43 protein-coding genes, 1 tRNA gene and 3 pseudogenes (1 of these 47 running past the window's edge) are annotated in these 42,005 nt (G+C 66.0%); 20 read left to right on the top strand and 27 right to left on the bottom strand.

Translation table 11 applies throughout. The features are described 5' to 3' along the window. Positions 1-15 precede the first annotated feature (15 nt). A pseudogene (locus C450_RS12700) lies at positions 16-1,243 on the bottom strand (IS701 family transposase). Positions 1,244-1,399: 156 nt separating this feature from the next. Here C450_RS12700 and C450_RS23525 point away from each other — a divergent pair. The 6 genes from C450_RS23525 to C450_RS12675 all read left to right on the top strand — a co-directional run bounded on the left by C450_RS23525 (position 1,400) and on the right by C450_RS12675 (position 6,154). After that, positions 1,400-1,639 (top strand): GNAT family N-acetyltransferase, encoded by a 240-nt coding sequence (locus C450_RS23525; protein WP_152424501.1) that lies wholly within the window; start codon positions 1,400-1,402, stop codon positions 1,637-1,639. A gap of 174 nt (positions 1,640-1,813) precedes the next feature. Beyond that, positions 1,814-2,290, top strand: coding sequence for a hypothetical protein (locus C450_RS12695; protein WP_005043989.1), 477 nt, complete (start codon positions 1,814-1,816; stop codon positions 2,288-2,290). Between the two features lie 348 nt (positions 2,291-2,638). Next, positions 2,639-2,887 carry a hypothetical protein gene (locus tag C450_RS12690; RefSeq protein ID WP_005043987.1) on the top strand — a complete coding sequence of 83 codons (249 nt, stop codon included), beginning with the start codon at positions 2,639-2,641 and terminating at the stop codon, positions 2,885-2,887. Continuing rightward, entirely contained in the window at positions 2,884-3,216 is a 333-nt protein-coding gene (locus C450_RS12685; protein WP_005043985.1) for a hypothetical protein, read from the top strand. The genes C450_RS12690 and C450_RS12685 overlap by 4 nt, the downstream gene beginning before the upstream one ends. A gap of 213 nt (positions 3,217-3,429) precedes the next feature. Beyond that, positions 3,430-4,746 carry a hypothetical protein gene (locus C450_RS12680; protein ID WP_005043984.1) on the top strand — a complete coding sequence of 439 codons (1,317 nt, stop codon included), beginning with the start codon at positions 3,430-3,432 and terminating at the stop codon, positions 4,744-4,746. 217 nt (positions 4,747-4,963) lie between these two features. Further along, positions 4,964-6,154: an MFS transporter gene (locus C450_RS12675; RefSeq protein WP_049910200.1), complete on the top strand. Its 1,191-nt coding sequence runs from the start codon at positions 4,964-4,966 to the stop codon at positions 6,152-6,154. An 18-nt stretch (positions 6,155-6,172) separates the two neighbouring features. Here the strand turns inward: C450_RS12675 and C450_RS12670 are convergent, their stop codons facing one another. The 4 genes from C450_RS12670 to C450_RS12655 are packed head-to-tail and all read right to left on the bottom strand — an operon-like array spanning position 6,173 to position 10,648. Further along, positions 6,173-8,005: a hypothetical protein gene (locus tag C450_RS12670; RefSeq protein ID WP_005043979.1), complete on the bottom strand. Its 1,833-nt coding sequence runs from the start codon at positions 8,003-8,005 to the stop codon at positions 6,173-6,175. Further along, complete coding sequence (locus C450_RS12665; protein ID WP_005043977.1) at positions 7,998-8,756, bottom strand: ABC transporter ATP-binding protein; 759 nt, start codon at positions 8,754-8,756, stop codon at positions 7,998-8,000. The genes C450_RS12670 and C450_RS12665 overlap by 8 nt, the downstream gene beginning before the upstream one ends. Positions 8,757-8,783: 27 nt before the next feature. Further along, positions 8,784-9,677, bottom strand: a complete 894-nt coding sequence (locus tag C450_RS12660; RefSeq protein ID WP_005043976.1) for an ABC transporter permease — start codon at positions 9,675-9,677, stop codon at positions 8,784-8,786. Further along, positions 9,674-10,648 (bottom strand): ABC transporter ATP-binding protein, encoded by a 975-nt coding sequence (locus C450_RS12655; protein WP_005043974.1) that lies wholly within the window; start codon positions 10,646-10,648, stop codon positions 9,674-9,676. The genes C450_RS12660 and C450_RS12655 overlap by 4 nt, the downstream gene beginning before the upstream one ends. A 354-nt stretch (positions 10,649-11,002) precedes the next feature. On the opposite strand from C450_RS12655, the gene C450_RS12650 reads away from it, so the two are divergent. The 4 genes from C450_RS12650 to C450_RS12635 are packed head-to-tail and all read left to right on the top strand — an operon-like array spanning position 11,003 to position 14,293. Beyond that, positions 11,003-11,908, top strand: a complete 906-nt coding sequence (locus C450_RS12650) for a DUF4129 domain-containing protein (protein ID WP_152424500.1) — start codon at positions 11,003-11,005, stop codon at positions 11,906-11,908. Next, positions 11,905-12,471: a DUF7269 family protein gene (locus C450_RS12645; RefSeq protein WP_005043969.1), complete on the top strand. Its 567-nt coding sequence runs from the start codon at positions 11,905-11,907 to the stop codon at positions 12,469-12,471. The genes C450_RS12650 and C450_RS12645 overlap by 4 nt, the downstream gene beginning before the upstream one ends. Beyond that, complete coding sequence (locus C450_RS12640; RefSeq protein WP_005043966.1) at positions 12,471-13,790, top strand: DUF58 domain-containing protein; 1,320 nt, start codon at positions 12,471-12,473, stop codon at positions 13,788-13,790. The genes C450_RS12645 and C450_RS12640 overlap by 1 nt, the downstream gene beginning before the upstream one ends. Then, positions 13,787-14,293 carry a DUF7519 family protein gene (locus C450_RS12635; protein ID WP_005043964.1) on the top strand — a complete coding sequence of 169 codons (507 nt, stop codon included), beginning with the start codon at positions 13,787-13,789 and terminating at the stop codon, positions 14,291-14,293. Before C450_RS12640 ends, C450_RS12635 begins: the two co-directional genes overlap by 4 nt. 58 nt (positions 14,294-14,351) lie before the next feature. Here C450_RS12635 and C450_RS12630 read toward each other — a convergent pair whose 3' ends face one another. From C450_RS12630 to C450_RS12620, 3 genes are all read right to left on the bottom strand, one after another. Next, complete coding sequence (locus C450_RS12630) at positions 14,352-14,822, bottom strand: hypothetical protein (RefSeq protein ID WP_005043962.1); 471 nt, start codon at positions 14,820-14,822, stop codon at positions 14,352-14,354. A gap of 98 nt (positions 14,823-14,920) precedes the next feature. Continuing rightward, positions 14,921-15,577 carry a hypothetical protein gene (locus C450_RS12625; protein WP_005043960.1) on the bottom strand — a complete coding sequence of 219 codons (657 nt, stop codon included), beginning with the start codon at positions 15,575-15,577 and terminating at the stop codon, positions 14,921-14,923. 239 nt (positions 15,578-15,816) lie between these two features. Next, a complete protein-coding gene (locus C450_RS12620) occupies positions 15,817-16,779 on the bottom strand; it encodes an AAA family ATPase (RefSeq protein ID WP_005043958.1) in 963 nt (320 codons plus the stop codon). An 89-nt stretch (positions 16,780-16,868) separates the two neighbouring features. Between C450_RS12620 and C450_RS12615 the strand changes: the two genes are divergently transcribed. Beyond that, positions 16,869-16,953 (top strand) — tRNA-Ser (locus C450_RS12615). Positions 16,954-17,223: 270 nt separating this feature from the next. On the opposite strand, the gene C450_RS12610 is transcribed toward C450_RS12615, so the two are convergent. From C450_RS12610 to C450_RS23515, 4 genes and pseudogenes are all read right to left on the bottom strand, one after another. Then, a complete protein-coding gene (locus tag C450_RS12610; protein WP_005043955.1) occupies positions 17,224-17,430 on the bottom strand; it encodes a hypothetical protein in 207 nt (68 codons plus the stop codon). A gap of 42 nt (positions 17,431-17,472) precedes the next feature. Then, positions 17,473-17,745 carry a hypothetical protein gene (locus C450_RS12605; protein ID WP_005043953.1) on the bottom strand — a complete coding sequence of 91 codons (273 nt, stop codon included), beginning with the start codon at positions 17,743-17,745 and terminating at the stop codon, positions 17,473-17,475. 432 nt (positions 17,746-18,177) lie between these two features. Further along, positions 18,178-18,513: pseudogene (locus tag C450_RS23520) on the bottom strand (GTP-binding protein EngB); the annotation flags it as partial. Positions 18,514-18,614: 101 nt separating this feature from the next. Further along, a pseudogene (locus tag C450_RS23515) lies at positions 18,615-18,789 on the bottom strand (GTPase); the annotation flags it as partial. 388 nt (positions 18,790-19,177) lie between these two features. On the opposite strand from C450_RS23515, the gene C450_RS12595 reads away from it, so the two are divergent. Next, complete coding sequence (locus tag C450_RS12595; protein WP_005043950.1) at positions 19,178-20,503, top strand: TIGR00341 family protein; 1,326 nt, start codon at positions 19,178-19,180, stop codon at positions 20,501-20,503. A gap of 44 nt (positions 20,504-20,547) precedes the next feature. On the opposite strand, the gene C450_RS22130 is transcribed toward C450_RS12595, so the two are convergent. Beyond that, on the bottom strand, positions 20,548-20,697 hold the full coding sequence (locus C450_RS22130) for a hypothetical protein (protein ID WP_161606965.1): 150 nt from the start codon (positions 20,695-20,697) through the stop codon (positions 20,548-20,550). 119 nt (positions 20,698-20,816) lie between these two features. Here C450_RS22130 and C450_RS12590 point away from each other — a divergent pair, with 119 nt between their 5' ends. Further along, on the top strand, positions 20,817-21,818 hold the full coding sequence (locus C450_RS12590; RefSeq protein ID WP_005043947.1) for a PrsW family intramembrane metalloprotease: 1,002 nt from the start codon (positions 20,817-20,819) through the stop codon (positions 21,816-21,818). A gap of 33 nt (positions 21,819-21,851) precedes the next feature. On the opposite strand, the gene C450_RS12585 is transcribed toward C450_RS12590, so the two are convergent. After that, positions 21,852-22,937: a WD40/YVTN/BNR-like repeat-containing protein gene (locus C450_RS12585; protein WP_005043946.1), complete on the bottom strand. Its 1,086-nt coding sequence runs from the start codon at positions 22,935-22,937 to the stop codon at positions 21,852-21,854. 90 nt (positions 22,938-23,027) lie between these two features. Beyond that, the gene (locus C450_RS12580; RefSeq protein ID WP_005043944.1) at positions 23,028-24,722 is read right to left on the bottom strand and encodes a potassium channel family protein; all 1,695 of its coding nucleotides are present in this window, start codon (positions 24,720-24,722) and stop codon (positions 23,028-23,030) included. Positions 24,723-25,168: 446 nt separating this feature from the next. Here C450_RS12580 and C450_RS12575 point away from each other — a divergent pair, with 446 nt between their 5' ends. Continuing rightward, positions 25,169-26,749 carry a TrkH family potassium uptake protein gene (locus C450_RS12575; protein ID WP_005043942.1) on the top strand — a complete coding sequence of 527 codons (1,581 nt, stop codon included), beginning with the start codon at positions 25,169-25,171 and terminating at the stop codon, positions 26,747-26,749. A 115-nt stretch (positions 26,750-26,864) separates the two neighbouring features. Further along, entirely contained in the window at positions 26,865-28,025 is a 1,161-nt protein-coding gene (locus C450_RS12570; RefSeq protein WP_005043938.1) for an NAD-binding protein, read from the top strand. A gap of 30 nt (positions 28,026-28,055) precedes the next feature. On the opposite strand, the gene uvrA is transcribed toward C450_RS12570, so the two are convergent. Then, a complete protein-coding gene (gene uvrA / locus C450_RS12565; protein ID WP_005043936.1) occupies positions 28,056-30,998 on the bottom strand; it encodes an excinuclease ABC subunit UvrA in 2,943 nt (980 codons plus the stop codon). Positions 30,999-31,129: 131 nt separating this feature from the next. On the opposite strand from uvrA, the gene C450_RS12560 reads away from it, so the two are divergent. Continuing rightward, positions 31,130-31,705, top strand: coding sequence for an LURP-one-related/scramblase family protein (locus C450_RS12560; protein WP_005043934.1), 576 nt, complete (start codon positions 31,130-31,132; stop codon positions 31,703-31,705). On the opposite strand, the gene C450_RS12555 is transcribed toward C450_RS12560, so the two are convergent. Beyond that, positions 31,706-32,443 (bottom strand): SDR family NAD(P)-dependent oxidoreductase, encoded by a 738-nt coding sequence (locus tag C450_RS12555; protein WP_005043932.1) that lies wholly within the window; start codon positions 32,441-32,443, stop codon positions 31,706-31,708. Between the two features lie 87 nt (positions 32,444-32,530). On the opposite strand from C450_RS12555, the gene C450_RS12550 reads away from it, so the two are divergent. Then, entirely contained in the window at positions 32,531-33,502 is a 972-nt protein-coding gene (locus tag C450_RS12550; RefSeq protein ID WP_005043930.1) for an ROK family protein, read from the top strand. Positions 33,503-33,530: 28 nt separating this feature from the next. Here C450_RS12550 and C450_RS12545 read toward each other — a convergent pair whose 3' ends face one another. Next, positions 33,531-34,010: a cupin domain-containing protein gene (locus tag C450_RS12545; protein WP_005043928.1), complete on the bottom strand. Its 480-nt coding sequence runs from the start codon at positions 34,008-34,010 to the stop codon at positions 33,531-33,533. A 107-nt stretch (positions 34,011-34,117) separates the two neighbouring features. Between C450_RS12545 and C450_RS12540 the strand changes: the two genes are divergently transcribed. Beyond that, positions 34,118-35,560, top strand: a complete 1,443-nt coding sequence (locus C450_RS12540) for an LVIVD repeat-containing protein (protein WP_005043925.1) — start codon at positions 34,118-34,120, stop codon at positions 35,558-35,560. Between the two features lie 17 nt (positions 35,561-35,577). Here C450_RS12540 and C450_RS12535 read toward each other — a convergent pair whose 3' ends face one another. Further along, positions 35,578-35,955, bottom strand: a complete 378-nt coding sequence (locus C450_RS12535; protein WP_005043922.1) for a DUF7532 family protein — start codon at positions 35,953-35,955, stop codon at positions 35,578-35,580. Positions 35,956-36,004: 49 nt separating this feature from the next. Continuing rightward, entirely contained in the window at positions 36,005-36,952 is a 948-nt protein-coding gene (locus C450_RS12530; RefSeq protein WP_005043919.1) for an NOG1 family protein, read from the bottom strand. A 124-nt stretch (positions 36,953-37,076) separates the two neighbouring features. Between C450_RS12530 and C450_RS12525 the strand changes: the two genes are divergently transcribed. Continuing rightward, positions 37,077-37,430 carry a DUF5518 domain-containing protein gene (locus C450_RS12525; RefSeq protein WP_005043916.1) on the top strand — a complete coding sequence of 118 codons (354 nt, stop codon included), beginning with the start codon at positions 37,077-37,079 and terminating at the stop codon, positions 37,428-37,430. 6 nt (positions 37,431-37,436) lie between these two features. Here C450_RS12525 and hisE read toward each other — a convergent pair whose 3' ends face one another. The 4 genes from hisE to C450_RS12505 form a co-directional block, all read right to left on the bottom strand. Then, a complete protein-coding gene (gene hisE, locus C450_RS12520; protein WP_005043913.1) occupies positions 37,437-37,760 on the bottom strand; it encodes a phosphoribosyl-ATP diphosphatase in 324 nt (107 codons plus the stop codon). Beyond that, the gene (locus tag C450_RS12515; protein WP_005043911.1) at positions 37,757-38,218 is read right to left on the bottom strand and encodes a bifunctional nuclease family protein; all 462 of its coding nucleotides are present in this window, start codon (positions 38,216-38,218) and stop codon (positions 37,757-37,759) included. Before C450_RS12515 ends, hisE begins: the two co-directional genes overlap by 4 nt. A 99-nt stretch (positions 38,219-38,317) precedes the next feature. Beyond that, entirely contained in the window at positions 38,318-38,908 is a 591-nt protein-coding gene (gene pdxT / locus C450_RS12510; protein WP_005043908.1) for a pyridoxal 5'-phosphate synthase glutaminase subunit PdxT, read from the bottom strand. Between the two features lie 35 nt (positions 38,909-38,943). Further along, positions 38,944-39,102 carry a preprotein translocase subunit Sec61beta gene (locus C450_RS12505; protein ID WP_005043906.1) on the bottom strand — a complete coding sequence of 53 codons (159 nt, stop codon included), beginning with the start codon at positions 39,100-39,102 and terminating at the stop codon, positions 38,944-38,946. Positions 39,103-39,244: 142 nt separating this feature from the next. Here C450_RS12505 and trxA point away from each other — a divergent pair, with 142 nt between their 5' ends. Next, the gene (trxA, locus tag C450_RS12500; protein ID WP_005043905.1) at positions 39,245-39,514 is read left to right on the top strand and encodes a thioredoxin; all 270 of its coding nucleotides are present in this window, start codon (positions 39,245-39,247) and stop codon (positions 39,512-39,514) included. Positions 39,515-39,594: 80 nt separating this feature from the next. On the opposite strand, the gene C450_RS12495 is transcribed toward trxA, so the two are convergent. The 3 genes from C450_RS12495 to C450_RS12485 form a co-directional block, all read right to left on the bottom strand. After that, complete coding sequence (locus tag C450_RS12495) at positions 39,595-39,798, bottom strand: hypothetical protein (protein ID WP_005043902.1); 204 nt, start codon at positions 39,796-39,798, stop codon at positions 39,595-39,597. A gap of 140 nt (positions 39,799-39,938) precedes the next feature. Beyond that, complete coding sequence (gene otsB / locus C450_RS12490; protein WP_005043901.1) at positions 39,939-40,817, bottom strand: trehalose-phosphatase; 879 nt, start codon at positions 40,815-40,817, stop codon at positions 39,939-39,941. Beyond that, positions 40,807-42,005, bottom strand: partial view of an alpha,alpha-trehalose-phosphate synthase (UDP-forming) gene (locus tag C450_RS12485; protein ID WP_005043899.1) — the 3' portion only. Its footprint extends 304 nt past the window's final position; the window shows 1,199 of its 1,503 coding nt (coding positions 305-1,503); its start codon lies beyond the right edge, outside the window — the gene reads right to left on this strand; its stop codon occupies positions 40,807-40,809. The genes otsB and C450_RS12485 overlap by 11 nt, the downstream gene beginning before the upstream one ends.

The following is a 42,005-nucleotide window of genomic DNA, read 5'->3' as shown; positions in this document are numbered from 1 at the left end:
CTCAGCTTTGCACGTTCAGAGATACCACCCTTTTGAACCGTCTGAGCCGTTCGAGTGAAGGAAGAGATGCTCGATCTCTTCCATCAATTCGTCAAGAGCCTGTTTTGGATGGTCTCGCACCCACGAAAACAGGTTGTACACAGCTTCCTTCAGAGCGTATTCCAGCTGGACTTGGATCGACGACGCTTTCGAGCACTGCGTTCCCGAGGCGCTCGATTCAGGACCAAGCCGCAGCAGACTGTAGGCCAGCATCTGGAGGTGCCAGTGCCGACTGGCACCTCCTTCATCCCGTACCTCGCAGTCTCCAAAGCCCAGATCCTGCTTCGAATCCTCGAAGAACACCTCTACCGGCCATCTGAATGAGTACGACCGGATCAAATGCTCAGACGGTGCGCCGATCTTGTTCGAGGCGAAATACCTTACCGGATTCTCGTCGTCCTCCTCTGTGACTTTCTCCGCGATGAGGAGTCGTACCTCGCCCAATTCCGAGACAGACCGCTTCTGTGTCCAGATTTTGTAGGTTTCATTGTCGATCTCTCGCTCAACCGTGTCGATGCGCTCTGCCAGCGCATCGACGCGGATCTCCTCGCCACCGTAGGTCACTTGTCGATTGCTGCGAAGCGGGCCGATCCAGTCCTTGTCGTATGATTCGATGTGGTCGATGAGATTCGAATCGTGAGTGAACCACGAATCCATGAGGTAGGTGTCCGCCGGGACACCTACCTCGTCTTCGAGTTCCGTGATGATCTCTCTGGCAAGATCGTACTTCGTGCGGTCGTCGTCATCATCGTAGAGCCGGAAGGCGAGCGGGTAGGCGGTCTTTTCGNGTCTTTTCGTCAGCGTAGAAGGCGTAGACGAGATTCTGTCCCCAAACAGTCTCGCCTTCGGCGTGATCGTAGAATCTGCCGACACCGGGAAGTTCCTTCCCGGTTTTGTGGTTCACCGAGTCATCGAGAATGATGTAGCCATCCTGTGACCAGCGCGTTTCACCGTGTTTCTGCAACTCTTCGAGGCGTTCGTGGTTTACCTGATCCTCGTCCCAATCGTACTCGGTGAGGAACTTGTTGACTGCTCGTTTGCCCTGTGCGGGAATGACCTCGCGTGCGATCCCAGCCACGGTCTTGTTGCTGGCGGCAACAAGACCTGTGGTGTAGGTTTTCGCGTGGTGCTGTTGCTCGGGCGACAGTGACTCGAACTCGTTGATTGGCTCCGTACACGACAGAAGATCTGTGATTGGCAGCATCGTCCGCTACCCTCGCCTACAACGCGGCGCTACTTAACGTGCAAAGCTGAGTACNTCCGTACACGACAGAAGATCTGTGATTGGCAGCATCGTCCGCTACCCTCGCCTACAACGCGGCGCTACTTAACGTGCAAAGCTGAGTACTACCAATATTCGATGATATATGAGGTAATCGTGGCCGAGTCGCGTCGAGGCGAAAATCTCGGTCGCCAAATTGTCGATGCTACCGTCACCCATCCTAAGCTACAAGATGTGATTCTCACCCTCCGCTGTCGGGAAGGATTGACACCATTCTATGAAAGATGCGGGTTTGAGCTTCATGACCGTGATATAGAAATGCCGGATGGCGAGACGATAACATATTGGACTATGGTTCACGAGAGTAGCGAACTCTAGTCCACACCCTGTAACGAAGCACTTCCCCTATTTACAGGCTGTAAACAGGCTCCGCTCTTCACATAGTAATTCGGTGGTAAATTGCCGAGTGCCTACTGACAGGGTGGTGGCCCGACGCAATCGACGTGGTGAGAACCCTTAGGGAATTATGCGCCCGATTAGTAGTCCGATTAGATGCGAACCCTCCCGGCAGCACTGGTTGGCCTTGGAATCATCCTCTTCGTGGTCGGGATTCTTCCCTTAGGTGGGTCAACTGATGCTAATTACGTTCATACCGTCGAACCTGCTACAAATGGGACACTTGGACATGAGATCGCGTACGATAGTGGTGATGTTCTCACCTACGGAAACCTCTCCGAACGGGGACAAGCCGTATTTGACCAAGCACGCCCCGATTCACCGTATATCGTCGAAAATGAATCCGCTACTGCGCCAGATTTCGACTACACGAGCGATAACGTCGCCACGGGGCACGGAATCTATCCAATTCGATACTCAGGGGATATTTACTCACTCCAGACCGAACGAACCACCGAGTTCATCGACCCCGTATGGTACGTATCTCTTCTAACGGACATAGCCCGGATAACGGGACTCATCCTCCTGATTGGTGGTGTGCTTCTCGCGGGGTGGCGTCGGTATGGCGAATGACCGTGAGCGGTATCTCTTATGCGTCTCTCTGTGGTTGCTCGTACCGATCTCTCACGCCATCGCGTGACCGATGCGCCCCGGCGCTCGCCCCTGCACCGCGGTGCCTCACGGCCCACAGGGGACCGTCGGCGCAGGCAGGATACGTATGAGCGTCTAGCATTCATGGCGAGGTATTCGGGCAGAATAGGTTTCAATATGCTATAATACGTTGTAGTACATGGCTATGCCCATCACTGTCGACGATTTCGATCATCTTCCGGAGACAGCGCTCGATCTCACCGAGGGATCAAACGCCCAGCTCGTGTCAAGTTTCTGTCTGAACACCCCGATGCGGCGTTTCGCCAGAACGTGATCATTGAGGGGGCCGACGTGAAGGCCGGGAGTATCGGCCCGGTACTGTCACGACTCGAAGAGCGCGGACTGGTGAGGCACAAGGGAAAATACTGGGCTCTCGGGGAAGACGACCGGCTGGCGTCGTATGCAGCGATGTCGCAGACGTTCGCAACCGCTGAGGAACGCTTTCCCGAGGAGGTGATGGATGAATGGCTCGAACACGCGGAAAATCCGTACGAGGACGAACAGAGCGGGGATGCATGAAATACCAGCGCGGGGATGTGGTCTGGGCGGTTGATCCGTACCGGAATGGATCGAATCCTCGGCCGTGGGTGCTCATCAGCAACAGATCGCTGCCGTACGCGGATTCGGAATACATCGGGATGATCCTCGCGACGAAATCACGTCCGGGCGGTCGTCGGCTGACAGGGAGTGACTGGGAGTATGGACAACCACCGCGGACGAGCTACATCTCTCCGTGGACAGTCGGGACGATCAAGCACGATCAGACGGGAACCGTTCAGGGACGGCTCACGGCGAGCGTGGTCGACGAAGTGGTTGGGGAGCTTGCGTCGTATATCGAGGCCGAATAGCGTGTGATGCGCTGCACGGTTGTCTGATACTGTCGGACGGAAGAACTTCATCAGCCACCACCGCAAAACCCCTGGAAGAGGATCGATCGATCCGCATCGACGAGTGACGGGCTTCTGTCCGACAGTATGAGTTACTTGGGCCGCGCGTAACCCGCGCCGTGTACCGCGAAGAGGCTGTCATCGTTATACAGTTGGACACCGTACGGTCACCCCATGCGAATCGCCGGCATCGAGATCACCGACCGCCACCAGCGGATCGCGAGCCGCGCGATGCAGGGCGCGATCGCGCTGATACTGATCGTGGGGCTCGCGACCCGCAACGCGAGCGTCGTGGTCAACGCCGCACTCGCGCTCGCCGCGACCTTCCTCCCCGCGCTGTTGGCGCGGGACTACCGCATCTCGCTCGACGCGGGGCTCACCCTCTGGATCACGACCGCGCTCTTTCTCCACACGATCGGGATGCTCGGGCTCTACGACGACGTCTGGTGGTGGGATCACGTCACGCACACGCTGTCGGCGACGATCGTCGCCGCGGTCGGCTACGTCACCGCCCGTGCGATCGACGTCCACCGCGACGACATCTACCTTCCACCACGATTCCTCGCGCTCTACATCCTGATCTTCACCCTCGCGTTCGGCGTGTTCTGGGAGGTGCTAGAGTTCGCCGCGCGGATCGGGTCCGTGGCGCTCGGGGTCGAGCCGGTGCTCGTCCAGTACGGGCTCGACGACTCGCTGCTCGATCTCGTCTTCGACTCGGTCGGCGCGGTGCTCGTCGCCGCGTTCGGCACCGGCGTGGTGTCCGACGTCGTGGACACGCTGGCTGCGCGCCTCGAATCGGCCCGCACGGCGGCGCGCGAACGACGCTCACCGCAATTCACGACCGGCCCGAACGTCGGCAGCCGACTGTTCGACGAGCTCGTCGACGGCGGACCGGCGAGCGCCCGCCGATCGTGGCTCGTGGTCGCAGCGATCGGCGTCGTGGCGGTCGAGCGGGTGTTCGCGGGCGATCTGCTGTGGGCCGGGTTCGCGGTGACGCTCGTCGGCCTCGCGCTCGCGCCGGCGCTCGCCCGCCGCAGTCCGCAGGTGATGTTGCCGTGGGGACTCCTGGTGATCGCCGGGCTCCCGCTCGCTGGCCGCGTGTTCGCCCAGGGACCGCTCTCGAACGCGTTCGTCACTGCGCTCTCCGTTGCGGCGATCGCGCTGATCGTCGTGGCCGAGCTCGACGCCTTCACTCCCGTGGAGATGACGCCGACGTTCGCGGTGGTGTTCGTGGTGATGACGACGATGGCAGCTGCGGGCGTGTGGGCGGTCGGTCGGTGGCTCGCCGACCTCTGGCTCGGGACGGAGCTGCTGCTCGTGCCGGGAGAATCGGCCTCGGCGATCGAGACCGCCATGCTCTGGGGGTTCGTCTACGCGACCGTGGCCGGGATCGTCGCGGGCGTCCTCTTCGAGTTCGGGTTCAGGCGGCGCGAGCGGACCGACGATCGCCGATCGGCCGGCCGGCGAACGGCACCCGATGGCGACTCGTGATACCGACCCACAGTGCGTCGGCGAGTCTGAAGCCGTAAATGGGTCGATCGGGTAGCTGCAGTAATGACTGTTGGAGAGGGCGAGCGTGCCGCGAACGGTTGGCCGAGGGGTTGGCCGGGCGGCGTGGAGCGGTCGTGGTTGCGATGACGAGCGAACGGTGCGGACCGTCGGGGCGGATCGGGCGGTCGTGGATCGCGGCGTTCGGTCGCGTGGTCTGATGGCCGGAGAGACCGCCCACTCGGCGCGGTTCGAGAGCCCGTGGCGCTCGCCGTCGGTGCTCGTGATCTTCGCGAGCACGCTGATCACGGTGATGGGCGTCTCGCTCATCAGCCCCGCGCTGCCGGCGATCCAGACGGCGTGGGGGATTTCGGCCGCCGACGCCAGCCTCCTCATCTCGGCGTACACGCTTCCCGGCGTCGTGTTCACGCCCTTTGTGGGCCTGCTCGCCGATCGCGTCGGGCGCAAGTGGCTACTGGTGCCGGCGCTGCTCGTCTTCGGGGTCGCCGGTGGCGCGATCGTGCTGTTCGACAGCTTCCGGGCGATCCTCGGGCTCCGCGTGCTTCAGGGGGTGGCCGGGAGCGCGGTAACGAGCCTCACGATCACGCTGATCGGCGATCTGTTCACGGGCGAGCTCCGCAACACGCTGATCGGGCTCAACGCCGCGATCCTCGCGATCGGCGCGGCGGGCTACCCGCTGCTCGGCGGCGTACTCGCTACGATCTCGTCGGCCGCACCGTTCGCCTGCTTCGCGCTCGGGATCGTCGTCGGGCTGGTGGGCATCGGCGCGCTCGACGAACCGACGCTCGATCGGCGCAAGACGGGCCTCGGCTACGTCGTCGACGCGGTGAAGGCCGTTCCGGGACGCAAAGTGCTGAGTCTCTACGTCGCCATCTTCGGCATCTTCGTGATCCTCTACGGCGCACAGCTGACAGCGGTCCCGTTCGTACTCGACGATCGGTACGGGTTCTCCTCGGGGATCATCGGCTTGCTACTCGCACTGCCCGCGGTGACGATGGGACTCACGTCCTCCCAGACCGGCCGACTGCTCCGGCACGTGTCGAGCGCTCAGCTCATCCCGCTCGGGTTCGTGGTGTACGGCCTCGGGCTCGCGGCGATCGCGCTCGCGAACTCGGTGGTCGCGATCGCGGGCGCGCTCTTCCTGTTCGGGATCGGGCAGGCGTTCGCCGAACCGGTCACCGACACCGCGTTGAACGCGGTCACGCCCGACGAGTTCCGCGGCGGGATCATGTCGCTCCGGACGAGCATCATCCGGGCGGGCACGACGGTCGGGCCGCCGGTGTTCGTGGGACTCGGTACGGCCGTCGGCTACACCGAGACACTGCTCGGGGCGGGGATCGTAGCGTTCTGTCTCGGGATCGTCGCCGTCATCGCGACCATGTGGGACTGATCGGAAGCAGAAGGAGCCTCACGTGATCTCGTACGTGTCGAAGCGGCGCGCCGCGGCGCGATAGCCGAGAAGCCCGCCCACGACCAAGAGAAAGAGCGGCAGCGCGTAGCCGCCGGCCCGGACCTCGATCGTCGCTAGCCCACGGATCACGGGGCCGAGCCCCTCGAACCACGGGGCCGGCCCGGTCACGAGCGGCACGCCGCGATCCCCGAGCCACCGCAGCACGAAGGGGATCACACCGCTCCCCAACGCGGCGAGAAAGCCACGCAGGAGCGCCGGCACGACCAGCGCGACCGCCGCGACGACACCGGGCCCGAGGAGGACGATCGTGTAGACGATCCCCGCGGTGATGCTCGGCGGCACCACGTCGCGACTCCCGCGGACGCTGAACGTGCTGAATCGGGGAATCCGCATCCCGATCACGGGCGCGAGCCCGACCACGGCGGCGACCAGCACGCCGCCGAGGGCCGCGAGACCCGCGACCTCAAAGGGTGAGTACGGACTGAACCAGCCGGCAGCGAGCGTGAGCGCGACCGTCAGCGGGAGGCCGGCCACGAGTCCGGGCAGCGCGAGCCCGCGGACGAACGCCCGTCCCGAGATGCCGCCCGTGAGCGTCGCCGGCAGCACCGCCCCTTCGTCGCCGAAGGGGTTCAGTCCGAACGTCGCGCCGGCGAGCCACGGGAGCAGGAGGACGATCGCGACCGGTGCGACTGCGAACGCCGCACCGAACTGTGTGGCGTTGAACACCGAAACCACCGCGATCACCACCGGCGTGAGCAAGATCGTGAGCCGGCTCGGATTTCGCCAGGTTCGGACGAGCGCCTTCGCCGCGACGCGACGGGTCGGCCGGCTCGTGCGCGTCGGGATCACCGCCCCGAAGCGACCGAGCGCCGCCGTCAACGCCCCGTTTCCGCCTGTCAGGCCGGTGTCGGTGCGGGCGGCGGTACGGCTGTCGGCGTCGGTGCGGGTGGCGGGGGACGCGGCAGCAGCGGCGTCGGTAGCGTCCTCGTCCCGTGTCGGCTCGACCGGGTCCGCGAACCAGAGCGCGGTCGTCAGTCGCTCGATCGCCCAGCCCCCCACCCCGAGCACTGCGAGCGTGGCGACGATCACACCGGTCACGTGACCCGTCGAGAACGCGAGCGGCGATCCGATGGCGGCGAGATCGACGTACCAGCCGACGGGCAGCCACGCGAACAGGGCCGGACCGATCCCGAGTTCATCCGCTCCGAAAAACACGACCGCAGCGTACCCGCCGAAGATCACCGTCACGATCGCAACACCGATGATCGTCTTGTATCTGGCGACGAACCGCGACCGCGCCACCAGCAACGCGCCGGCGTAGCCGATCGCGCTGCCGACGATCGTCGCGGTGAGCGCGAACAGCCCGGCGGCGAGCGGGATCGTCGCGACGCCGAGCGGCGTTCCGAAGATATAGACCACCAGCCCAGTCACGACGAGCAGCGGGGCGAGGAGATACGATGCCGCCCGGAGGAGTTCGGCGATCACGAGACCCGTCGCGACGCTCCGGGCCGAAACCGTCGTGAGCATCCCGGCCTCGCTATCGACGTGGCTGTACTGGCTCAGGACGCGCTGGCCCACTATGTACACCCCGAACAGCCACGCCAGCGCCGCTCCGCCGCGGGCGGCCGCCGGGAGCGCGATCGGCGCGTCGAGCGAGCGGAGCGGGGCGGTGAACAGTATGGCCAACCCGGCGATCGAGACGGTCCAGAACCCGACGCCGAAGACGAGCAGCGCGAGTCGTCCTTTGTTCCGACGCATTCCTCGCGTCGTTCGCCGGAACTCCACGAGGCCGATCGAGAGGCCGTGGCGGAGCCAGCCAGCCTCACTCATGCTCTGGGGTCGCCGGGTCCTCGCGTCCGCCAGTGACTTCGAGGAAGACGTCTTCGAGGGTGCTCTCCTCGCCGGTCTCCATCCGCTCGGTCAGCGCGTCGGGCGGCCCCTCGGCGACCAGGTCTCCCTCGTAGAGTACACCCACTTCGTTGGCGAGCTCCTCCACCACGGGGAGAATGTGCGTCGAGAGGAACACGGTGGTGTCGCCCGCGACCAGCTCCGCGATGGTGTTCCGTACCGTGCGCGCGGCCCGCGGATCGAGTCCTGAAGTAGGTTCGTCGAGGAACACCACGCTCGGCTCGTGCAGCAACGCCTGAATGATCCCGGTCTTCTGTTTCATCCCCTTCGAGTACGTCGAAATCCGGTCGTCGGCGTCGGCCGCGAGATCGAACCGATCGAGCAGCGATCCGATCCGCTTCTCACTTTGGTCGGTGGGCACGTCGCGGAGTCCAGCGATGTAGTCGAGCTGTTCGCGGCCGGTGAGCTCGTCGTACAGTGGGGGCTCCTCCGGGAGGTAGCCGATCTGGCCGATCACGTCGTCACGGTTCTCGACCGAATGGCCCGCGATCGCAGCCGAGCCCTCCGTGGGCGTGGTCAGCGTCGTCAGCATCCGCATCGTGGTGGTTTTGCCCGCGCCGTTCGGCCCGAGGAAGCCGTAGACGACCCCTTCGGGGATGGCGAGGTCGAGTCCCTCGACCGCGGTCGTCGAACCGTAGCGTTTCGTCAGGTCGGTGGTTTCGATGGCGTACATCGTGGCGGAATGAAGTGAGGAATCGAACTACAGGTCCGAACGGTTGAACCGGAGATAGCCGAGCACGAGCGGCACGACCAGCCAGATTGCGAGGACGACGAACCCGAACCAGTCCTGGAGGTAGTACGGCAGTGACCCCGATTGGCTGACGCCGAAGTTCAGATCCTGACTGAAGATCGTCCCGAGCGTGCTCTGATACGCGCTGCTCGGATTGAGGCTTACGATGAGTCGATACCAATCGGGTGGGACGATTGCGTTCTCGCCGAACGTAACGTAGCCGGTGAGAAGCGAAAAGTTCGCCGGGCTACTGAATCCGTTGACCACCCAGACCACCAGGTTGACGACGAACCCCCAGAGGAACTGGAACAGGGCGAAGAGCCCGAGCGAGATCCAGAGCGCGATCGATGTCGAACCGGTCGCAGCCGACATCCCGACCGCGAAGACCAGATACACCAGTCCGAACACGATCGTCATCAGCGTGAATCCCGCGTATTCCACAGCAGGGAACGACCCGTAGGAGACGAACGCGACCACCGCCGCGACGGCGAAGCCGACGATGATGGCGACGGCGAACACCGCTGTTCGCCCGATGGTTTTCCCGGCGACCACGTCGCGTCGGGTGTGTGGCAGTGAGAGCAGAAGCTTCACGCTACCGCTCTCGCGCTCACCGACGATCGATTTGTAGCCGGTCATCACACCGATCAGCGGGACGAGCACCGAGATGGGAGTGATCAACGCGAGGAACAGTCCGAACACCGGCGGAAGGCCTTCCGTGCCGCCACCGCCGCTACCACCAAGCACCTCCGCGACGAGATACGTCGCGCCGCCGGCGAAGATCACGAACACTGCCACGAGCGCGATCAGCGAGCGCGAACGGAGCGCGTCGCTGAAGTCCTTTCGCGCGACCGCGAGCGTACTCACGTTCTGACCTCCTCGTGTTCGCTGGCCTGTCCGTCCGTCCCACCGCTCTTCCCGGTCGATCGGACAGGACTGTCGTTGGTGTAGGAGGCGAACAGCTCTTCGAGCGAGGCGTCCTCGGTCGAGAAGTCCTCGACTGTCGCACCGCTGTCCTCGATGGTTCCCAGCACTTTGGTCTTCGCAGAGTCGTCACACGACGCCCGGATCGTGGTCCCCTCGGCGCTCACGTCCGAGACCGATGGGAGGGCGCGGACTTCCTCAAGCACGCCGTCCGGAAGTCGATCGACCTCGACCACCAGAGTCGCCTCGGCGCTGGTCGCGTCGCGCAGCCCCTCGACGGTGTCTTCGGCGACGAGTTCACCGCCGCGGAGAATGCCCACGCGATCACAGATCGCGTCGACCTGACCGAGGATGTGGCTCGAGAAGAACACCGTCGCGCCGCGGTCGCGCTCGGCCCGGATGATCTCGCGCATCTCGCGTGCGCCGTTGGGGTCCAATCCTGTCGAGGGTTCGTCGAGGATCAGCAGATCGGGCTGGCCGACGAGCGCCATCGCGAGTACCAGGCGCTGGGCCATCCCCTTCGAGTAGCCACCGGCCTTTCGATCGATCGCGTCGGCGATCCCCACTCGCTCGGCGAGCGCGTCGGGATCGTCGTCGCTCCCCTTCGAGTTGATGGCGAACTCGAGGTGCTGTCGGCCGGTCAGCCGGTTGTACACGTCGAACCCCTCGGGGAGGACGCCGACGCGCTCGCGGATCTGCTGGCTTTCGGCCTGTGCGTCGTGGCCGAGCACCCGCGCGCTGCCGGCCGTCGGTCGGATGAAGTCGAGCAGGATGTTGATCGTGGTCGACTTTCCTGCCCCATTGGGCCCCAAGAACCCGTAGATCTCGCCTTCGTGGACATCGAGATCACAGTTTTCGAGCGCAGTGACGTCGCCGAACCGCTTCGTGACCCCGTCGAGTTCGATGGCCGACATCACTGGCTCTCCCTGAAGACGATGGCGGCTGGCCGACGGCGCGACATGGTCCCAGGACGGCCCTCACTCGCCCCGTCGCCTGCTGGAGCGGTGGGACCGTTCGTGCCGACACCGAGACGGGCGAATCCCGTCGTGGGTGTCGGATCGCAGTTTTGCCTCATTCAGCCGGAAACATCACCGCATGTGAAATAAAACGTTCGGCTGTGTTTCGTCCCACAAGAGGCGATAACACGGCTCATGGCCGAAATCGGGAGCGACTGGCTACTCGACCGTGCGACCGCTGTCCATCGGAATTCTCGACATCAAACCCCGAACCGACGGAACGTTCAACATCCGGGGGGCCGGTGTGAGGGTGTGAACCGCGACGCGCTCGGGCCCGTCCTGATCGCCGTCCTCGCCGTGGTGGCGCTCGGCGTCGGCGCGGCGACGCTCGACCGGATCGAGTCGGGCGGCGGGGGGACGGGCATCAGCGACGGCGACGCCACCGGCCCCGGCAGCGGCGAGGCACTCGATCTCGGTCGATCGCCACCGAGCGAGTCGTCCGATTCATCGGTGATCTCACCGCTCGTCCGCCGCATCCTCGCTGTCCTGCTCATTGCGGCGTTGCTCGTCGGGCTCTACGCGTGGCGGGACGATCTTCGCAGCCTCGCCGTCATCTCGGCGGCCCTCGCTGTGGGAATGCTGTTGCTGTACTTCCTCGTCACCCGACTCGGTTCTCGCAGCCAATCCGGCCAGGGCGGCTTCCTCGATGGTCGGAAACTCGCACTTCCAGGCGGTGGATCACTCTCCGACGGGGCACGAACGGTCACGACCGAATCGCCGGCGCTCGCGGTGCTCGTCGGGCTCGTGCTGATCGTCGGGATCGCCGTACTGTTTCATTTCGCGCGAAGCGACGACGAGACGGTGCGCGACACCGAAGCCGAGGCCGACGATTCGACGGCGGCCGTCGCCGCCAGCGTGGGTCGCGCCGCCGGTCGGGCGGCCGACCGAATCGACGAGGAGGGCGAGGCGACGAACGAGGTATACCGCGCGTGGGAGGAGATGACCGACCACCTCGACGTCGCCAACCCCGGATCGAGCACGCCGAGAGAGTTCGCCCGCGCCGCGACCGACGCCGGGATGACACGGAGCGATGTCGACGAACTCACCGATCTGTTTCGCACCGTTCGCTACGGCGGTCGGCGCATCACCGACGACCGTGAGAGCCGGGCCGTGACCGCGCTCCGGCGGATCGAACACGAGTACGCGGAGGATCGATGAAGCGGGGTCGACGGCTCGGTCTGGCCCTCGGGCTCGCGCTCGTTGCAGGCGGGCTCGCGGTCGCGGTCGCGCCCGGTCTGGGGAGCGGTATCCAGCCGAACGCCGCGCTCCTCACGGGCGTCGGGATCGTCGCGCTCGTCCTCGCCGGGATGGCGATCCGGGCGCGACTCGGCACGACGGATCGCCGGCCAGCCCTGCCCGCAGTGGAACGGTCACAGTCCCACGCGACGCCGGGCGACGGGCTCGACCGTCGGCTCGCGGCGATGGCGTCGCCCGGCCGGCTGCACGGCGCGCGTGATCGCCGACAGGTTCGTGATCGGCTCGAAGCGACCGCGATCGCGGTGCTCGTCCGCGACGGCCTCGCCGAAGACGCAGCCCGCGATGCACTCGCGGACGGAACCTGGACCGACGACCCCCACGCTGCGGCCTTCTTCGCCGACGATCCCGGCACGGACGTGTCGCTCACGACCCAGCTCCGGCGATCACTCAGTCTCGAACCGACGATCAAGCGACGGGCGCGTCACGCGATCGACGCGCTCGCACAGCGCGCGAGGCAGCGATGATGGCGACCGAGTCGTCCCGGGGGAGCGAGGGGTACGCCGAGCTCGGGCCGAACGAGACCGCCACCCGCCGGACCGAGCGGTGGCGGGGCGTGAGCGCGCTCGCGCTGGTGGCGGGTGCAGCGGGCGTCCTCGCCAGCCAGCCGGCGCTCGTGGTCGCGGGGACGGTCGGGATCGCGTTCGCCGCGCTCGCGCGTGCCGCGCGCCCGCCGGGGATTTCCCTCGTGCTCGAACGGTCGGTGAACGACGCCGACCCCGATCCCGACGATTCGGTGACGGTCACCGTGGAGGTGACGAACACCGGCGACTCGTCGCTTCCGGACCTCCGGGTGATCGACGGCGTTCCACCGGCGCTCGACGTCGACTCCGGCTCGCCACGGCTCGGAACCGCTCTTCGGCCCGGTGAGTCGGCGACGTTCTCGTACGACGTGACCGCCATGCGTGGGAGACACGCGTTCGAGCCCGCGCTCGCGGTGGCGCGGGATGTCAGCGGGACGGCCGAGCGCGCGCGACGGGTCCGCGCCGACGCCACCCCGATCACCTGTGTGCCGAGCCTCGACGCCGCCGGCGAACTCCCGCTTCGGGCGCAGACCACCGGCCAGCCGGGGCGCGTGCTGACCGAGATCGGCGGGAGCGGTGTCGCGTTCCACACCACCCGCGAGTACCGCCCGGGCGATCCCCTCTCGCGGATCGACTGGAACGGGCTGGCGAAAACCGGCGAGCTCGCCACCGTCGACTTCCGGGAGGAGCGCGCCGCGTCGGTCGTGCTCCTGATCGACGCGCGCGAGGAGGCCTACCGAGCGTCCGGCCCCGATGCCGAGAGCGCGGTCGAGCGGGCCATTCGGGCTGCCGGCGCGCTCTACGACGTGCTCACCGGCGAGGAGAACCGGGTCGGGATCGCGGCGCTCTCGCCCGAGCCGTGCTGGCTCGCACCCGGTGCGGGCACCGCCCACCGTGCCCAGGTCCAGGAACTGCTGGCGACCCATCCGGCACTCGCACCCACGCCGCCCGACGCGCCGTTTTATCCGTCGATCCGGGCGCGACGCCTCCGCCGCCGGCTGCCGGACGACGCTCAACTCGTGGTGTGTTCGCCGCTGTGTGACGACAGCGTGGTCCGTCTCCTCCAGCGGTTCGACGCCGCCGGCCACCGCGTGACGGCCGTGAGTCCCGACCCCACGAGCGACGGGACGCCCGGCCGTCGACTGGCCCGAACCGAACGGCGACTTCGCCTGTCGACCCTCCGGAGTGCGGGAGTTCCGGCGCTCGACTGGCGCGACGAGCCGTTGGCGACGGCGCTCGCCCGTGCGGGAGGGCCGGGATGACCGCGACCGCCACGCCGCCGATCGACGACGCGCCCGCACGGATCAGCGTTGGCCTCGCGCTGGCCGCGAGCTTCGTGGGAACGCTCGCGCTCGCCGTCAGCACCGTTTCGCTCGCGGCCGGGGGCCTCGGATTCGTGCTCGTGGGACTCGGTCTCGTCCGCGGCTGGCGGTCCGCCGTCACGCTCGGCGGCGCGGGGCTGTTCTGCGGCGTCGTTCTCGCCGGGCTCGTGGGCGCGCCCGCAATCGTGGTGGTGTTCGCCACCGCCGCCGCGGTGGTCGCGTGGGACGTCGCCACCTTCGGAATCGACGTCGGCGAGGAGCTCGGCCGCGAGGCCGACACCACCCGACTCGAACTCGCCCATGCAGGGACGAGCGTCGTGACGGCGGCGATCCCGGCGATGATCGGGATGGTACTCTTCCGGACCGCGAGCGGTGGGACGGCGCTCGTCCCGATCGCGCTGCTGTGCGGGGCAGTGGTGCTGGTCGTCGTGCTCCGGCCGTGAGTCGGTGCCAGGACGACGGAGATCCGTTCCGGTGCGGCCGAGGGGACGATCAAGGGGATTACTCGGTTCGTGACCCCGTGACAGCGCTGGTCGACGGCCAACACCGCCGAGCGTAGTTGATCGCAATGGGAACAGCGACGAGGGCGTACAGTCCGGCACAGGCGATGATCAGAAACCCGTACGGACTCCCGGCCCCGCCGATCGTCGCGTCGAGGTAGGACGAAACCAGTACCCCCCACTGCCCGATCACGAGACAGAGCACGACGAGGTCCAGCCAGCCCTCGAAAACGTCGTCGAGAACCCGTGTGTACTGCAGGGCGACGATCGAGCCGACGAGAAGCGAGGAGCCGCCTAGCGTGACCCACTCGGGGGCACTGCCCATCCCGATCGCCGAATCCACGAGGTAGAGACGATAGGCTTCGAGGATCAGGCCAACGGCGAGACCGGCGTAGCCCGACAGCGAGAGGACGTTGGTGAAGACCGATCGGGATTCGATTCGTGTGTGGAGAGTCGCCGTATCCTGATTCATGTGGTATCGGTGTGGCTGCGGATCGCGTGTGTGATCGACTGCTTGATGCAAAAAAAGTGACCGGACTCGTCGCCCGGGGTCGCTCGCGACGGAGCGAGTTACCCGCTGGTCCCGCTGGTCGAGATATTCCCGGTCGCAGTAGTGGACCCTGCGTCGTTGGTGAGCGTCACGTCGAACGAACCGGAGGGAGAGGGCGACGTGTCGGTGGCAGTCCCGCTGCCGCTCGCGCTGTTGGCAGTCACCGTCACCGCGAAGTCGACGGTTTCCGTGGCGGTTGCACCGTCACCCACGTTGCTCGGGAGATCGGATTGGGTGAGTGCACCGCTGCTCACGAGACCGATACCGGCGAGCGAGATGTCCGCGATTCCGCCCGGATCGGCGTTCGATCCGGTGTTCTGGATGGAGTAGCTCGAAACGCCAGTCGTCGTGCCGTCGCTGACACCGGTCAGGCTCTCCGCCGTGGTGAGGGTTCCACCGGACGGTGCGACCTGGAGTTCGATATCGAACCCGGAGATACCGGAGCTGAACTTCGACCATTCGAGCGAGAGCGTGGGTGTGACCGTCACTTCGGTCACCGAACCGTCGTTGGCCGTCATGTCGAGTCCAGAGGCCGAAATCGGGCTGTCGCCGACCGCTGCGAGCGCGGGCTGCGAGGAGTAGAACAGGCTTCCGCCACCGATGATACCGATACCAGTGGCGACGCTAGCCCCTTTGATCACACGTCGTCGAGTAAAGAAGTTTTCTTTGTCACTCATTGTTGTTCTATCGACGGAGACAGCGTGACATACTTTTTATCGAATTGTATTCCACAACTGCATTCATCTATATCGATAATTGAATGCTGATGACATAAAGTTTACTCATTCTGTTGCGGAACAACCGGTCGTATAGCTGGTTGCATCCGATCGTCGTCGCAACTGCTGTTGGACTCGATTCCGCGCCCTGGCACGTGCTTCGGACTGTTCGTTGCTGCGGACTGAAGTCAGGCTGTCGCTCAGACCGTCGGGACCGCCACGCCGTCGAGCACGTCGTCGATCACGCTTCGCTTATCGACACCCTCGACCGCGGCGTCGGGCGTGAGCACGAGCCGGTGGGCGAGCACCGGCCGCGCGACCCGCTTGACGTCTTCAGGGGTGACGTACTCGCGGCCCGAAAGCACTGCCCGGACGCGGGTGGCTTCGAACAGCCGCTGGGTCCCGCGGGGCGAGACGCCGACGTCACATTCGGAGCGCTCGCGGGTCGCCCGCGCCAGCGCGACCATGTACTCGATGAGGTCCTCTTCGACCCGAATCGACTCGGGTACGTTCTGGAGCGCGCGCACCGACTCCGCCGAGAGCACCTCCTCGGCGGTCGGACTCCGGCGATCCCGGTCGGCCCGCCGGCGAAGGAGTTCGGTCTCGCCGGCCTCGTCGGGGTAGCCGATGGCGGTCTTGACGAGGAACCGGTCGATCTGGGCTTCGGGGAGTTCGAACGTGCCCGCCATCTCGACGGGGTTCTGGGTGGCGAGTACGAAGAACGGTTCGGGGAGGTCGTGAGTCTCGCCGTCGGCGGTGACCTGGCGCTCCTCCATCGCTTCGAGGAGTGCGGCCTGGGTTTTGGGCGGTGCGCGATTGATCTCGTCGGCGAGCACGACGTTCGCGAAAACGGGACCGGGCGAAAACTCGAACTCGCCGGTGCCCTCGTTGTAGACGTGCGTGCCCGTCACGTCGGCGGGCAGGAGGTCGGGCGTGAACTGCACGCGGGAGAAGCTGAGGCCGAGCGTGCGGGCGACGCTGCGGGCGATCAGGGTCTTGCCGGTGCCGGGGACGTCTTCCAGTAGGACGTGACCGCGAGCGAGCACGCCGAGCAGCACGGTCTCTAAGAGTTCACGATCGGCGATGACGGTCGCCGAAAGCGCGTCGAGCACCGCGTCGATGTCCTCGCCCGCGTCCGCGATATCGGCGTCCGTGGCGTCCATGCGCACACTCCCGGAACCGAGCCGCTTATCGATGGCGATGCGCGCGAGACCGAAACCGATAAAGTGGCGTCGGGCGAACGGTCGATGGAGCCGGGGTAGCCTAGCCTGGCCAAGGCGGTTGCCTCGAAAGCAACTGTCCTCACGGACTCGTGAGTTCAAATCTCACCCCCGGCGCTTCTCGGACGAGTAATTCCGCGAGCGCGTTTCATCGCGCTCGCACGACGCGAATCCGTGAGCGACAGCCGTGGGATTTGAATGAGAACAGACGCAGCCCGGGAAGCGAGCGGTGGGAGGCGTGAGTACGGCGAACGCCTCCGATAGCGAACGGTGAGCGAAACGAGCCGTGAGCAGGGAGCGACCCGGAACGTCTGTGCGTAGTTCAAATCTCACCCCCGGCGCTTCTCGATACACCGACCCGATAGCGCCGCGCTCGTGTCGTTCGGGCTATCGATCCGCGAAGCCGCTTCGGAAGGCGATCCACGCGAGGACACAGGTGAACAGGATCGGTGGCAGGATGGCGAGCCCCCACACCAAATCGAGTCCCGATCGGAGGACGAACACGAGCCCCGTCAGCCCGATCAGGAGAAAGGGGAGCACGGCGAGGGCCGCGCGCTTTCGGCTCATCGCTGGCTCGCCCGGTGATTCGGCCATGCTCGCGGTTCACGCTATGGGGGCAAAAGCGTCGTGTTCGGCTCACACGCCGTCGAGTGACGACTGACTGCCTGCAGTGGCCGGGGAGCCGGCGGTGCGCCGGCCGCCAACGAGGTAGCCATCGGCTGGGTTCGGATCGTGGGCCGGGACGTCCTGCACCCAGACCGGTCCGTCAGCGCTCGCTTTCCGAGCCCACTCGCAGGCGAGGGCCTTCGATGCGAACCGCCGGTGCGGGCCGGATTCGTGGACCCACTCGCCGGCGGTGCGGCTGCTCCGCCGCGCGGACGGTTTGATCTCGACGACGTACCCGCTCACGTATCGATGGACGCACTCGTCGGCCTTCCATCTACGGGTTGATGACGCGGCACGGCTGCTGCTGGGCGGTTGCGGCTGCGGTGGCGGTGCGGTTGCGGCTGCGGCGGCGATGCGGTTGCGGCTGCGGTGGCGATGCGGTTGCGGCTGCGGCGGCGGTGCGGTTGCGGTCCTCGGTGGATCGAGGGCGAGCGACCGCAGGGAGCGAGGGCTCGGGCGGTGCTGTGCGATGCGGTCGCGGAGAGCGCCAGCAGTTGTACCGCGAGTGAGCGCGAAGCGCGAGCGAGCGGGGGTTTTAATGAACGTTTTTGCAAGCCGAGCGGGACGGCGGAGCCGTCCCGCTGGCCGTGCGAACGGGCGGCTTCGCCGCCCGTGAGCAAACGGGGGTGGGCGAGCGAGTGAAACGAGCGAGCGCACCCCCCGCAGTAAAAACGTTCAGAAGAACTTCAGGAGATCGTCGCGTTTCTGCTCGTGGAGGTGCGAGCCGATCGCGTCGGTCAGCGGGCCGATAGAGCCGCGTTTCGCGCTCACCGGCGCGACCGTGTCCTGCCACTGCTGCCACGGCGACGGAAGACCGAGGCGCTCACAAATGGCGTTCAGCCGCTCGTCGCGGTCGTCGACCTTGTCCATCTTGTTGACCGCGATCACGGTGGGAACGTCGACGTCGCGGAGGAAATCGAACAGTTCGACGTCGTGGGGGATGTCGCCGCGATCGGCGTGGCGATCGATGATGTCGACGGCGCTCTTGCCGTCGATCACGAGCACTCCCACCACCGGGACCAGGCCGAAAACATCGCTCAAATAGGAGTTGACAAGCGCGGCGAATCCCGCGAACAGCGTCCCNTCGCGCCATCAGAGATGTGTATAAGAGACAGGCACGAAATCCTCGGGAGCCCAGTCGTAGTGGCCGGGTGAGCGCGTCACACCAGGTTTCTGTCCAGTCTGGAAGTCGTGACCCGTGAGCTCGCGGAGCAGGGTGGACTTGCCGACGTTCGACCGACCGCAGAAGACGATCTCTGCTCCTCGGTTGGGGCGTCCCTCGAACATGACTGGCGTATCAGTTGCGATCGGTTAACTCTCCCTACCGAGTGTCGCGTTCGCTCGGCCGGAGCTAGGTCGTTGCCTCGAATTTGGAGACGAGAATCAAGCCATCCGTGACGGATCTCGGCACAAATGAGAGACCGCGGGCCACGCCCTCCCCAACCGATTCGCTCCGCTCGCACTGCTCGCTCCGTTCGCTTGCTCAGTCATCCACCGTCAGAGCTCTGCTCTGACGAGCCTGCACTCGCTTTGCTCGTGCAGACCTCGCACGAGTCGCGCGTCTTCGACGCGCTCCCGCGCGCCAACCACCATACCCGGCCTCGACAACTGAAAGCACGACAGCCGACCACCGGTACATCCACGGATATTTGACCATCCGCCGAGAGCACCGCGTGTGCGACTGGTCCAGGTGACGATCCCGGCGGGCAAGCGCGAGGCGATCCTCCGGACCCTCGACGACGAGGGAATCGACTACGTGCTGACCGAGGAGACGAGCGGCCGGGAGTTCACCGGAGTGGTTTCGTTTCCGTTGCCGACGACTGCGGTCGAGCCGGTGCTCGATCGGCTCCGCGAGACCGGGATCGACGAGGACGCTTACACCGTCGTTCTCGATGCCGAAACCGTGGTGTCACGCCGATTCGACAAGTTAGAAGAGCGGTACGAGAACGACGAGGACAGCGACAAACGGATCGCCCGCGAGGAACTCCACGCGCGCGCCCGAGAACTCGTCCCCACGACCGGAACCTACCTCGTCATGACGATCGTGAGCGCGGTGGTCGCCACCGCCGGCCTCCTGCTCGACTCGCCCGCGGTCGTGGTGGGATCGATGGTGATCGCGCCGCTGATCGGCCCGGCGATGGCGACCGCCGTCGGCACCGTCGTCGACGATCGCGAGATGTTCCGTGAGGGGATCAAACTGCAAGCTGTGGGGCTCGCGATCGCGATCGTCGCCGCGGCCGCGTTCGCCGGCCTCGCGAGGGTGACCAACGTGATCCCGCCGGGCACCGACGTGCTCGCGATCAGCCAGGTCAGAGGGCGACTCACCCCGGATTTCCTCTCGCTCGCGGTCGCGCTCGGGGCGGGCGTCGCGGGCGCGGTGAGCCTCGCGTCGGGCGTGTCGGCCGCGATCGTGGGGGTGATGATCGCGGCCGCGCTCGTCCCGCCGCTCGGCGTGATCGGGATCGGGATCGCGTGGGGACTGCCCGGGACCGTGCTCGGGTCCACAGTGCTGGTGCTCGTGAACGTGCTCTCGATCAACGTGACCGCACTCGTGGTGCTCTGGTATCGGGGCTACCGACCCGACCACTGGTTCAAAGAGGACACCGCCCGGCGCGCCACCCGCAAACGCGTCGGGGCGCTGGTGGCGGCGATCCTCGTCCTCTCGGTGTTCCTCGGTGTCGTGACCTACGACTCCTACCGCACCGCGGCGTTCGAACAGGAGGTTCAGGGCGATGTCGAGGAACTCCTCGATCGACCCGAGTACGAGCAGCTCACGCTCCTCGACGTCCAGTTCGGCTACGACGATCCCGTCCCGCCACGCGAACCGACGAACGTGACCGTCGTCGTCGGCCAACCACCGGATAGCGAATCGGCGAGTCTCGCCGCGCCGCTCGATCGGCGCATCGACGGTGCACTCGGGACACTCGATGTCCCGGGAACGATCGTCGATCCCGGTCCGGTCGACGTGCAGGTACGGTACGTCGAGATCGAGTCGGTGTAGCTCACGCTCGGCGGGAGCGACCAGCAGAGAACGGGTCCGTCGAATCAGTCGTCCGCAGGAACGGGACCGGCGTTCGATCGTGCCGTCGTGGGTTCGTCTTCCGCCGCCGCTGCCGTCGGTTTTTCCTCCTCGTTCGGCTCCTCGGTCGGGAGTGTCGCGTAAAGAATTCCCCGCGAGGTGCTTCGTGGTGTCATGGACCTGTGCTTCGTCGACGGAACCACATCAATCTACGCATAAAGGCGATAATGTTATATAATCACATGGATTTTTCGGACAGGGACAACGGTTAGGAACCGGGGACCGAGAAGCGGGTATGGTGGACGGACACGATCCAGTGCAGGCGCGCGACGACGGGACGCGCGATCTCTACGATGTGACGACGTGGGAGGTGCGATCGCCACTCGATGGGATCGCGGTCACGCTCTATCGGGTGTTGCAGGCGACTGCACAGCTGATTCTGGTGCTCGCGTCGCTCGCCATCCTCTGGCTGTTGCTGTCGAGCACCGACCTGACGCGAGTCACGAACCCCATCGTCGGCGGGTTCACGCTGCTGTCGATCCTGCCGGCGCTCGCGCTCGTCGTCTTCGTCTGGCGAACGGATGTCACGTCGGCGGAGCCACCATCCTTGCTCGCTGCGACGTTCGCGCTCGGGACGCTGTTCGCGGGATTCGCCGCGCTTGTCAACTCCTATTTGAGCGATGTTTTCGGCCTGGTCCCGGTGGTGGGAACGGTCTGGTTTTTCTACCTGGTGGTCGGACCGGTCGAGGAGACGGTGAAGTGGCTCGCAGTCAGGATCTACGCCTACCGGAGTTCGCGTTTCGATGCGGTGATCGACGGCGCGGTGTACGGTGCGGTCGCGGGTCTCGGGTTCGCCTCGATCGAGAACGCCCTCTACATCACCGACGCAGTCAGCACCCCAGTCATCGGCAACATTCTCGGTGCCGGCGGCGGCGTGACGCCCGCCCGCGCGATCGCCGGCCCGGGCCACGTGATCTACTCGGCCTTTGCGGGCTACTATCTCGGGCTGGCGAAGTTCAACCGCGATCGGGCGGGCCCGATCGTGATCAAAGGGCTCCTGATCGCCGCGCTGATCCACGCGACGTACAACACCCTCACGTTCGTCCCGTCGATCGCGGCCGCAGTGCTCGGCGTCCCGACCTTCGTGACACTCCTCGCGTTCGTGGTGCTCTACGACGGCTTCTTCGGCTACTTCCTCTACCGGAAGCTCGCGCGGTATCGGGCGACCTACCGCGCGTTCTACGACGACCGCGACGACCCGACCCCCGCGACCGAACGCACCGAGTTCGAGGATTGATTCGCGCTACCAGAGGGGCCATTCGCTGCCGGATCAAGCGAGCACGGCGAGACCGCGCGGCGTCTGTGACTCGAACGCCGCGGGCCACTCGACGCCGAGTCGTGTCCACGAATCGCCGGCATCGGTCGTGAAAAAGAGACCACGGTTGTTGACCGCGTAAAACTCGCCCGCCGCAGCACCCGGCGCGAGCACTGCTCGGACGACGCCCTCGCCGGTCGGGAGGCCGCGGTCGTCGAGGCGCTCCCACGACACGCCGCCGCCGGTCGCCGTCGGACTGTCGCCGCGCTTGCGGTAGACGTAGCTCTCGGCGGTGTCTGTGTTGTGCGCCGATCGGGGACCGCTCGCGGACGAGAGGAGGACGGTGTCGGGATCGGCAGGGTCGACCGCGACGCTCCAGCAGTAGCGGTGGTCGAGCCCCTCTTGGGGGTGGACCCACGTCTCGCCGGCGTCGTGGGTCTCGGCGTAGCCGTCGCCCGCCGCCGACCACGCACGCTCGGGTGCGTCGGGATGCGTAGTCAAAGAATGGTTGTCGACGCGCGCGGTCTCGACGCGGTCTTCCCACGTCTCGCCGGCGTCGTGGGTCTCGATCAACGCGCCCGCTTCGATCCCGACGTAGAGATGGCCCGAATCGTGGGGATCGGGTTCGATCCACCGGACGTGGTGAGTGTCGGGCCGCGGCGGGAACGACCACTCCGAAGACGACGGCAGGTCGGTGAGTCCCTCGCGGTGTTCCCACGACACGCCGCCGTCGGTCGAACGATAGACCGCGCTCGGTTCGGTCCCAGCCCAGACCGTCTCCGGACTCTCGGGATCGACCGCGAGCGACATCACGTGCTCGCCGATGGTGCCCTGGCCGACGCGTTCGAAGCTCTCTCCGCCGTCCTCGCTCCGATGGAGCCCGGCGTCGAACGTGCTGACGAACACGCGGTCGGGGGATGCGGGATGGACCGCGACGCATTCGAGATCGTGTTCGGCGAGGCGACGCGTCGTTCGCCAGGCGTCGCCGGGCACCGCGCCGTCGGACACCACTCCATCGGTCGTCGCGCCGTCGTGCTCCGCAACGTCGTCACGCACGGCGACGAGCAGCCCGTTCCGCATCGCGGCGTGGATCGTGGGCATGGCGAGGGCTACGCGACGATGGGTGAAAACGTTCGTCCCGTCCAGTCGAACACGGATCGTCGACGGTCCGCTCCGAGTTCGTCGGGACCGTCAGCGGGCGCTATCGGTTCGTCGTTCGAAATTTTGGATCGCAGCGTCAGTTCCGGCGACGACGACCGAATCGTTGGTCGTGATCTCGACGGAATCGTCCGTTCGGAACGTCCCGTTCCGTTCGACGCCGAGGAGAACCCAGCCTCGATCGGAGTCTTCTTCGGAGCTGCTGAGCGTTCGCCCGACGAAAGGTGTGGCGGGGGTGCGGATGATCCGTATCTGTCCGACGGGATTGATCACTGACTCGCCGAAGACGTCGGCAGCCAGCGTTCGTGCGGTCGTGCGCTGTTCGGAGAGCGCGTAATCAGCGCCCGCTCCGAACGCTTTCGGGACGCTTTCGGCGTCAGTCACTCGCACCAGGATCTCGATAGTGTCGGTGAGCGATCGTGCGACTGCCGTGGCGAGCAGTGCAGCATCGTCGTTGTCGATGGTGAGGAGGAGCGCGGTCGCCTCACCGATGCCGGCCCGTTCGAGAACGTCCGGCGTGCTGGCGTCGCCGACGACGTCCGTCGCGGGATCGTCACGGACGTCGATCGTCGTTGGGTCGGCGCGTTCGGGGAGCTGTCCGATCGCCGCCTCGCCTGCCACACCGACGCCAGCGACGATGACGTCCGCGTGGGTCACAGTGGACTGCACGTTCGCGGTCCCGCCACGAATCCCCTCGAAGGATTCGGCGTCCCCGACGACCACGAGGACTGCGTTCGGCGTCAGCCGGTCGTTCGGGCCGGGCGGGATCCGCAGTTCGCCGTCGATCCACGCGGCGACGAGCGTAAGCCGAGGGTCTTCGACGATCGGCGTCGCACCGACTGGCGTGTCGTGAAGGGGCCCATCACGCCGCACGACGACCTCTCGGACGACGGTGTTCTCGCCGAGCACGTCCGTCGATCCCGAGAGATCGAAATCCGTCGACGCTTTCTCGGCCAACTGTCGACCGATGAGCGACGGCGGGCAGACGACGCGATCGACACCGGCCCGTTCGAGTGCCTCCCGGCGGTCCGGCGTGTCGGTGAGACACACCACTCGCACGTCCTCGTTGCATTGGTGCGCAGTCAGCGCAACGCTCGTGTTCCGGTCGCCCGCATCCGAGATCACGAGCGAAGCGTCCTCGATCGATGCGCGCTCCAGCGTCTCGACATCGGTCGGGTCACCGTCGATAACCGCGTACCCCCGGTTCGACAGGCCAATGGCCTCCTCTTTGTCCGAATCCACGAGCACGTACTCGATGCCGATGCGTTCGAACTCGTCGAGGAGAACGTCCCGTCCACGACCGTACTCACAGACGACGACGTGATCGCTCTTCTCGGTGAGTTGTTCGTCGAGCACCACCGGTGCGCGCTCGAACAGCGGAATGATGAGGATTCGTAGCGTGACGAACCCGATGACGACGCCCGAAAGCTGCATCCAGACCACGAACACGTTCATGATCGGCGTCTGCCACGGCGAGTCCCCTCCGTAGCCGGTGGTCGTCATCGTGTTGATGACGGTCTGAAACGAACGGAAAAGGGTGTAGTCGTCGCCTTCCAGCCGCCGCATCCCGACGTTGTAGAGCACCGTGTAGACGCCGATGATGGCGGCGAGTATGGCGAAGAAGGTGAGAACGGTTCGCTGGCGCTGGGTGAGATCGCCGAGAGAACTCACCGACGAGAGCCGGCGGAGTTCCCGTTCGAGCGGTCCTTGTGGCTTCTCCGAACTCATTTCGTGCTTTCGTTACCGACCATGCTCATAGCTCCGAGGCAGTATCGTTCTCCACACTGTTGTCTACTGTTGCGTACCGGCCGCCATCATAAAGCCATGATAACGTTCGAGAGCACTCCCGTAAACGGTCGGCCTGCAGCCGCCGGCACTCGTGCGGTCGTCTCGGATTTCGTGACCGGCCGAACGTCGTGGCCTCCAGCACGCCGTTTGGCAGTGGGACGATCGAGGTTGACGGTCGCGTGTTCGCCGACGTACTCGGCGTGCGCCGTCGATGTCGTGATGAGCCGTGTCCGAAGAGCTCGGTTGGCGGCTCGTCGTATCGTGTCGAGTGTCCCATAAATCGATGGCGACGCTCCGGGGAAGGAGCGTCGACACGCTCGCCGCCAGGCGGTACTCGGTTCGTGTATCGAGGCCCTTATTTGTCGGACGGGCACCCAGACAGTCGCATGAGTGCCGACCGGCTGAGTGCGGTGACGGACGCCCTCAACCTGGATTTCGACGTCTACATCGATTACAAGTCGAGTCTTGGGTTCGTCGGGCTGGTGCTCAAGTACATGGCGCTCGCGCCGCTCGTACCGGCGGCGGCCGCGCTCTACTACGGCGAGGACCCGGTCCCGTTTCTCGTGACGATCGCGGCGATGGGCGGGCTGGGTGTCGTTCTCGATCGCCTCCGATCGGACGCCCAGCTCGGCCACCGCGAGGCGTTCCTCGTCGTGAGTCTCACGTGGCTAGTCGTTCCGCTGGTCGGGATGCTCCCGTACCTGCTCGCGGGCCAGGGCACGATCGCCCAGCCGGCGAACGCTTTCTTCGAGAGCATGAGCGGGTTCACCACGACGGGATCGACCGTCCTCGCGGAGATTTCCTTCGAACAGCACTCCCGGTCGATCCTGCTGTGGCGACAGCTCACTCAGTGGATCGGCGGCATGGGAATCCTGGTGCTCATGGTCGCCATCCTCCCTGAACTCTCGGTCGGTGGCGCACAGGTCATCGGCGAGGAAGCGCCCGGTCTCTCGATCCAGAAGCTCACCCCGCGGATCCAGGACACCGCTCGGGCGCTCTGGGGCATCTACGTCGGGTTCACGGCGCTCGCGGTCGCGGTGTACTACGCACTTCACCTCGCCGGCGTGGCTCCCGAGATGGACTTTTATGGTGCGGTCGCCCACGCCCTGACGACGCTTCCCACGGGCGGGTTCTCGCCGCAAGCGCGGAGTGTCGAGGCGTTCTCGCCGGCGATCCAGTGGGCGGTGATCGTCTTCATGATTGTCGCCGGCACCAACTTCGCACTCTTCTGGTACGCCATGCGTGGCGAGCCCGGACGGCTGTTTCGCAACGTCGAGTTCCGGTCGTACCTCCTCGCGATGGGTGTCGTCGGCGGCCTCCTCGCCGTCCTGCTGTTCGCCGGCGTCGGCCTCGACGAGATCCCTTCGGGCGTCGCGACGATCCCCGGCGACGTCGAGCACTCGGTGCGCCAGGCGCTCTTCCAGACCGCCGCGATCGTGACCACCACGGGCTACGCGAGCATGGACTTCAACACGTGGGACCAGTCGAGCCAGGTCGTGCTCCTGTTCGCGATGTTTCTGGGGGGGTCGGCCGGCTCCGCGGCGGGCTCGATCAAGATCATCCGGTGGTATCTCGTGCAGAAAGCGATGGCTAGAGAACTTTTCACTTCGATCCACCCCGAGGCGGTGCGGCCGATCGAGCTCCCCTCGGGAACCACCGACGAGGACACGATCCGGAGCGTGTTCGTGTTCGTGATGCTCTTCATCGTGATCTTCGTGGCCTCCACGATCGTCCTCTACATCGACAGCCACCTGACCGGCCTCGAGCTCTCCGGTATCGAGACGGTGAGCGCGGCGATCGCGACGCTTGGCAACGTCGGGCCGGGCGTCGGCGTCGTGGGCCCGATGAACAACTTCCTACCGTTCTCGTCGGCCGCGAAGGTCTACATGGCGCTGTTGATGTGGATCGGTCGCCTCGAGATCCTCTCGGTTCTCATCGTGTTCTCCCCTTCGTACTGGCGAGTCTGACGGCTCGAACGTCGCGGTTCTGGTGTCCACGAATCGACGAACGAGCGGATGGGAGGGGCGGGACCACGGCGCGGCATCGGTCCAGTTTTATCGGTGTGGACTGGTAGCAACGCGAGTGGACAGCACGTGGGTTCGTTCGTACTGGCAGCGTCACGGCGGCCGGCTCACGGTCCTCCTCGCCGCGACCGTCGCCGCGCTGTCGGTAGCGACCGGGGTCGCGAACATCGGTGCGCGGAGCGTCGTCGGCCCGCTCGGGCAGTTCGTTCCGGAGTGGATACAGCGAACCGCCGGTTTCACCGGATCGCTCACCGGCTTTCTACTCGTCGTGAGCGCGCTCGGGCTCCGGCGGCGGCTGCGAGTCGCGTGGTACGCGACGACCATCCTCCTCCCGATGGGTGCGCTCCAGGGACTGCTCCAGTCGAGTTCGCTGTCGGTGCCGCTCGTCGTGCTCTCGATCGTGACGTTCCCAGTGGTGCTCGTGAACGCCACACGGTTCGACCGGGAGCTTTCGGTTTCGACATCACAGCTGGCGGCCGGGGCCGCGCTCGTCGCCACACAGGTTTATGGGACGGTGGGCGCGTACACGCTCCGTGACGAGTTCACCACCATCGATACCCCGATCGATGCGTTCTACTACGCGATCGCGACCGCGAGCACGGTCGGTTACGGCGATGCGGTGCCGACGAGTCAGGCCGCGCGGCTGTTCGGCATCTCGGTCGTGCTCCTCGGAGCCAGCAGTTTCGCGCTCGCGCTCGGGACGCTGCTGGGCCCCGCGATCGAGGCGCGCTTTTCGCGGGCGCTCGGGCGCATGACCGGGAGCCAACTCGAACTCCTCGAAGACCACGTGCTGGTGCTCGGCTACGGCGATCTCACCGAACCCGTGGTCGCGGAGCTCACGGATGCCGCCGAGTTCCTCGTCATCACACCCGATTCCGAGCGGGCGTCGACGCTAGCCGACCGAGACGTCGACGTTCTCACCGCCGATCCGAGCGACGAGGAGACCCTCCGGCGCGCCCGCATCGACGACGCGCGGGCGGTCGTGGTCGCGACCGACGACGACGCCCAGGACGCACTCGCGGTGCTGACGGCGCGGGATCTGAACAGCGAGGTGTACATCGTCGCGGCCGCCACCGACCGTGAGAACGTTCCGAAGCTCGAACGCGCGGGGGCCGACACCGTCATCAGCCCGGCGAGCATCGGCGGCCAGCTGCTCGTGCGCTCCGCGCTGGACCGGAGCGATGTCTACGACGCCGTGGCGCGGCTCGTCGAGGAGTGATCGACGACGGGACGTGCCGCAAGGGGAACGTCAGTCGTCGCCAGCGGCCCCGACGCGGCGTTCCGCTCGCGGCCCCTCCAGGTCGACGCCAGGCAGCAGATCTCGGAGGTATCGCCCAGTGTGGGAGTCCTCGACACCAGTCAGCGCCTCGGGCGTATCCGCCGCTACGATCTCGCCCCCGTGTTCGCCGCCCTCGGGGCCGAGGTCGATCACGTGATCGGCGTTCTTCACGAGGTCGAGTTCGTGTTCGACCACGACAACGGTGTTGCCGTTGTCGGTGAGGCGTTGGAGCACGTCGATGAGCTTGCGCTCGTCGGCCGAATGCAGCCCTGTCGTGGGCTCGTCGAGCAGATAGAGCGTGTCGCCGGTCTGTTTCTTTCCCAACTCCTCGGCGAGTTTGACGCGCTGGGCCTCGCCCCCGGAGAGGGTGGTCGAGGGCTGACCGAGTCGCATGTACCCCAGTCCGACGTCCCGGAGAAGCTGGAGCCGGCGTTCGAGCCTGGTGTCGGCCTCGAAGAAGTCGTAGGCCTCCTCGATCGACATGTCGAGCACGTCCGCGATGGTTTTCCCCTTGAACGTCACGTCGAGGGTCTCATCGTTGTAGCGCGCGCCACCACACTCCTCACAGGGCACGTGAACATCGGAGAGGAAGTTCATCTCGATCTTGACCGTGCCCTGGCCGCCGCAGGCCTCACACCGGCCGCCTTTGACGTTGAACGAGAAACGGCCCTTCTCGTAGCCACGCTGTTTGGCGAGTTTGGTCTCGGCGAAGCGCTTGCGGACGTAATCGAACACCCCAGTATAAGTCGCGGGGTTCGAGCGCGGCGTCCGGCCGATCGGCGACTGATCGATCAACCTGACAGTTTCGATCCCGTCGTACTCGATCGCATCGTGCTCGCCAGGATCGACGGAGCGGTTGTCGTTCATCTCGCGCACGAGCCCCTTGTAGAGCACGTCGTGCATGAGCGTCGACTTTCCGGAGCCCGATACGCCGGTGATCGCGGTGAAACAACCCAACGGGATCGACACGTCGAGATCGTCGAGGTTGTGCTGGCGCGCGCCCCGGATCACGAGTTCGTCGTCGGGATCGCGTCGTTCCTCGGGCACCGGGATCGCCTTCCGACCGCTGAGATAGTCGCCCGTGATCGATCTCTCGGCGCGTTTGATCTCCTCGACGGGTCCCTGGGCGACGACCTCGCCGCCGCGCTTGCCGGGACCAGGCCCCATGTCGATGACCTCGTCGGCCCGGCGCATCGTCTCCTCGTCGTGTTCGACGACGAGCAGGGTGTTGCCGAGGTCGCGGAGCTCCGCCAAGGTGTTCAGGAGTCGGTCGTTGTCGCGCTGGTGGAGTCCGATCGAGGGCTCGTCGAGCACGTAAAGCACCCCGACGAGTCCGGAACCGATCTGGGTGGCGAGCCGGATGCGCTGGCTTTCGCCGCCCGAGAGGGTGGCCGCCTGGCGATCGAGCGTGAGATATTCGAGCCCGACCTCGCACATGAACCCGAGCCGGGCGCGGATCTCCTTCAGGATCTCCTCGGCGATGGTTCGCTCACGCTCGGTCATGTCGGTCTCCATCCCCTCGAAGTGCGCGAGCGCATCGCCGATCGACAGCCGATTGACTGCGGTGATCGGCGTGTCGTCGATCAAAACGGCGCGGCTCTCGGGCTTGATCCGGGTCCCGTCACAGGCCGGACACGTCGTGGTCGCCATGAACTTCTCGATGTGGTCGCGCGTGCCCGAGCTCTCGGTCTCGACGTGGCGGCGTTCGAGGTTGGGGATCACGCCCTCGAACCGTTTTTCCTTCCGCCGGGTGCCGTTTTTCGTCCGCCGTTCGAAGACCACCTGCTCGGACGTACCATACAGAAACGCTTCCTGAATGTCGGAATCCAGATCGGCGAACGGCGTATCGAGCGAGAGTCCGAAGTGGGCCGCGACGGCATCGAGTCGCGTCTGGTAGTACGATCGGGAGTAGCTCCACGGCTCGAACACCTCGCGAAGCGGTTTTTCGGGGTTCTGAATCACGAGCTCCTCGTCAACCTCCTTGGCCTCGCCGATGCCCTCGCATTCGGGACACGCACCGTGCGGACTATTGAACGAAAAGGACCGAGTCTCGATCTCGGAGATGTCGATCCCGCAGTGGGTACACGCGAGCGCCTCGGAGAACTCGACGACCGACCGCTCGTCGGTCTCCCCCGCAAGGTCGCCGGTCGCTCGCGCCGTCGACCCACCGATGTCGACCTCGGCGGGCGGGTCGGGCAGGAACACTTTGAGCACGCCCTCGGCCTCTTCGAGGGCGGTTTCGACGCTGTCGGTGATCCGCGAGCGGGCGTCCTCGCTCACTTTCACCCGGTCGACCACCACGTCGACGGTGTGATCGTAGTTCTCGTCGAGATCCGGTCGATCGGTCGCGAGGTCGAACGTCTCGCCGTCGACTTCGACGCGGGAGTACCCCTCGCTCACGAGCTCGTCGAACAGGTCCTCGAAGGCTCCCTTCTGGTCGCGGACGACCGGTGCGGCGATCTTCGCTCTGGTCCCCTCGGGAAGTTCTAAAATCCGCCGGACCATCTGCTGGGCGGACTGTTCGCCGACCTCGCGGCCACACTCCGGACAATGCGGCGTGCCGATGCGAGCGTAGAGCAGTCGGAGGTAGTCGTGGAGTTCCGTGACTGTGCCAACCGTCGAGCGGGGGTTGTTGGCGGCGTTTTTCTGGTCGATCGAGATCGCCGGCGAGAGTCCCTCGACGTTCTCGACCTGGGGCTTGTCCATCTGACCGAGGAAGTTCCGGGCGTAGGCCGAGAGGCTCTCGATGTATCGGCGCTGGCCTTCGGCGTAGACGGTCTCGAAGGCGAGCGAGGATTTGCCCGAGCCCGAGAGGCCAGTGACGACCGTGAACGCCTCGCGTGGGATGGTGACGTCGAGGTCTTTCAGGTTGTGTTCCTCCGCGCCGCGGACCTCGATGACGTCCTTACTCATTGGTTTCGGTGGGGGCGCGGACGGTGAAACCTTGTCGGTCGCGGCCCGAATCACAGCGACTGCCCCGTTCACGAACGGATCGGATGAAGCCCCTCCGATACGTATTTGATGGTCGTCGCCGAGGCGAGCGTATGGTGAGCACCGACTCCCTCGTGGGGATCGAGCTGACCGGCGACGAGTACCGGGTGGTTCAGTCGCTGTTTCGGAACAAGTACCGGGCGTACGACTCGGCAGGGGAGCTCGTGCTTCAGGGCAAACAGAAGATGCTGAAGATGAAAGAGGAGTTCCCGTTCGTAGGGCCGGACGGCGATCCCGTCTTCACCGTGAAAGCCGGCGGGATCCTCGACGTCGCGGGCAACTACACCCTCACCGACGACGCGACCGGCGAGCCGGTGGTCGTTCTCGACGAGAACTACACGCTGCTCACCGATCGGTGGAAGCTCCGAGACCCGGATACAGAGTCGGTCATCGCCGAGATCACCTCACAGAGCACGCTCGTCGAGGCACTTCGGTACTTCAGCGACGTCTTCTCGATCCTCCCTCATAAATACGAGATCACCGATGCCGACGGCGATCACGTCGGAAGTATCGAGGGCAAGCTCTCGCTGAAAGACGAGTACGTCGTCCGAATCGACGACGCGAGCGACGTCCCGAAGGAAGCCATCGTCGCGGCCGCGATGGTGATCGACGCGATCGAGGGGAACTAGTTAGACCCGCTCGGGCCGCCACCCACCGTCGACAGCGACGTTCTGGCCGCTCAGGTAGTCGCTGTCGTCTTCGAGAAAGAACAGCATCGCCTGGCACATGTCCTCGAACGATGCCGATCGCCCACGAGGCAGGCTGTCCGGAAATACGTCGGAGTTTTCGACCACATACGGCGAGACCGCGTTCACCGTGATTCCCTCGTCCTGGGTGTCGGCAGCGAGCATCCGAGTGAACATCAGCACGCCCGCCTTCGCCACGAAATAGGGGAAGTTCTGCGGGCTGACGAGCAGTCGGTCGGCGCTCGCGTAGCCGACGTTGACGATCCGGCCCCACTCGGCCGCGCGCATTCCATCCAGCGCGCGCTTCGAACAGAGATAGGTCCCGTTCAGATTGGTTTCGAGTACCCGGTTCCACGTCTCGAAGTCGATCTCTTCCCAGTGGGTCGGCGCGAACGCACCCACGTTGTTCACGAGCACGTCCACGCTCCCTAGATCGTTCTCGACGGCGGAAAAGAGGTCGTCGACGGCGTCGGGGTCGGTCACGTCGGCCTGGACGGTCGTGACGTCGACGCCGTGCTCGCGGGCGCGGTCGGCCACCTTGCTCGCGGCGTCGGCGCTGGTGTTGTAGTGGACGGCGACCGACGCACCGCAGTCGGCGAGCGCGAGCAGGAGTTCGCGGCCGACGCCTTTCGCACTGCCGGTGACGAGCGCCGTTCGACCGGCGAGATCGGGATCGATCATGTGGCCACGTTCGTCCCCAGGGGGCTTCCATCCGCCGGTGCGAGCCCAATGCCGATGAGTTAAGACGAGGAGCGGCGTTGCCGACGTATGGCGAGGTACGCCGGCGTCGATCTCGGGGGGACGAACGTCCGCGCGGTCGTCGCCGACGCTGACGGCGAGATCCGCGGCAGCGACAAGCGGCCGGTCCCACCCGATCTCTCTACGGGGCTCCCGGTCACCGACGCGATACTCGACTGTCTCCGCGAGGCGTGTCTGGCGGCGGACGCGTCCCCGGGGGCGATCGAGGCGGTCGGGGTGGCCGCCGCCGGCCGGCTCGACCCCACCGAGGGAATCGTCGAGCCAACGAACATCGCGGTCGACACCGTCCCGCTCACCGGGCCGATCGCGAACCTCGTGAACTCGGATCGAGTCCACCTCCACAAGGACGTCGCCGCGGGGGTGATCGGCGAGCGGTATCACGCCGAGCGCAACCCCGACGACATGGTCTACCTCACGATTTCGAGCGGAATCGGGGCTGGCGTCACCGTCGACGGCTCCGTCCTCAAAGGGTGGGACAGCAACGCGGGCGAGGTCGGCCACTACGCCGTCGATCCCGAGGGACGGCTGACCTGTGGCTGCGGCCACGACGGTCACTGGGAAGCGTACTGCTCGGGGGCGAACATCCCGGCGTACGCGCGGTTGCTCTGGAACGACGCCGACCGACCCGCGACCGCCCTCCCGATCGACGAGGAAGGGTTCGACGCCGTCGACGTGTTCGCCCACGCCCGCGAGGACGCGTTCGCCGAACGGGTCGTCGACCGCCTCGCGGAGTGGAACGCGATGGGCGTGGCGGGCGTGGTCCACGCCTACGCGCCGCTCGTGATCTCGGTCGGTGGGGCGGTCGCGCTCAACAACGAGGAACTCGTGGTCGATCCGATCCGCGACCGGCTCGACGATCTCGTGATGACCAACGTCCCCGAGGTCCGACTCACCGAGTTCGGCGACGACGTCGTGGTTCGGGGCGCGCTCGCGAGCGCGCTCACCGGCGGGACGGGTGATCCGGCCGATCACCGCGGGTGAGAACAACAGCGGGGTCGATCGGTGTGGCTCAGATGTCGGCGTCGATCGCCGCGCCGCACTCGGGGCATTCGAGCCCCATTCCGTCGTCGGTCATCGTGATCGCGAGCACGTCGCTTTCGCCACACTCGGGACAGGGCTGAGGCACGCGCCCTTCCGTCGACTCCTTCGGTGCCCCGAGCGCCAGTGCGGCCACGGGCTCGTCGCTCTCGTTGCGGCCCTGCTGGAACTCACCGGGCGCGAACCGAATCGTCTCGCCGGCAGTCACCTCGACGAGATCGCTGTCGGCAGTGGCCTCGGACTTGGTTTCGAACGTCGCGGTCCCTTCCTGAACGTAGAACACCTCCTCTTGATCGAGATGTGCGTGGAGCCCGCCCGAGAACGCCTCGCCGGGCCCCAGCGCGTAGTGATTCATGGCGAGGTCCGCGGTGTCGAGTGGCTCCGACAGACTGCGTCGATCGGCGTCGCCCATCTCGCTCCCTGCCGCCTCGTCGATGGCAATCTTCCCCATGCGAGCCACAGTACCGCCGGGACGAACAAAAGCCCTCTCCGGATTCGAGAGAAGTCGGCGGGTCGCCGGAACCACAACCCATACCCGTTTTGGACCGAAGACCGCGTATGCGACGCCGGGATCTACTGTGCGCTGCGGCCGGGACGCTCGCGCTGCCGGCCGTCACCCGGCGCTCGATCGCACAGTCGGCGTACGAACCGCTCGGGCGCGTCCCGCTCGACGGCGCGACCGAAGTCGTCGTGGGCGACGATGGCCGGACGGCCTTTCTCGCCGCCACGACCGGGTTCGGCGTCGTCGATCTGAGCGATCCGAAAAATCCGCGAGTGCTCGCCGACCGCCGAGGCCTGCTCGCCGACCGCGAGAACGGCCCCCTCACGGACATCCGCGACGCCAAACTCGATGGCGACCGATTGATCGTGGTCGGTCCGGCGAACCCGGGTGCGGGGCTCAACGCGATGGTGCTCTACGACGTGAGTGATCCCGCAAGCCCGAAGCGAGTCGCGGTCCACGAGACCGACTACGCCATCCACAACGCCTTTCTCACGGATGGGCGGGCGTACCTCTCGCAGTTCGACGGCGAAACGGTGGGCATGACGATCGTCGACATCGCGAACGACGAGCCCGAGCGCGTCGGCCGGTGGTCGATCCTCGACGAGCCGAACTGGGGAGGGATTCCTCTGTTTCCCGCGACGGTCCACGACATCTGGGTACAGGACGGAATAGCCTACATCGCCCACTGGGACGCCGGCACGTGGCTGGTCGACGTGCGCGACCCGTCGAATCCGACCGCGATCACCAGAATCGGGGGGCTCGCGCCCGACGAACTCGCGTCGCTCTCGGGCGAGGCGCTCCGGCGCGCACAGCTCGTCCCGCCGGGCAACTCACACTACGTGACCGTCGACGAGGACGCCGCCGTCATGGGTGTCGGGGTCGAGTCGTGGGCCGTCGAGGGCGAGGGCGGACCGGGCGGGATCACGCTCTGGGACATCGAATCGCCGCAGAATCCCGAAGAGCTCGCCACGATCGACGCCCCACCGACGCCGGCCCCGAGCTACGGCGGACTCTGGACCACCGCCCACAACTTCGATCTCGCCGACGGCCGGCTCTACTCGTCGTGGTACCGCGGCGGCGTGAAGATCCACGACGTGAGCGATCCCGCGAATCCCGAGGAGATCGCCACCTGGCGACGGACCGAGGACACGAGCTTCTGGGCGACCGTGCTCGCGGTCCCCGGGGAGTTCTTCGTGGGCTGTAGCTGGAACCAGTACGGCGAGCTTCCCCAGGCACATCTCTACACGTTCCCCGACCGCGCCGGCCCGGTACCGGAATCGACCACCGAAGCGACGACGGACCGCAACGCAGCGACCGCGAACGGCTCCGCGCCAGCGACGACTGGTTCGGCAGACGGGGCCGAAACAGCGAGCAACGAAACCACTAACGGGGAGAGCGCTGGTGCAGGACCAGGGTTCGGCGTACCCGCGGCAGTCGGCGGCGTCGGACTCGCAGCGTGGCGATATCTCCGCCAGAACGACGAGTCGAAAAAGCGGTAGCGGAGCGGGTGGTCAGGTTACCGCAGCGCGTCGCGATCGGCCGCGAAGCGCACCCGATCGTGGATCGTGGGCCCAAGCGAGAGTTCGACCACGTCCTCGGTGAGCACGCGCCCACCTTCGACCGGGACGCCCCACGTCCCAAACCTGAGATAGCCCCGAATGTCGTCGGCGTGGGTGAACAGATCGAGATACTCCACGCCGTGCTCGGGGAACTCGCTTGCGCTGTGGGCCTGGTCCATGTCGGAGTAGACCGTATCGAGACCGTCGAAAAAGGTCTCCAGCTCGTCGGCAGCGTCGTTCGTGGCCGCGACGACCGCCTCGCTCGCCGCACGAACCTCGTCGGTCGAGAGCCCCGCGTCGGCGAGCGCGCGCTGGGTACGCTGATCGAAGTGCATGGCGGCAGTTCGGCGGCTGGCGGTGAAAACGTCGCGGTTGGGGCCGTCGTCAGGGCAGGTCGGGTTCGTAGCCGATCGCGTCGACCGCCGCGTCGATCAGCTCCTCGATCCCCTCGCTTTCCTCGACGCTCAGGTAGTGATCGGCGTCGAGATCGCGCGAGCGGTCGGCCTTCGAGCACACCGTGAGCACCGGCACGTCGAAGCGCTCGCGGACGGCGGTTTCGAGCGCGTGCTGGTCGGTAAGCGGATAGCCACACGCTTCGCTCGCGTCGACGAACACGAGCACGCAGTCAGCAGCATGAGTGAGCGCGCTCTCGGCCTGGAGCTCGATGTCGTTGCGTTTGCCCGAGTCGCGATCGAGTAGTCCCGGAGTGTCGACGAGCTGGTAGCGGATGTGGTCGCGGGTGAGGTGGCCAACGCCGACTCGGGTAGTAGTAAAGGGGTACGACGCGATCTCGTGGCGGGCGTTCGTAACGTGATTGACAAAGGAGGACTTGCCGACGTTCGGAAAGCCCGCGACCACGATCGTGGGCTCGTCGGGGCGGATGTCGGGGAGCGCGCGGAGATCGTTGCGCGCCTCGCCGAGGCGATCGAGATCGTCGGCGACGTCCTCCACCACGTCCGCGAGCCGGGCAAACGCCTGCTTTCTGTGCTTGCGCGCGGTTTCGGTGTCGCCGCGAAGCCGGCCCTGATACTCGTTTTTGATCTCGTCGGTCTTCTGGCTCGCCCACCCGACTGTCGAGAGGCTCTGTCGAACGGCATCGACATCGACGAGCGAGTCGGCGAGCTCGTAGTAAAAGGGCTCGACGGTGTCGAAATCCGGCCAGCTCGTCACGACGTGTTCCAGATTGTCCGAAAGCACGTTCGCCGCGGTCTGGAGCATCGACTGCTGGGCCTCAAGCCCGGATTTCGCCCGACCCGCCCGCGTCGCCCGCGAGAACGCCCGGTCGATCAGCTCCTCCGCGGTGGGCGTCGTCGGCAGATCCTCGAAAATCATGGCCGGCGATAGCACGTACGAACGTAAAAACGCGTCAGTCGGCGGCGAGCGGCCGAGGTAGGATCTCATTGCCCGCACTCACTGTCGCCGACACAGATATACCACGACACCGACTACTCCCCATATGACGAACTGGCGTGCGGTCGGGATCGGATTTCTCGTTCACATCGTGCTCGGGATCGTCGGTGCGCCGATCGGGATCGGCCCGCTCGTCGCCGGAATCATTTCGGGGTTCGTCGCGGGCTACATCGCCGGTGGCGGCATCGGGAACGGCGCGTGGCACGGTTTCCTCGCGGGGTCGATCGGCGGGATCGTGCTCGCAATCGTCCTCGGTATCGCGATCACGATCGGTGCCGGCCTCGCCGGTGGCCCGCTCGGCGGGCTGCTCGGCGGCGGCGCGCTCCTCGTCGGGCTGGTCGTCGCGATCGTTTCGGGGCTCGAAAGTGCGATCGGCGGGGCAATCGCCGGACTCCTCTGAGCGGGGCTACCGCCGTTCGCGCAGTTCCGCGCGCAGATCCGCGACGTCCGCATCCTTCATCGCGAGCAACACGAGCAGATGATAGACGATGTCGGCGCTCTCATGGAGAAGCTCTTCTTGGTTGTCGTCCTTCGCCGCGAGCACGAGCTCCGTACTCTCCTCACCCAGCTTTTCGAGCACGGCGTTCTCACCCTTCTCGTGGGTGAACAGCGACGCCGTGTACGATCCCTCGGGGAGGGTGTCTCGGCGTTCTTCGATGACCGCGAACAGCTCGTCGAGCACAGGTTCTTCGGCCGGTTTCGTGTCAGTGGCAGTGCGATCGTCGCTCACAGCTCGTCCACCTCGCGGATGTCCTGGAGCTCCTCGAAGGTCTCGCGCGGTCGACCGCCCTCGTCGAACACGCCCGGATCGACCTCGATGTCGGCACCGGTCCGCGCGGCGAGCGCGAGCGAGTCGCTCGGCCGGGCGTCGATCACGGCGTCCGCGCGCGGCGTGTCGAGGTGGAGGTTCGCGGTGTAGGTCCCGCCGCCCTCGTCGCTCTCCTCGATCGCGTCGACCACCACGCGGTCGACCCGACCACCCAATTCCTCGACCACGTCGAGCAGGAGATCGTGGGTCAGCGGCCGGCCGATATCGATCGCGTCGAGACCACGGGCGATCGCGGTCGCCTCGTTGAACCCGATGAAGATCGGCAAGAGGTCGGGCTCGCCGTCGCTCGCGAGGAGCACGACGGGGACCGGCCCGGAGGGCGTGCCCGCGACACGGACCGCGTCGATGTGGGCGTGCATAGCTCTTCGACGTGGCGCGCGATGAAAAGTCTGTCACTGCCGGCGGTAGGATAGCACCGCCCGAGCGGTAGGCGGCTGTCGCCGGTCGCGCGATTTCGCTCAAACCGTGACGGTCTCGAAGAAGGCGAGGCCGTGGATGCGGGCGTCGTCGGTGAGCTCGGGGTGGAACGCGGTCCCGACAACCGGTCCATCACGGACCGCGACGGGATGACCGTCGAACGACGCGAGCACGTCCGCGTCGCCGACCGACGCGACTTGTGGTGCTCGAATGAACACCGCCGGGAACGGTTCGTTCAATCCTGTGACGTCGAGATGGGTTTCGAAGCTGTCGCGCTGGCGGCCGAAGGCGTTGCGATCCACGGTGACGTCGATCAACCCCAGCGTGTCGACCCGGTCGTCGCCCGCATCGGCGGCGGCGACGATCAGCCCCGCACATGTCGCAAGGAGGGGTTTGCCGGCCGCGACGTGGGCCTCGATCTCCGCCGCGATCCCCTCGCGATGGAGGTGCGCCGAGATGGCAGTGGACTCGCCGCCGGGGAGCAGGAGGAGGTCACACTTCGGAACAGTGCCCGCGGTGTGGATCTCGACCGTTTCGACGCGCTCGCCGTGGGCGCGCGCCGCGCGCTCGATGGCGGCAGCGTGCTCCCGAAAGTCGCCCTGGACCGCGATCACGCCGGCTGTGAGAGTCATGGAGAGGTGTGGAAGGCAGAAAGGACGGTGCCGCGTTACAGCACGTTCAGCACGAGGATCAGGACGCCGAACGCCACGCCGAACGCAACGATGGTCTTCGGATCGACTCGGATGGCGTTCCGGTCCTCGGCGTCGAAGTACCTGACCAGACCCGCACTCGACATCAGTCCGCCGGAGTTCTCGCCGCTGCTCATATCTCTCCTCCGCGAGCCGCGGGCCTAAGCCTTTCGTCGTGTGCCGCGGCGTGCTCGGGTGGTGTGGACGGACGCGAGGGCGACCGGAACGCACGGGTGGGAAACGCTTATGCGCGCGGCACGCCTACCTTAGCGGGAACGCATGACTGTTCGGTTGAAAGACTTTTACGCGGACTGGTGTGGCCCCTGCAAGACACAGGACCCGATCCTCGAGGAGATGGAAGAGGATCTGAACGGTGACGTCGAGTTCGAGAAGATCGACGTCGAAGCCGATCAGGAGGTCGCCAACGAGTACCAGGTACGCTCGCTGCCGACGCTCGTGATCGAGAACGACGATGGCGTGGTCGAGCGGTTCATCGGCGTGACTCAGCGCGACGAACTCGAAACCGCGATCGAGAAAGCCGGCGCGTAGAACTGACGATCGGTAAACGCCGAGTCGTCACGAATCAGCCCTGTTCTATCGGTCAACTGGAGGACGAGCGATGCGTGTGGCTATCGGAGCCGCTGGTACGCCCGGATGAGGATCTCAGCGATCGCCCCGACGAAGCTCCAGCGGTACGCGAGCGCGGCCGCGCCCAACAGGAGCGCCGCGATCTTCTTGTCACCACGGTACAGCGCCAGCCCGGCCTCAACCAGCATCGAAACCGCGCTGACGAGGCCCGATCGCTTCGACGTGAGTAGGTCCGAGAGTCCCATACAACTGTTATCGACTGCTGAGGACATAAGTCTCCGGGCGGCGCGTGCCGGTGAGGGTACTCGGTCCTCGACCGACGACAGCCACTCCCTCCGTCGGTGTGTCCGCCGGGTGCGGACGGCGAGGAGGTCGATGGATCGTCTTAGCCAGACGACGGTCGATCGAACGTAGCGAGCCCCTCAGTACAGAACCAGTCGATCAGCCGCTCGACCGCTGGCGGGTCGTCGATCCGGTAGTCCGCCGCGGTGTCCTCACCCGTACCGACGTGGATGCCGATCCCTCGATCACCGAGTTCGCGAAAGGCCGCCTCGTCGGTGGTGTCGTCGCCGACGTAGATCGGGAGCCATCCCTCGAAATCCGCGGTCAACAGCGAGAGCGCCGCGCCCTTGTCCCACGCGACCGCCGGCGTGAGCTCCACGATCTCCTTACCGGTCGAGCGCTCGAACCCACCCGGTGCGATCCGATCGACGGTTTCCTCGACTGCGTTCTGGACCGCCTCGGCTCGCTCGGGGGCCGCGCGGTAGTGGATCGTCGCGCTCACCGACTTGTCCTCGACGAAACAGTCGGTGTCCGCGAGCCGGTCGTCGAGGTCGTCGACGATGCGTTCGAGATCGTGCTGGCGTTTGTTCGCCACCGGATGCACGGTCGTCTCGCCGTCGTGGAACACTTCGAGACCGTGGTTGCCGGCGTACGCGATCCCCTCGATCCCCACGCGCGATCGAAGGTCGGCGAGCTCCCGGCCGCTGATGACCGCCACCCGGACCCGGTCGTGATCGCGGAGCGTCCGGAGCATCTCGCGGTTTTCCGGTGAAATCTCGGGTGCGTCGGGGTCTTCCTCGATAGCCGAGAGCGTGCCATCGAAGTCCGTACAGAAGGAGAGTCCGTCGGCGGCGGCGAGCCGATCGGCGATCGTCGCGAGCGGCTCGCCGCCGTCGAACAGCGCCGGCGGACGACCGTCGTTGCCGGCGTTCGTCCCGACGCTCTCTTCGGATCCGTCACCGCGGGTCGACTCACCCGCCATCGTGATCGCGCTGCTCGCGGAGGTCGCGGGCGGTCGCGAACACGTCGTCCATCCACGCGTAAAGGTCGTGGGCAGCGACCTGTTCGCGCAGCGCGGCCATCCGGTCGCGGCGCTCGTCGGGAGCCATCGCGAGCGCCTGCTGGATGGTGTCGGCGAACGACTCGGTGTCGTAGGGGTTGATCGTGAGCGCGTGCTCGCCGAGCTCCTCGTGCGCGCCGGCCTGATCCGAGAGCACCAACACGCCGTCGTCGTCGACCTGCGCCGCGACGTACTCCTTCGCGACGAGGTTCATCCCGTCCCGGACCGCGCTCACCAACATGACGTCGGAGTAGCGATACAGCCCGCAGAGCTCGGACTGGGGGATGAACTCGTCGATGTAGACCACGGGCTGCCAGTCCGGGGTTCCAAAGCGGTCGTTGATCCGCTCGATCGTCTCCCGGACGTTCTGCTGGAGGTCCTGATAGTCGGGGATCAACGACCGGCTCTCGCTCGCCTTCTGGACGTACGTCACCGTCCCCTGGTACTCGGGTTCGGTCTCCCAGAGCCGTTCGAGCGCTTCGAGGCGCTCGACGATCCCCTTGGTGTAATCCAGCCTGTCGACGCCGACGATCATCGTCGTGTCGGCACCGATGTCGTACGTCGAGCGGATGTCGGCCTCGAACGACGCGTCGGCGGCCGCGCTCTCCTCACGGATCGATTCGGCGTCGATCCCGAGCGGGAACGCTCGAACAGTAGTAGTGTGGCCCTCGTAGTTGATCCGGCCGCCCTCCTCGTCGATGAAGGCGTCCTCCAAGGCCCGATCCACGCAGTCGAGGAAGTTCTCGCAGTAGCGCTCGACGTGGAACCCCAAGAGATCGTTCCCGAGGAGCCCCTCCAGCAGCTGCTGACCCTGCGGGCACGCCCGGAACGTGTCCCAGCCAGGCCACGTGATGTGCCAGAAATGCATGATGAAGGGGTCGTCGAGCGCGTCGCGCACGGCGCGCGGCGCGAGCGTGAAGTGATAGTCCTGAAACCACACGAGGGGATCGTCGCTCGCCGATTCCGCGACCGCCTCGGCGAAGCGTTCGTTGACCTGTTGGTAGCGCTGCCAGAACCGCTCGACGTACTCGGTCTTCATCGTCCCGCCGTGACACAGCGGCCAGAGCACCCGGTTGCTGTAGCCGTAGTAGTAGCCCTCGACCTCCTCCT

Origin of the sequence: Halococcus salifodinae DSM 8989, assembly GCF_000336935.1 — an archaeon.
GTDB lineage: Archaea > Halobacteriota > Halobacteria > Halobacteriales > Halococcaceae > Halococcus > Halococcus salifodinae.
The sequence above is the reverse complement of the archived record's forward strand: the minus strand, read 5'-3'. Positions and strand labels throughout refer to the sequence as shown.

Excerpts from the sequence above, each read along its gene's own strand:
- C450_RS12525 (WP_005043916.1), top strand. The coding sequence starts at position 37,077 with ATGACGAACTGGCGTGCGGTCGGGATCGGATTTCTCGTTCACATCGTG.
- C450_RS12685 (WP_005043985.1), top strand. The coding sequence starts at position 2,884 with ATGAAATACCAGCGCGGGGATGTGGTCTGGGCGGTTGATCCGTACCGG.
- C450_RS12505 (WP_005043906.1), bottom strand. The coding sequence starts at position 39,102 with ATGAGCAGCGGCGAGAACTCCGGCGGACTGATGTCGAGTGCGGGTCTG.
- uvrA (WP_005043936.1), bottom strand. The coding sequence starts at position 30,998 with ATGAGTAAGGACGTCATCGAGGTCCGCGGCGCGGAGGAACACAACCTG.
- C450_RS12635 (WP_005043964.1), top strand. The coding sequence starts at position 13,787 with ATGACCGCGACCGCCACGCCGCCGATCGACGACGCGCCCGCACGGATC.
- C450_RS12515 (WP_005043911.1), bottom strand. The coding sequence starts at position 38,218 with ATGCACGCCCACATCGACGCGGTCCGTGTCGCGGGCACGCCCTCCGGG.
- C450_RS12530 (WP_005043919.1), bottom strand. The coding sequence starts at position 36,952 with ATGATTTTCGAGGATCTGCCGACGACGCCCACCGCGGAGGAGCTGATC.
- C450_RS12545 (WP_005043928.1), bottom strand. The coding sequence starts at position 34,010 with ATGGGGAAGATTGCCATCGACGAGGCGGCAGGGAGCGAGATGGGCGAC.
- C450_RS22130 (WP_161606965.1), bottom strand. The coding sequence starts at position 20,697 with ATGACACCACGAAGCACCTCGCGGGGAATTCTTTACGCGACACTCCCG.
- C450_RS12535 (WP_005043922.1), bottom strand. The coding sequence starts at position 35,955 with ATGCACTTCGATCAGCGTACCCAGCGCGCGCTCGCCGACGCGGGGCTC.
- C450_RS12580 (WP_005043944.1), bottom strand. The coding sequence starts at position 24,722 with ATGAGTTCGGAGAAGCCACAAGGACCGCTCGAACGGGAACTCCGCCGG.
- C450_RS12560 (WP_005043934.1), top strand. The coding sequence starts at position 31,130 with ATGGTGAGCACCGACTCCCTCGTGGGGATCGAGCTGACCGGCGACGAG.
- C450_RS12555 (WP_005043932.1), bottom strand. The coding sequence starts at position 32,443 with ATGATCGATCCCGATCTCGCCGGTCGAACGGCGCTCGTCACCGGCAGT.
- pdxT (WP_005043908.1), bottom strand. The coding sequence starts at position 38,908 with ATGACTCTCACAGCCGGCGTGATCGCGGTCCAGGGCGACTTTCGGGAG.
- C450_RS12590 (WP_005043947.1), top strand. The coding sequence starts at position 20,817 with ATGGTGGACGGACACGATCCAGTGCAGGCGCGCGACGACGGGACGCGC.
- C450_RS12630 (WP_005043962.1), bottom strand. The coding sequence starts at position 14,822 with ATGAATCAGGATACGGCGACTCTCCACACACGAATCGAATCCCGATCG.
- C450_RS12585 (WP_005043946.1), bottom strand. The coding sequence starts at position 22,937 with ATGCCCACGATCCACGCCGCGATGCGGAACGGGCTGCTCGTCGCCGTG.
- C450_RS12640 (WP_005043966.1), top strand. The coding sequence starts at position 12,471 with ATGGCGACCGAGTCGTCCCGGGGGAGCGAGGGGTACGCCGAGCTCGGG.
- C450_RS12680 (WP_005043984.1), top strand. The coding sequence starts at position 3,430 with ATGCGAATCGCCGGCATCGAGATCACCGACCGCCACCAGCGGATCGCG.
- C450_RS12610 (WP_005043955.1), bottom strand. The coding sequence starts at position 17,430 with ATGGCCGAATCACCGGGCGAGCCAGCGATGAGCCGAAAGCGCGCGGCC.
- C450_RS12695 (WP_005043989.1), top strand. The coding sequence starts at position 1,814 with ATGCGAACCCTCCCGGCAGCACTGGTTGGCCTTGGAATCATCCTCTTC.
- C450_RS12675 (WP_049910200.1), top strand. The coding sequence starts at position 4,964 with ATGGCCGGAGAGACCGCCCACTCGGCGCGGTTCGAGAGCCCGTGGCGC.
- trxA (WP_005043905.1), top strand. The coding sequence starts at position 39,245 with ATGACTGTTCGGTTGAAAGACTTTTACGCGGACTGGTGTGGCCCCTGC.
- C450_RS12665 (WP_005043977.1), bottom strand. The coding sequence starts at position 8,756 with ATGTACGCCATCGAAACCACCGACCTGACGAAACGCTACGGTTCGACG.
- otsB (WP_005043901.1), bottom strand. The coding sequence starts at position 40,817 with ATGGCGGGTGAGTCGACCCGCGGTGACGGATCCGAAGAGAGCGTCGGG.
- C450_RS12670 (WP_005043979.1), bottom strand. The coding sequence starts at position 8,005 with ATGAGTGAGGCTGGCTGGCTCCGCCACGGCCTCTCGATCGGCCTCGTG.
- C450_RS12625 (WP_005043960.1), bottom strand. The coding sequence starts at position 15,577 with ATGAGTGACAAAGAAAACTTCTTTACTCGACGACGTGTGATCAAAGGG.
- C450_RS12575 (WP_005043942.1), top strand. The coding sequence starts at position 25,169 with ATGAGTGCCGACCGGCTGAGTGCGGTGACGGACGCCCTCAACCTGGAT.
- C450_RS12540 (WP_005043925.1), top strand. The coding sequence starts at position 34,118 with ATGCGACGCCGGGATCTACTGTGCGCTGCGGCCGGGACGCTCGCGCTG.
- C450_RS12645 (WP_005043969.1), top strand. The coding sequence starts at position 11,905 with ATGAAGCGGGGTCGACGGCTCGGTCTGGCCCTCGGGCTCGCGCTCGTT.
- C450_RS12550 (WP_005043930.1), top strand. The coding sequence starts at position 32,531 with ATGGCGAGGTACGCCGGCGTCGATCTCGGGGGGACGAACGTCCGCGCG.
- C450_RS12620 (WP_005043958.1), bottom strand. The coding sequence starts at position 16,779 with ATGGACGCCACGGACGCCGATATCGCGGACGCGGGCGAGGACATCGAC.
- C450_RS23525 (WP_152424501.1), top strand. The coding sequence starts at position 1,400 with ATGATATATGAGGTAATCGTGGCCGAGTCGCGTCGAGGCGAAAATCTC.
- C450_RS12655 (WP_005043974.1), bottom strand. The coding sequence starts at position 10,648 with ATGTCGGCCATCGAACTCGACGGGGTCACGAAGCGGTTCGGCGACGTC.
- C450_RS12495 (WP_005043902.1), bottom strand. The coding sequence starts at position 39,798 with ATGGGACTCTCGGACCTACTCACGTCGAAGCGATCGGGCCTCGTCAGC.